The 55,755-nt window shown below is 73.5% G+C and carries 54 protein-coding genes (2 of these 54 only partly in view); 27 read left to right on the plus strand and 27 right to left on the minus strand.

Annotated features, from left to right (window positions below; all coding sequences use genetic code 11):
* A protein-coding gene (locus tag ACFVQZ_RS24955) for an HAD family hydrolase (protein WP_030496862.1) crosses the window boundary here: on the minus strand, positions 1-422 show its 5' portion. It extends 232 nt beyond the left edge of the window; 422 of the gene's 654 nt are visible here — the first part of the coding sequence; it begins with the start codon at positions 420-422; the stop codon falls past the left edge of the window.
* Between the two features lie 18 nt (positions 423-440).
* On the opposite strand from ACFVQZ_RS24955, the gene ACFVQZ_RS24960 reads away from it, so the two are divergent.
* Complete coding sequence (locus ACFVQZ_RS24960; protein ID WP_063835360.1) at positions 441-740, plus strand: STAS domain-containing protein; 300 nt, start codon at positions 441-443, stop codon at positions 738-740.
* A gap of 4 nt (positions 741-744) precedes the next feature.
* On the opposite strand, the gene ACFVQZ_RS24965 is transcribed toward ACFVQZ_RS24960, so the two are convergent.
* The 3 genes from ACFVQZ_RS24965 to ACFVQZ_RS24975 all read right to left on the minus strand — a co-directional run bounded on the left by ACFVQZ_RS24965 (position 745) and on the right by ACFVQZ_RS24975 (position 3,869).
* Positions 745-1,716 (minus strand): sigma-70 family RNA polymerase sigma factor, encoded by a 972-nt coding sequence (locus tag ACFVQZ_RS24965; RefSeq protein WP_030496864.1) that lies wholly within the window; start codon positions 1,714-1,716, stop codon positions 745-747.
* Between the two features lie 81 nt (positions 1,717-1,797).
* On the minus strand, positions 1,798-2,505 hold the full coding sequence (locus tag ACFVQZ_RS24970; RefSeq protein ID WP_383626200.1) for a L,D-transpeptidase family protein: 708 nt from the start codon (positions 2,503-2,505) through the stop codon (positions 1,798-1,800).
* Between the two features lie 101 nt (positions 2,506-2,606).
* Entirely contained in the window at positions 2,607-3,869 is a 1,263-nt protein-coding gene (locus ACFVQZ_RS24975; protein WP_383626203.1) for an MFS transporter, read from the minus strand.
* A 62-nt stretch (positions 3,870-3,931) separates the two neighbouring features.
* Between ACFVQZ_RS24975 and ACFVQZ_RS24980 the strand changes: the two genes are divergently transcribed.
* Positions 3,932-4,909, plus strand: coding sequence for a LysR family transcriptional regulator (locus ACFVQZ_RS24980; RefSeq protein WP_030496867.1), 978 nt, complete (start codon positions 3,932-3,934; stop codon positions 4,907-4,909).
* On the opposite strand, the gene ACFVQZ_RS24985 is transcribed toward ACFVQZ_RS24980, so the two are convergent.
* Positions 4,910-5,689, minus strand: a complete 780-nt coding sequence (locus ACFVQZ_RS24985) for an alpha/beta hydrolase (RefSeq protein WP_081959456.1) — start codon at positions 5,687-5,689, stop codon at positions 4,910-4,912. It abuts the gene before it with no gap.
* Positions 5,690-5,777: 88 nt separating this feature from the next.
* Positions 5,778-6,551 (minus strand): GNAT family N-acetyltransferase, encoded by a 774-nt coding sequence (locus tag ACFVQZ_RS24990; RefSeq protein ID WP_383626207.1) that lies wholly within the window; start codon positions 6,549-6,551, stop codon positions 5,778-5,780.
* A 106-nt stretch (positions 6,552-6,657) separates the two neighbouring features.
* Between ACFVQZ_RS24990 and ACFVQZ_RS24995 the strand changes: the two genes are divergently transcribed.
* Both ACFVQZ_RS24995 and ACFVQZ_RS25000 read left to right on the plus strand, forming a co-directional pair.
* Entirely contained in the window at positions 6,658-7,812 is a 1,155-nt protein-coding gene (locus ACFVQZ_RS24995) for an adenosine deaminase (RefSeq protein ID WP_030496870.1), read from the plus strand.
* A gap of 184 nt (positions 7,813-7,996) precedes the next feature.
* The gene (locus tag ACFVQZ_RS25000; protein WP_030496871.1) at positions 7,997-8,380 is read left to right on the plus strand and encodes a hypothetical protein; all 384 of its coding nucleotides are present in this window, start codon (positions 7,997-7,999) and stop codon (positions 8,378-8,380) included.
* 67 nt (positions 8,381-8,447) lie between these two features.
* On the opposite strand, the gene ACFVQZ_RS25005 is transcribed toward ACFVQZ_RS25000, so the two are convergent.
* The 5 genes from ACFVQZ_RS25005 to afsQ1 form a co-directional block, all read right to left on the minus strand.
* Positions 8,448-8,654, minus strand: a complete 207-nt coding sequence (locus tag ACFVQZ_RS25005; RefSeq protein ID WP_030496872.1) for a PspC domain-containing protein — start codon at positions 8,652-8,654, stop codon at positions 8,448-8,450.
* A gap of 91 nt (positions 8,655-8,745) precedes the next feature.
* Positions 8,746-9,294, minus strand: a complete 549-nt coding sequence (locus ACFVQZ_RS25010) for a VanZ family protein (RefSeq protein WP_030496873.1) — start codon at positions 9,292-9,294, stop codon at positions 8,746-8,748.
* 39 nt (positions 9,295-9,333) lie between these two features.
* Positions 9,334-9,936, minus strand: a complete 603-nt coding sequence (locus tag ACFVQZ_RS25015) for a hypothetical protein (RefSeq protein ID WP_036416019.1) — start codon at positions 9,934-9,936, stop codon at positions 9,334-9,336.
* Positions 9,933-11,483, minus strand: a complete 1,551-nt coding sequence (locus ACFVQZ_RS25020) for a HAMP domain-containing sensor histidine kinase (protein ID WP_036416020.1) — start codon at positions 11,481-11,483, stop codon at positions 9,933-9,935. The genes ACFVQZ_RS25015 and ACFVQZ_RS25020 overlap by 4 nt, the downstream gene beginning before the upstream one ends.
* Positions 11,480-12,157, minus strand: a complete 678-nt coding sequence (gene afsQ1, locus ACFVQZ_RS25025) for a two-component system response regulator AfsQ1 (RefSeq protein WP_383626212.1) — start codon at positions 12,155-12,157, stop codon at positions 11,480-11,482. The genes ACFVQZ_RS25020 and afsQ1 overlap by 4 nt, the downstream gene beginning before the upstream one ends.
* Positions 12,158-12,329: 172 nt before the next feature.
* Between afsQ1 and ACFVQZ_RS25030 the strand changes: the two genes are divergently transcribed.
* Positions 12,330-13,049, plus strand: a complete 720-nt coding sequence (locus ACFVQZ_RS25030; protein WP_030496877.1) for a SigE family RNA polymerase sigma factor — start codon at positions 12,330-12,332, stop codon at positions 13,047-13,049.
* Between the two features lie 140 nt (positions 13,050-13,189).
* Here the strand turns inward: ACFVQZ_RS25030 and ACFVQZ_RS25035 are convergent, their stop codons facing one another.
* Complete coding sequence (locus ACFVQZ_RS25035; protein ID WP_081959460.1) at positions 13,190-13,885, minus strand: ATP-binding protein; 696 nt, start codon at positions 13,883-13,885, stop codon at positions 13,190-13,192.
* A gap of 52 nt (positions 13,886-13,937) precedes the next feature.
* On the opposite strand from ACFVQZ_RS25035, the gene ACFVQZ_RS25040 reads away from it, so the two are divergent.
* Positions 13,938-14,336 carry a hypothetical protein gene (locus tag ACFVQZ_RS25040; RefSeq protein WP_030496879.1) on the plus strand — a complete coding sequence of 133 codons (399 nt, stop codon included), beginning with the start codon at positions 13,938-13,940 and terminating at the stop codon, positions 14,334-14,336.
* 9 nt (positions 14,337-14,345) lie between these two features.
* Here the strand turns inward: ACFVQZ_RS25040 and ACFVQZ_RS25045 are convergent, their stop codons facing one another.
* The 4 genes from ACFVQZ_RS25045 to deoC form a co-directional block, all read right to left on the minus strand.
* On the minus strand, positions 14,346-15,737 hold the full coding sequence (locus ACFVQZ_RS25045; RefSeq protein ID WP_383626217.1) for a TerD family protein: 1,392 nt from the start codon (positions 15,735-15,737) through the stop codon (positions 14,346-14,348).
* Positions 15,738-15,825: 88 nt separating this feature from the next.
* Positions 15,826-16,722, minus strand: coding sequence for an aldehyde dehydrogenase family protein (locus tag ACFVQZ_RS25050; RefSeq protein WP_030496881.1), 897 nt, complete (start codon positions 16,720-16,722; stop codon positions 15,826-15,828).
* Positions 16,715-18,151 (minus strand): aldehyde dehydrogenase family protein, encoded by a 1,437-nt coding sequence (locus tag ACFVQZ_RS25055; RefSeq protein WP_383626220.1) that lies wholly within the window; start codon positions 18,149-18,151, stop codon positions 16,715-16,717. Before ACFVQZ_RS25055 ends, ACFVQZ_RS25050 begins: the two co-directional genes overlap by 8 nt.
* A gap of 5 nt (positions 18,152-18,156) precedes the next feature.
* A complete protein-coding gene (gene deoC / locus ACFVQZ_RS25060) occupies positions 18,157-19,116 on the minus strand; it encodes a deoxyribose-phosphate aldolase (protein ID WP_030496883.1) in 960 nt (319 codons plus the stop codon).
* 328 nt (positions 19,117-19,444) lie between these two features.
* Here deoC and ACFVQZ_RS25065 point away from each other — a divergent pair, with 328 nt between their 5' ends.
* The 12 genes from ACFVQZ_RS25065 (at position 19,445) to ACFVQZ_RS25120 (ending at position 34,339) form a co-directional block, all read left to right on the plus strand.
* Positions 19,445-21,211, plus strand: a complete 1,767-nt coding sequence (locus ACFVQZ_RS25065) for a hypothetical protein (RefSeq protein WP_383626223.1) — start codon at positions 19,445-19,447, stop codon at positions 21,209-21,211.
* A gap of 117 nt (positions 21,212-21,328) precedes the next feature.
* On the plus strand, positions 21,329-21,958 hold the full coding sequence (locus ACFVQZ_RS25070; protein ID WP_383626226.1) for a class F sortase: 630 nt from the start codon (positions 21,329-21,331) through the stop codon (positions 21,956-21,958).
* Between the two features lie 58 nt (positions 21,959-22,016).
* The gene (locus ACFVQZ_RS25075; protein WP_383626229.1) at positions 22,017-22,661 is read left to right on the plus strand and encodes a PH domain-containing protein; all 645 of its coding nucleotides are present in this window, start codon (positions 22,017-22,019) and stop codon (positions 22,659-22,661) included.
* 141 nt (positions 22,662-22,802) lie between these two features.
* A complete protein-coding gene (locus ACFVQZ_RS25080) occupies positions 22,803-23,174 on the plus strand; it encodes a DUF1508 domain-containing protein (RefSeq protein ID WP_030498617.1) in 372 nt (123 codons plus the stop codon).
* Positions 23,175-23,252: 78 nt separating this feature from the next.
* Positions 23,253-24,296 carry a phosphate ABC transporter permease subunit PstC gene (pstC, locus tag ACFVQZ_RS25085; RefSeq protein WP_081959725.1) on the plus strand — a complete coding sequence of 348 codons (1,044 nt, stop codon included), beginning with the start codon at positions 23,253-23,255 and terminating at the stop codon, positions 24,294-24,296.
* A gap of 13 nt (positions 24,297-24,309) precedes the next feature.
* Entirely contained in the window at positions 24,310-25,524 is a 1,215-nt protein-coding gene (gene pstA, locus ACFVQZ_RS25090; RefSeq protein WP_383626232.1) for a phosphate ABC transporter permease PstA, read from the plus strand.
* On the plus strand, positions 25,521-27,404 hold the full coding sequence (gene pstS / locus ACFVQZ_RS25095; RefSeq protein ID WP_383626235.1) for a phosphate ABC transporter substrate-binding protein PstS: 1,884 nt from the start codon (positions 25,521-25,523) through the stop codon (positions 27,402-27,404). Before pstA ends, pstS begins: the two co-directional genes overlap by 4 nt.
* On the plus strand, positions 27,401-29,983 hold the full coding sequence (locus ACFVQZ_RS25100; RefSeq protein ID WP_383626238.1) for a hypothetical protein: 2,583 nt from the start codon (positions 27,401-27,403) through the stop codon (positions 29,981-29,983). Before pstS ends, ACFVQZ_RS25100 begins: the two co-directional genes overlap by 4 nt.
* A gap of 130 nt (positions 29,984-30,113) precedes the next feature.
* Positions 30,114-31,088 carry a substrate-binding domain-containing protein gene (locus tag ACFVQZ_RS25105; protein WP_051788518.1) on the plus strand — a complete coding sequence of 325 codons (975 nt, stop codon included), beginning with the start codon at positions 30,114-30,116 and terminating at the stop codon, positions 31,086-31,088.
* A gap of 124 nt (positions 31,089-31,212) precedes the next feature.
* Entirely contained in the window at positions 31,213-32,517 is a 1,305-nt protein-coding gene (locus tag ACFVQZ_RS25110) for an LPXTG cell wall anchor domain-containing protein (RefSeq protein WP_383626241.1), read from the plus strand.
* On the plus strand, positions 32,514-33,389 hold the full coding sequence (locus ACFVQZ_RS25115) for a sortase domain-bontaining protein (protein ID WP_030497171.1): 876 nt from the start codon (positions 32,514-32,516) through the stop codon (positions 33,387-33,389). Before ACFVQZ_RS25110 ends, ACFVQZ_RS25115 begins: the two co-directional genes overlap by 4 nt.
* A gap of 110 nt (positions 33,390-33,499) precedes the next feature.
* Positions 33,500-34,339 (plus strand): phosphate ABC transporter ATP-binding protein, encoded by an 840-nt coding sequence (locus ACFVQZ_RS25120; protein ID WP_030497172.1) that lies wholly within the window; start codon positions 33,500-33,502, stop codon positions 34,337-34,339.
* 68 nt (positions 34,340-34,407) lie between these two features.
* On the opposite strand, the gene ACFVQZ_RS25125 is transcribed toward ACFVQZ_RS25120, so the two are convergent.
* From ACFVQZ_RS25125 to ACFVQZ_RS25135, 3 genes are all read right to left on the minus strand, one after another.
* Positions 34,408-36,060, minus strand: coding sequence for a phospho-sugar mutase (locus ACFVQZ_RS25125; RefSeq protein WP_383626244.1), 1,653 nt, complete (start codon positions 36,058-36,060; stop codon positions 34,408-34,410).
* Between the two features lie 118 nt (positions 36,061-36,178).
* Entirely contained in the window at positions 36,179-36,982 is an 804-nt protein-coding gene (locus ACFVQZ_RS25130) for a purine-nucleoside phosphorylase (RefSeq protein WP_030497174.1), read from the minus strand.
* Between the two features lie 163 nt (positions 36,983-37,145).
* Complete coding sequence (locus tag ACFVQZ_RS25135) at positions 37,146-37,583, minus strand: gamma-glutamylcyclotransferase (RefSeq protein WP_030497175.1); 438 nt, start codon at positions 37,581-37,583, stop codon at positions 37,146-37,148.
* A 254-nt stretch (positions 37,584-37,837) separates the two neighbouring features.
* Here ACFVQZ_RS25135 and ACFVQZ_RS25140 point away from each other — a divergent pair, with 254 nt between their 5' ends.
* The gene (locus ACFVQZ_RS25140; protein WP_383626247.1) at positions 37,838-39,277 is read left to right on the plus strand and encodes an NAD(P)H-quinone dehydrogenase; all 1,440 of its coding nucleotides are present in this window, start codon (positions 37,838-37,840) and stop codon (positions 39,275-39,277) included.
* 60 nt (positions 39,278-39,337) lie between these two features.
* Here ACFVQZ_RS25140 and ACFVQZ_RS25145 read toward each other — a convergent pair whose 3' ends face one another.
* On the minus strand, positions 39,338-41,239 hold the full coding sequence (locus tag ACFVQZ_RS25145) for a hypothetical protein (protein ID WP_383626249.1): 1,902 nt from the start codon (positions 41,237-41,239) through the stop codon (positions 39,338-39,340).
* A gap of 129 nt (positions 41,240-41,368) precedes the next feature.
* Positions 41,369-42,052: a hypothetical protein gene (locus tag ACFVQZ_RS25150; RefSeq protein ID WP_383626252.1), complete on the minus strand. Its 684-nt coding sequence runs from the start codon at positions 42,050-42,052 to the stop codon at positions 41,369-41,371.
* Positions 42,053-42,762: 710 nt separating this feature from the next.
* On the opposite strand from ACFVQZ_RS25150, the gene ACFVQZ_RS25155 reads away from it, so the two are divergent.
* Positions 42,763-43,689, plus strand: a complete 927-nt coding sequence (locus ACFVQZ_RS25155; RefSeq protein ID WP_030497177.1) for a DeoR/GlpR family DNA-binding transcription regulator — start codon at positions 42,763-42,765, stop codon at positions 43,687-43,689.
* Positions 43,690-43,815: 126 nt separating this feature from the next.
* On the opposite strand, the gene ACFVQZ_RS25160 is transcribed toward ACFVQZ_RS25155, so the two are convergent.
* Positions 43,816-45,570, minus strand: a complete 1,755-nt coding sequence (locus ACFVQZ_RS25160) for a biotin carboxylase N-terminal domain-containing protein (RefSeq protein WP_030497178.1) — start codon at positions 45,568-45,570, stop codon at positions 43,816-43,818.
* A gap of 373 nt (positions 45,571-45,943) precedes the next feature.
* On the opposite strand from ACFVQZ_RS25160, the gene ACFVQZ_RS25165 reads away from it, so the two are divergent.
* Positions 45,944-46,372, plus strand: a complete 429-nt coding sequence (locus ACFVQZ_RS25165) for a hypothetical protein (protein WP_030497179.1) — start codon at positions 45,944-45,946, stop codon at positions 46,370-46,372.
* Between the two features lie 15 nt (positions 46,373-46,387).
* On the opposite strand, the gene ACFVQZ_RS25170 is transcribed toward ACFVQZ_RS25165, so the two are convergent.
* The 3 genes from ACFVQZ_RS25170 to ACFVQZ_RS25180 form a co-directional block, all read right to left on the minus strand.
* A complete protein-coding gene (locus tag ACFVQZ_RS25170) occupies positions 46,388-47,008 on the minus strand; it encodes a Maf family nucleotide pyrophosphatase (protein ID WP_030497180.1) in 621 nt (206 codons plus the stop codon).
* Between the two features lie 13 nt (positions 47,009-47,021).
* The gene (gene mmpB, locus ACFVQZ_RS25175; protein ID WP_321193333.1) at positions 47,022-47,150 is read right to left on the minus strand and encodes a morphogenic membrane protein MmpB; all 129 of its coding nucleotides are present in this window, start codon (positions 47,148-47,150) and stop codon (positions 47,022-47,024) included.
* A gap of 72 nt (positions 47,151-47,222) precedes the next feature.
* Positions 47,223-47,855, minus strand: a complete 633-nt coding sequence (locus tag ACFVQZ_RS25180) for a TetR/AcrR family transcriptional regulator (protein WP_051788257.1) — start codon at positions 47,853-47,855, stop codon at positions 47,223-47,225.
* Positions 47,856-47,924: 69 nt separating this feature from the next.
* Here ACFVQZ_RS25180 and ACFVQZ_RS25185 point away from each other — a divergent pair, with 69 nt between their 5' ends.
* The gene (locus ACFVQZ_RS25185) at positions 47,925-49,316 is read left to right on the plus strand and encodes an MFS transporter (RefSeq protein WP_030497182.1); all 1,392 of its coding nucleotides are present in this window, start codon (positions 47,925-47,927) and stop codon (positions 49,314-49,316) included.
* A 68-nt stretch (positions 49,317-49,384) separates the two neighbouring features.
* Here the strand turns inward: ACFVQZ_RS25185 and ACFVQZ_RS25190 are convergent, their stop codons facing one another.
* Positions 49,385-49,597 (minus strand): acyl-CoA carboxylase epsilon subunit, encoded by a 213-nt coding sequence (locus ACFVQZ_RS25190; RefSeq protein WP_030497183.1) that lies wholly within the window; start codon positions 49,595-49,597, stop codon positions 49,385-49,387.
* A gap of 20 nt (positions 49,598-49,617) precedes the next feature.
* The gene (locus ACFVQZ_RS25195; protein WP_383626258.1) at positions 49,618-51,222 is read right to left on the minus strand and encodes an acyl-CoA carboxylase subunit beta; all 1,605 of its coding nucleotides are present in this window, start codon (positions 51,220-51,222) and stop codon (positions 49,618-49,620) included.
* A gap of 134 nt (positions 51,223-51,356) precedes the next feature.
* Here ACFVQZ_RS25195 and ACFVQZ_RS25200 point away from each other — a divergent pair, with 134 nt between their 5' ends.
* The 5 genes from ACFVQZ_RS25200 to hutH form a co-directional block, all read left to right on the plus strand.
* A complete protein-coding gene (locus ACFVQZ_RS25200; protein ID WP_383626261.1) occupies positions 51,357-52,208 on the plus strand; it encodes a biotin--[acetyl-CoA-carboxylase] ligase in 852 nt (283 codons plus the stop codon).
* Positions 52,209-52,323: 115 nt separating this feature from the next.
* On the plus strand, positions 52,324-53,496 hold the full coding sequence (locus ACFVQZ_RS25205) for an adenylate/guanylate cyclase domain-containing protein (RefSeq protein ID WP_030497186.1): 1,173 nt from the start codon (positions 52,324-52,326) through the stop codon (positions 53,494-53,496).
* A gap of 48 nt (positions 53,497-53,544) precedes the next feature.
* On the plus strand, positions 53,545-54,333 hold the full coding sequence (locus ACFVQZ_RS25210; RefSeq protein WP_030497187.1) for an enoyl-CoA hydratase-related protein: 789 nt from the start codon (positions 53,545-53,547) through the stop codon (positions 54,331-54,333).
* 96 nt (positions 54,334-54,429) lie between these two features.
* Positions 54,430-55,563: a diguanylate cyclase domain-containing protein gene (locus ACFVQZ_RS25215; RefSeq protein ID WP_383626264.1), complete on the plus strand. Its 1,134-nt coding sequence runs from the start codon at positions 54,430-54,432 to the stop codon at positions 55,561-55,563.
* Between the two features lie 79 nt (positions 55,564-55,642).
* Positions 55,643-55,755, plus strand: the 5' end (the start) of a protein-coding gene (hutH, locus tag ACFVQZ_RS25220; protein WP_383626273.1) for a histidine ammonia-lyase. The gene runs 1,429 nt beyond the window's last position; only the first 113 of its 1,542 coding nucleotides appear in the window; it begins with the start codon at positions 55,643-55,645; its stop codon lies off the right edge, out of view.

A 55,755-nucleotide genomic window follows, 5' to 3' on the forward strand; every position in this document is an offset into this window, starting at 1 on the left:
CGCGGCACGTCGCGGGCGCTGAAGATCCGGCCCTCGAAGCGGTCGAGCAGGCCGGTGCGGGTCAGGTTGCGGCGGATCTCCGCGTGACTGCCGTTGGACGCCAGGCAGTACGGCACCGACAGCGCGTCCAGGACCTCGGTCACCCCCTCGACCGCCGTCAGCTCGGCGTCGAACACCGTCTCGTACCGGATCCGGTACGGCTCCTGCCAGCCCGGTTCCAGCGGCCGGCCGCGGCGCTCCTCGACGAGGGCCGTCCACACCTCGACCGGCGAGCCCACGAAGTGCTCCACCAGCTCGGCCTCGGTGAACTCGGCGCCCAGCTCCCCGAAGACCTCCCGGTCCACCCGGCAGTAGAGCCGTTCGCTGTCCACCAGCACGCCGTCACAGTCGAAGATCACCAGTTCGACAGGGTGAGAAGTCATGATCGTGAGACTAACGCGATGAGTTCCGGCCGTCCCGGCGGTCATCCCCTCGTGGACACCAGTCAGCCGCTCGTCGTGACCCTGCCCGCCCGGCCGACCCGCGAGGAGGTCGCCCGGCTCTGCGCCGCGCTCGCCGCGGCGCCCCCCGGCGACGTGCGCTGCCGGATCCCCGCGGAGGCGCACGGCCTCGCGGCCGTCGACGCCCTCGCCCGGCTCGCGCTCACGGCGCGCCGCCACGGCCACCGGCTGGCCTTCGACGGAGCAGGACCCGACCTCACGGCCCTGCTCCGCCTCACCGGCCTCGACGAGGTGCTGTGACGGGCTACGCCTCCAGCCGCTCCGGCAGGTCGAAGAGCGGGAACCAGCGCGGGGTGTCCAGGAAGAAGTCCATCCCGGCCACCTTGCCGTCCCGCAGCTCCAGGACGATCAGCGCCCACGGGCTGTAACCGCCCTCCGGGTCCGGGTGGTAGTGCGCGAAGGCCGGCGAGCCGTTGGCGACCGTCGGCACCAGCTTCGAGCCGCGGCACACGTCGCCGACGCCCAGCATCCAGCCCACGATGTTGTCGTGGCCCTGCAGCCAGAGGTCGAACGGCGGCATGGTCATGGTCGCGTCCTCGTGGAGGAGCGCCGTCAGCGCCTGCATGTCGTAGCCCTCGAACGCCGCCACGTACCGCTCCAGCAGCGCCTGCTGCTCCTCGTCCAGCGGGTCCGCCGCGTCCGACTCGGCCGGGGCCTGCTCGGCGATGGTCGCCCGGGCCCGCTGGAGCGCGCTGTTCACCGAGGCGACCGAGGTGTCGAGCAGTTCGGCGACCTCGGCGGCCTTCCACGCCAGCACCTCGCGCAGGATCAGCACCGCCCGCTGCTTGGGCGCCAGGTGCTGGAGCGCGGCGACGAACGCGAGCCGCACCGTCTCCCGGTGCAGCGCCGCCTCGGCCGGGTCGCCGGCGGTGGGCAGGACGCGTCCGTCCGGGATCGGCTCCAGCCAGGTGATCTCCGGCTGCTTCACGAGCTGCGCCTGCGCGACCGGCGTCGGCCCGGAGAGGTCCATCGGCCTGGCCCGCTTGTTCCCCGCGTTCAGCGCGTCGAGGCACACGTTGGTCGCGATCCGGTACAGCCAGGACCGCAGCGAGGAGCGCCCCTCGAAGGAGTCGAGCGCCTTCCAGGCCCGCACCATCGTGTCCTGCACGGCGTCCTCGGCCTCGAAGGACGAACCGAGCATCCGGTAGCAGTAACCGGTCAGCTCGCGCCGGTACTTGTCGAGTTCATCGGTCGTCACCACGGCGGTCTCACCCATCGCGTCCCCACTCGCCCCTCACCGGCGCCGTCGTTCGGCACCGGTGAGAGCGAAGCTACCGCAGCGCACCGACAGCCGGGGTCAGGTTCCCGGCTTCCGTCCGTACACGTAGACGTCGTCGCCGTTGCGCAGCAGGTTCCAGTACGCCTTCGCGTCCGCCGACCGCATGTTCACGCAGCCGCCCGAACCCGGCGGGTTCCACATCGACTTGGTGGTCGAGTGGAACGCCTGGCCGCCGTCGAAGAACTGCGCGTACGGCATGGAGACGTGGTAGATCGTCGACCAGTGGTTGATGTTCCGCCAGTAGATCTTCTTGGCGCCGGTACGGGTCTCGGTGCCGTCCTTGCCGGTGCGCACCGGCACCGGGCCGTACTTCAGGCGCGAGCCGTCCTGGATCCAGCTGAGCTGGCGGGTGAGGTCCACGCAGGCGATCCGGCCCTTGTTGGTGGGGCACGTGCCGGCCTTGTTCGGGTTCTTCCCGGCCGCCTTCTGCTGGATCATCGTGTTCATGGTGCGCCAGGTGACCGGCCCGGCGTAGCCCATGGTCGGCGTGATGCCGTGCTTGCGCTGGAACGCCTGGATGGCCTGGCAGTCGCCGAGCGACTGGCGCCCGTCGACGGTGCGGCCGAGGAACTTCTCGACCTGCTTCTGGTACGGGCCCGTCGTCACGTTGCACGAGGCGGCCTGGGCCGGTGCGGCGCCCAGCACGAGGGCCGCGGGAACGAGCAGCGAGGTGAGGCCGGCGGCTATGCCGGCTCTCCTCCCCGCCCGGTGCGTGAATCCGTTCATGATCGTCAACTCCCCCTTGAGTCCTGATATTTGGGACGACCGGGGGAGGGGTCCGGTTGCACCGGGGACCGGACCGTGACGAGACGGTCACCCGGGCGTGCTCAGACCGTCACCGGGCGGATCCGCCGCGCCTCGACGCGCGCGCTGTGCGACCCGTACAGCGTGATCGAGACGACGCCGGCCACCGCCACCAGGCCGATCCCGACGGTCCCGGCCCAGCCGCCCGCGTGGAAGGCGAGCGCGCCGAGCGTGCCGCCCGCGCTGGAGCCCAGGTAGTAGGCGGACTGGTAGAGCGCCGACGCCTGCGCGCGGCCCGTCTTCGCGGTCCGGCTCACCGAGGACGACGCCACCGCGTGGCCCGCGAAGAAGCCGGCGGTGATGAGGACCAGGCCCGCCAGGACCCCGGCCAGGGTGTCGGAGAGGGAGAGCAGCAGACCCGCCGCGGTGGTGGAGACCGCCAGATACAGCGCCCCGCGCCGGCCCAGCCGGCCGACCAGCTTCCCGGCCGCCGCCGACGACACCGTACCGACCAGGTACACCAGGAAGATCGAGCCGATCACGCCCTGCGGCAGCGAGAACGGCGCCTCCGCGAGCCGGTAGCCGATCACCGTGTACACGGCGCCGAAGACCGTCATGAACAGCGCGCCGATCCCGTACAGGCGCACCAGCAGCGGGTCCGCCAGGTGCCCCTTCACCGTGGCGGCGAGCGCCTTCGGGTTCAGCGTGCCCGGGGTGAAGTGACGGGCCTTCGGCAGCAGCGCCCGGAAGGCGAGCGCGCACAGCACCGCCGTCACGCCGACGGCGGCCAGTCCCGCGCGCCAGCCCCACAGCTGCGCCACCCAGCCGGTGACGATCCGGCCGCTCATGCCGCCGATCGAGTTGCCCGCGACGAAGAGGCCGATGGCGCCGATCAGCGCCCGGGGCCGCACCTCCTCGGCCAGGTACGCCATCGCCGAGGCCGGAAGGCCGGCGAGCGCCGCGCCCTGCACCGCCCGCAGCGCGATCAGCACCTCCAGGCTGGGCGCGAAGGGCACCAGGAGCGCGACGCCGACCGCGACCGAGAGGGAGGCGGTCATCATCGTGCGCCGGCCGTAGCGCTCCGACAGCGCGCTGAGCGGCAGCACGCACAGGGCGAGCGCGCCGGTGGCGGCGGAGACGGTCCAGGAGGCGGCGGAGGCGGTGGCGCCGAACTCGGTGGAGATCGCCGGGAGGAGGGCCTGCGTGGAGTAGAGGAGGGCGAAGGCGGCCAGTCCGGCGGCGAAGAGCGCGAGGCTCATCCGGCGGTGGCCGGGGGTGCCGGGGGCGAGGCGGGTGTCGGCGGACGCGGCGGTGGCGGCGTCCGCCTCGGTACTGGCGGAAGGCATGCCCCGAACGTAGGCCGACGGGCTTCATGCGTCCAATGCACGGAACTGCTGTAATCGTTCCCATGGCGCATGAGTACAGGTCACAGCCGCGGCTGTCACCGAACAGTAACGAAGAAGACATGGGACCGCTGCTCGCGCCGCGGCTCGCGTACTTCGCCGCGGTCGCGCGGCACGAGCACGTGACCAGGGCGGCGGCCGAGATGGGCGTGCCGCAGTCGACGCTGTCGCGGGCGATCGTCCGGCTGGAGGCCGACCTCGGCGTCGCGCTGTTCGCCCGGCGCGGCCGGACCGTGGCGCTCACCCCGGCGGGCCGCCGGTTCCTCACCGCCGCCGAACGGGCCCTCGCGGAGGTCGAGCGGGCCGCCGACACCGTACGGGCGGACGCCGACCCCACGGCCGGGCGGGTCGCCTTCGGCTTCCTGCACACGATGGGCTCGGAGACCGTGCCGGCGCTGATCCGGGCCTTCCGGGTGGACCACCCGAAGGTCCGCTTCACCCTCGTCCAGAACTACGGCGAGGCGATGATCGAGCGGCTCCGCGCGGGCGAGCTGGACCTCTGCCTGACCTCGCCGGTGCCGGACGCGCCCGACCTGGTCGGCCGGCGCCTGGACGAGCAGCGGCTGCGGCTCGTCGTCCCGGACGACCACCGGCTGGCGGGCCGCCGCCGGATCCGGCTGGCCGAGGCCGCCGAGGAGACCTTCGTGACCCTGGAGCCGGGGTACGGGCTCCGCCGCATCACCGACGACCTGTGCGCGGAGGCCGGCTTCACGCCCCGGATCGCCTTCGAGGGCGAGGAGGCCGAGACCCTGCGCGGCCTGGTCGCGGCCGGGCTCGGGGTGGCGCTGCTGCCGCCGCCGGCGGTGGCCCGCCCCGGGGTCGTCGAGCTGACGGTGACCGCCCCGCGCGCGGTCCGCGAGATCGGCGTGGCCTGGCTGGACGGCCACCCGGACACGCCGCCGGTGGCCGCCTTCAAGAAGTTCCTGCTGAGCCGGCGCGGCCAGCTGCTGCCGAAGGAGTCGCGCCCGCCGCGGGAGGAGTAGCTACGGGCGTCGCCCGCCGGCCCGGAAGCCGGCCGCGAGCGGCATCCGCAGGCCGATCGGGGGCGGGGCGGCCATCGCGTCGGTGAGCGGGCGGGTGACCGGGCGGCCGAAGAGCGCGCCGAGCACGAAGTCGGCGGCGAGGGCGCGCACCTCGTGCGCGTACTGGCGCAGCCCGTGCCCGTCGGTGTGCACCTCGAAGCGGCAGGTGTCGCGGTTGGCCTTCTTGGCGCGGGCCGCGAACCGGAAGGACAGTTCGGGGTCGGTACGGGCGTCGTTGGTGCCGTGCACGATGAGCACCCGCCGTCCCACCAGCTGGCGGACCGGCTCCGGTTCGGCGGCCACGTCGTCCTCGGGCAGCCAGGGCGCCAGCGCCAGGACCGCGCTCACCGCCGGATGCCCGGCCGCCCGCAGCGCCGCCCGGGCGCCCATGCCGTGGCCGACCAGGCAGACCGGGACGTCGCCGTGGCGCCGTACCGTCTCGGCGACGGCCCAGGAGGCGTCGGCGGCGAGCTCCGCGTCGGTGCCGTTCCAGCCGCGCCCGCGATAGCGCACGACCTGGGCGACCAGCCCCTCGGACCGTCCCGCGCGGGCGAGTTCGCGCCCGAGCGGCAGTGCGGCGGCGTGCGCCCGTACCGACGCCCGGCGGTCCGACACCGGCTCGCCGTCGGGGAGGAGCAGCACCACGCCCCCCACCGCCGCCGCGGACCGCGAAACCCCGACAGGCCGACCGAGCCGGGGTCTCCGGCCGTCGGCAGTCCCCACGAGTGCGTACTGCGCCATGACAGAACAGTCTCAGAAGCGGAGGTGTACGGCAGTCGTACGCGCGGTCTCTGTTACGTATCGTCCGGTGAGCGAACGCCCGTGCCGCCTAAGCCCGTTCGAAGCAGTGGATGGCGCCGACCGGGACGAAGCCGCGCCGCTCGTACCAGTGGCGCGGCCAGTCGTCGGCCAGCGCCGCCAGGAAGACGGTGCCGCACCCGGCGTCGGCGGCCATCCGCAGCGCCGTGTCCAGGACCGCGCCGGCGTGCCCCTGCCCGAGGTGCGGGGCGGCGGTCACCAGGTCCTCGATCTGGGCCGTCCCGGAGGCGGGGTCCAGATAGAGGTCGGCCCAGGAGGCCACCTGGCCGTACGCGTCGTGGGAGGCGAGGAACCGGACGTCGGCGGCGCCGCGGCGGCGGGCCGCCCGCCGCTCGACCAGCTGCCGGATCACCTCGTCCGGCTGGTCCGGCAGGAACCGCCGCCAGCTCTCGGCGACGGGCTCGCGCAGGGCCGGCAGGTCCACCTCGCGGGCCCCGCCCCGCTCCGGGAGCGGGCCGGTGTGGCGCATCAGGAGCACCTTCGCGCAGGTGTACCCGGCCCGGGCCAGCGGTGCGGCGCAGGCGTCGGCGGTCGTCTCGTCGAGCACGTACACCGCCCGGTGCGGGAGGTGCGCCAGGAGCGCGTCCGCGCGGCCGGGCAGGGCCTCGGGGTCGGTGGGCCCGTCGACCAGGAGGTGGTTGTCGCCGCGCGACAGCGCGTACGTGTCGTCGAGGGCCGCGAAGCCGCCGGGGAAGTCGACGGTCCGCGCCGCCTGCCGGCGGGTGAAGGCGGACACGAAGGCGTGGATGCGGGGGAGTTCGGCGGCGTACGCGGTCGGGCTCATGGCCCGAGCCTAGGCGGGCGGCGCCCGCCCGCGCATCGGAAAAAGGCCGCCGCGGACCCGGCGGCGGCAGGGCGCGTTCTACGCGCGTAGGGGCTAGAGTGCGGCAATGACGAGCCAGACATCCCACGTCCCCACCGCGGACCAGATCCGCCGTGCCCCGAAGGTGCTGCTCCACGACCACCTCGACGGCGGACTGCGCCCCGGCACGATCATCGAACTCGCCCGCGAGCAGGGCTACGCGAAGCTGCCCGAGACCGAACCCGACAAGCTCGGCGTCTGGTTCCGCGAGGCCGCCGACTCCGGCTCCCTGGAGCGGTACCTGGAGACCTTCGCGCACACCTGCGCCGTCATGCAGACCCGCGAGGCGCTCTTCCGGGTCGCCGCCGAGTGCGCCGTGGACCTCGCCGAGGACGGCGTCGTCTACGCCGAGGTGCGCTACGCCCCCGAGCAGCACCTGGAGGGCGGCCTCACCCTGGAGCAGGTGGTGGAGGCGGTCAACGAAGGCTTCCGGGAGGGCGAGCGGCGGGCCCGCGCGGCCGGGCACCGGATCCGGGTCGGCGCCCTGCTCACCGCCATGCGGCACGCGGCCCGCGCCCTGGAGATCGCCGAACTCGCCAACCGCTACCGGGACGACGGCGTCGTCGGCTTCGACATCGCGGGCGCCGAGGCCGGCTACCCGCCCACCCGCCACCTCGACGCCTTCGAGTACCTGAAGCGGGAGAACAACCACTTCACCATCCACGCCGGCGAGGCGTTCGGCCTGCCGTCCATCTGGCAGGCCCTCCAGTGGTGCGGCGCGGACCGGCTCGGCCACGGCGTCCGGATCATCGACGACATCGAGGTCGGCGGCGACGGCGAGGTGCGGCTCGGCCGGCTCGCCGCCTACGTCCGCGACAAGCGGATCCCGCTGGAGATGTGCCCCACCTCCAACCTCCAGACCGGCGCCGCCGCCTCGTACGCCGAGCACCCCATCGGGCTGCTCCGCAGGCTCCACTTCCGGGCGACGGTGAACACCGACAACCGGCTCATGAGCGGCACCAGCATGAGCCGGGAATTCGAGCTCCTTGTCGACGCCTTCGACTACACGCTCGACGACATCCAGTGGTTCACGGTCAATGCGATGAAATCAGCGTTCATTCCTTTCGATGAACGACTGGCGATGATCAATGACGTGATCAAGCCCGGATATGCCGAACTGAAATCCGAGTGGCTTTTCCGGCAGACCGCCACGACCAGCGCTTCTTCCGGCCACGAGGGCTGAGATCCGGGGCGCGGGCAAGCGCCGTGACCGCCGGGGCAGGGCGACACCCGGCGGTCACCCGGTGTTTGCGGAGCGCGGCCGGGGCGGTTAGTTTGCGGAGCTCCTGCATGTCCGGATTCCCCTGTTCCGGATTTCTTTCCTGATGCCCCGAAGCTCAGCCCCCCAAGCCAAGGATGATTTTCAGATGAAGCAGTCTGCCGCCAAGAAGCTCGGTGTCGCCGCCCTCGGTGCCGCCTTCGCCGCCGCCGCGGCCGGTACCGCCTCCGCGGCCCCGGTCCCCGCGCTCGACGGCGTCGACGCGCTCGGCACGGTGAGCCAGCTCGCCCCGCTCGGCGACGGCCTCACCACGCTCCCCGACGGCGCCGGCGAGTCCCTCGCCGCCGGCCAGGGCGCGCTCGGCCAGGGCCTCGACCAGGGCGTCAAGACCCTGCCCCAGGCAGCCGGCCAGGCCACCCAGAACCTGCCGACCGACGCCGCCGCCGGCGCCCTCGGCGCCACCCCGCTGGGCGCCGCCACCGGCCTGCTCGGCGGCCTCCCGCTCGGTGCCGGCGGCCTGCCGATCGGCTGACCCCGCCCATGCCGAAGGGGCGCGCACCCGGACATCCGGGTCCGCGCCCCTTCGGCGTCCCCGCGGACTACCAGGCCGCGCCGGCCTTCGCCCGCGACTCGCCCGGCAGCAGCAGCCACAGCGCCGCGTAGAGCAGGAACTGCGGACCGGGCAGCAGACACGAGGCCAGGAAGATCACGCGCATCGTGGTGGCGGAGGTGCCGAAACGCCGGGCGAGCGCCGCGCACACCCCGCCGAGCATCCGGCCTTCACGCGGGCGGACAAGTGCGGCCATGGTGGGCCCTCCTTCGTCGGTTCGGGAGGCCACTTCCACCGGGCTCCCGATGACTCCATGGTGCCGGGAGGGGCCCGCCTTCGACATCGGTCTACCGGGCGATCGGAACCCTGGGAATCCTAGGGGTACGACCCTGATCCGCGTCGTTCCCGGTCACGACCCGCGTACGACCTCCGGAGGAGCGGCGCCGCAGCCGCGCCCGTACCGCCGGCACCACCAGCAGGTGCGCCAGCGCCACCCCCAGCGTGTTCAGGAACACCGAGTCCACGTCCACGACCTGCCCCGGCACCGCCGTCTGCAGCAGCTCCAGCGCCAGCGACACCAGCGCCCCCGCCGCCGTCGTCCGGGTCAGCGACCCCCACCCCGACGCGTGCAGCCGCCCGTCGCACATCGGCAGCAGCACCCCCAGCGGGGCCAGCAGCACCAGACCCTCGGCGATCAGCCGGGCCGCCTCCGCGGGCCCCAGCGCCAGATCGGCGCGCAGCCCCGCCAGCGGCACCGTGTTCGGGGCGGTCACCCAGGCCACGTCCCGTGGCAGCAGCCCCACCCAGGCGACGAGCAGCAGATGCGCGACCAGGAGCACGAACCCGGTCACGCGGACGACCACGGCGGCGTTCCCGCCCGAACCTTGACGCTGCACGCCCCCCAAGACGCCGTCCGCGCCGGGAACGGTTCCGGTTCAGCCCGCCGGCGTCCCCGGCACGGACGGCGCCGGGGCCGTCGGAGGCGCCGACTCCGGGCGCTCCCGCAGCTCCGTCGTACAGCGGTAGCGCTTCGGCGGGTACGCCCCCGGGCCGCCGAGCAGCACCGTGTGCCCGCCCGCGCCCGCCGAGCTCTCCGCGAAGGTGCACACCAGCTGCGACAGCGCCGCCGGCGCCAGGTCCTCCGGCTGCCGGCTCAGCCGCAGCGCGCCCTCCGGATCGCCCGCCCGGCCGCCCGCCACCGCCAGCGGAGCCCGTACCGCCGTGGTGAAACCGGCCTGCCGCTCCGCCTCCGACGGCTCCGCGAGCAGCTGCGCCAGCAGCGCCGACGCCGTCCGCACCGGATCGCCGCTCGCCTTGTCCTCCGGCTGAGGCGACCTGCGGTCCACCGGCTCCAGCTGCGAGCCGCACACCAGGAACGCCCGCACCGGCACCCCCTGCGAGGACGCCGGCGCCTCCGGCACGTTGCACGGCACCCGGGACGGGGCCGCGCCCGCGTCCACCGGCACCGACGTCGTCCGGATCCCGCAGCCGGCCGCCAGCAGGGCCAGCGCCACCGCCGCCACCGTCCGCAGCCTCACTCGTCCTCCCCCTTGCCCTGCCGGGAACCGGTGCCGAGCGCGCGGGCCACCGCCGACGCGTCCCGGGGCAGCCGCAGCGTGAACACCGCGCCGTCCACGGCACCGTCCTCGCCGGCCGAGTTGGCGGCGGAGATCGTCCCGCCGTGGATCAGCGCGTTCTCCATGGCGATCGACAGACCGAGCCCGGAGCCGTCCGACCGGGGCCGCTGGGCGCTCGCCTTGTAGAACCGGTCGAAGACGTGCGGCAGCACCTCCTCCGGGATGCCGGGCCCGTGGTCCCGTACCGCGATCACCAGCTCCTCCCCGTCCGGACCGTCCTCGGTGCGCACGGACACCCGCACAGGCGAACCGCCGTGCTTCAGCGCGTTCCCGATCAGATTGGCCAGGATCACGTCCAGCCGGCGCGGGTCGAGCCGGCACACCACGCCGCGGTCCGCGTCCAGCTCCACCGCGTCCAGCCACGCCCGCGCGTCGACGCACGCGGTGATCTGGTCGGCGATGTCCACGTCGTCCAGGACCAGCCGGGCGGTGCCCGCGTCGAAGCGGGTCACCTCCATCAGGTTCTCCACCAGGTTGTTGAGCCGCCGGGTCTCGCTGACCACCAGCGCCACCGCCGGCGCGATCATCGGGTCGAGGGCGTCCTGTTCGTCCTCCAGCACCTCGGTGACCGCCGTCAGCGCGGTCAGCGGCGTCCGCAGCTCGTGCGACATGTCGGCGACGAACCGCCGGGAGGACTCCTCCCGGGCGCTCATGTCCGCCACCTTCTTCTGCAGGTTCTCGGCCGCGCTGTTGAACGTGCGCGACAGGTCCGACAGTTCGTCGGCGCCGGTGACCCGGAGCCGGGTGTCCAGCTTGCCCTCGCCGAGCTGCCGGGCCGCCTCGCCCAGCCGGCGCACCGGCCGCAGCACCGTCGTCGCCGCCACCTGCGCGAGCAGCACCGACCCGATCACCGCGAGACCGGTCGCGATCCCCAGCGACCAGGCCAGCGAGTTGAGGTCGGCCTTCTCCGCCGCCAGCGACTTGAACATGTAACCGGCCGGCCCGCCGCCGTCGATCCGCGTCCCGCCGACCAGGTACGGCGTCCCGCCCCGCTCGGTCCGCTGCCAGAACAGGTGGTACGGGTACGGGTTCGCGTCCGTCACGGGGCGCCGCGTGTCCACCGCCTCCCGCAGCGTCACCGGCACGTCGGCCAGCGTGAACACGTCCGGGTCCGAGGCGCCCACGATCGGCTTCCCCGCCGCCCGCTCGCCCAGCAGCAGCACCTGGTAGCCGGCGCCGCCCGCGGTCATCTCCTCCGAGGTGCGCCGCAGGTCCTCCTGCGTCGGCCGCAGCGGCAGCGTCGCCACCCGGTTCTGCATCTCCGACCGGAAGTCGTTCAGCGCGCTGTCCTGGGTCCGCGTCAGCACCGCCTCGCGGTTCAGCCAGTACGCGATCCCCGACGCCGACACCGCGGCGGTCAGCGCCACCAGCGCGAACACCACGACCAGCCGCAGCCGCAGACTGGACAGCCGCAGCCGGGCGACGACCCCCCTGTTCCCCTTCGTCACGCAGGGACGTCCAGCCGGTAACCGACGCCCCGCACCGTGCGGATCAGGGTCGGCGAGGACGGCACGTCCTCCACCTTCGCCCGCAGCCGCTGCACGCACGCGTCCACCAGACGCGAGTCGCCCAGGTAGTCGTGCTCCCACACCAGCCGCAGCAACTGCTGCCGGGACAGCGCCTGTCCGGGCCGCCGGCTCAGCTCCAGCAGCAGCCGCAGCTCCGTCGGGGTCAGCTGGAGGTCCTGCCCGTTCTTCGTCACCGTCATCGCCGCCCGGTCGATGACCAGCGAACCGAAGGTCGCCGAGTCCGTCGACTCCCGCTCCCCGCGCCGCAGCACGGCCCGGATCCGGGCGTCCAGCACCCGCCCCTGCACCGGCTTCACCACGTAGTCGTCGGCGCCCGACTCCAGGCCCACCACCACGTCGATGTCATCGCTGCGGGCCGTCAGCAGGATGATCGGCAGCTGGTCGGTGCGGCGGATCCGCCGGCACACCTCGAACCCGTCGATGCCGGGCAGCATGACGTCGAGCACGACCAGGTCGGGCCGCTGCTCCTTGAGCAGCTGCAGGCCGTCCTCGCCCGACGCGGCGGTGGCCACCCGGTAGCCCTGCCGGGACAGGGAGAGTTCGAGGGCCGTGCGGATGGCGTCGTCGTCCTCGATCAGCAACAGAAAAGGCACGGAGGTCATTCTGGCTCATGCGCCGTCGGAGATCGACCGCTCGGAGGCGCGCTTCCGCGACGGGCCCTGTGACACGGCTGTGACAGTCGGCGGACAACGCCATGATGTCCGCCGGGCAAGCTTCTTGGCACACGGACCGAGACACAGACTCCGACCGACAAGGGGGCGCGAGATGAACGCACTGCACAGCACCACCTCCAGCGCAGTCGTCACACGTCTCCACGACGTCGTGCGGAGCACCGAGAAGTCCGGGGGTGTGAACGGACGGGGGTGCGTTCGTACCGTCGGGCGTCAGCGCAAGGCGCCGTACATGGTCGCCGTCGCTGACGGGGGAGCGGCGTACGGGGAGGCCACGGGGGAGCGTTCCTGTTCGGAGGCCGAGTTCACGGCCTACGTCCAGGAGCGCCGGGCCTCCCTGTACGCCACCGCCTACCACCTGACCGGTGACCGTTTCGAGGCCGAGGACCTGCTCCAGAGCGCGCTGTTCTCCACGTACCGCGCCTGGGACCGGATCAGCGACAAGGCCGCCGTCGGCGGTTACCTGCGCCGCACGATGACCAATCTGCACATCAGCGCCTGGCGCCGGCGCAAGGTCAGCGAGTACCCGACGGAGGAGCTGCCGGAGACGGTCGGCGAGACGGACGCGATGCGCGGCACCGAGCTGCGCGCGGTGCTGTGGCAGGCCCTGGCCCGCCTGCCCGAGCTCCAGCGGACCATGCTGGTGCTGCGCTACTACGAGGGCCGGACCGATCCGGAGATCGCGGAGATCCTGGACATCAGCGTCGGCACGGTGAAGTCGAGCATCTGGCGCTCGCTGCGGCGACTGCGCGAGGACGAGGTGCTGAGCTTCGGCCGTGACGAGGAGGAGTCCTTCGGCGAACTCGTCGCCTGAGGATCACGGGGGGACACGGGGGAAACACGGGGGACGGCTCCAGGGGGGATCTGGGGCCGCACGGGGGAAAGAACGAAGCGGGTCGTACGAGTCCGGGGGGGTCTCGTACGGCCCGCTTCGGGTTTCCCGGGGCGCCCGGGTCAGCGGCTCGCGGGCGTGCGGTGGCGGCCCGCCGCGGCGGCGGCCAGCCGGCCCAGCGCCTCCGGCTTCGCGCACGGGTGGGCGCCGAGGGCGGTCTGGCGGGCGACGATGGCGCGCTCGGCGCGCATCAGGCGCCAGCCGCGGCGCAGCAGCATCGGCACCGACTTGCGGCCCTCGCGCAGGTCGCGCACGAGCCGGCGGCGGAAGGTGGTGGACGGGCGGCCGCGCAGGCACAGCGCGTCGGCCAGCAGGCCGAGCTCCCGGCAGCGGTCGACGATCTCGGCGGCGAAGATGCCCTCGGCGATGAAGAGCGGGGTCCGCGCGATGTCGAGGCGGTCGCTGCCGGTGCGCGAGCTGGTGGCGATCGAGTAGACGGGGACGTCGGTGCGGCCCGTACGGCACAGCTCGACGATCGCGGCGACGGCGGCGTCCGCGTCCCAGGAGCGCGGGGAGTCCCAGTCGACGTCACCGCTTCCTTCGACGAGGGGGAGCGACGGGTCGCCGGCCTCCTTGTAGAAGTCGTCGAGGCGGAGCACCGGGAGGCCGGTGACGGCGGCGAGGGACGACTTGCCGGAGCCGGAGGGGCCCGCGAGCAGGACGACCCGGGTCGGGATCGGTTGGGAACTCACGGGACACCAGTGTGAGGCATTACCCCGTCCAGGGGACCACCGAGGAGGTCCGTTGGTATCGAGCATCACACCTCCACTACTGTCGGTGGCCGCCCGCTCACCCTTGGGAAGGACCCTCATGGCCCGTCACGCAGAGCCGAAGGACCCCCGTCGCGGTCTGCTGTTCAAGGCAGGTCTCGGCGTCACCGCGGCCGGCGCCGCCGTGTTCGGCGCGGGAGCCGCCGCCCAGGCCGCGGCGCCGCTGCCGCTGCCGGTGGACTCGCTGACCCGCACGGACGCCGGGGCGGCCGGCGCGGGCGCGCTGACCGGCGTCACGCACGGGATCGGGCCGCTGACCCGGCTGCAGCTCGACCCGCTGGCGAAGACCGGCGTCGACCCGCTGGCCAACGGCGTCGGCACCCAGGTCGCGGACTTCAAGCCGGTCGGCACGAACCTGGTCACCGACCACCTCACACAGGGCGGAGCGGTGGCGGACCTGCCGGTCGCCGGCCCCCTGACGCAGAAGCTGCTGCCGTAGCGGGGCGGCTCAGCCCCGCACCCGGCGCAGCCAGGCCCGTGCCCCCCGGGGCGCCGGGAGCTTCGCGGCAGGTTCGGCCTCCTGGCCGCCGCTGTGGAGGCTCACGTCCTTCAGGCGCACGTCCCACGGGCCGTCCGCCGAGGTCAGACAGACGAGGACGGGGCCCTCGGGCAGCGGCAGGGTCTCCTTGCGCGCCCCGATCTCGTTGACGGCGGACCCTCCGGACTTCGGAAGCCTGGTGGGGTCGGTGTGACCCGCCAGCCGGTAGAGGTAGACGATGAAGTTGCTGCTGCCCTTGTAGCGGAAGACGGCGTCGGCCGTCCCCCCGGTGTGCAGCAGCACGTCGGGGCCCCGGCTCTCCAGCCGGCTCTCCGACAGGCGCCGGGCCTCCGCCAGGGGCAGGATCCGCAGCTTCCAGGGGCCGTCCGCTTCCAGACGCAGGCGCAGGCGCCCGTGCCCGGGGACGGAGGTGATGACCCGGCCCCGGAAGTCCGTTTCCGTGCTGCTGACGATGGACGACCGTTTGGTGTTGGAGTCGTCGAGCGGCCACAGTCCCGTGTAACCGGGGCCCGTCACGGTCAGTTCGACCATGACGGGGCCGGGCGGGAGGCCGTTCTCGGTGATCACGTCGTTGTCCCGGCCGGTGGCGGTGCGCGGCGTGAAGACGGGCCCGCACGTCCAGGCCGACGGGTCGGGCCGCGGCTCGGGCTCGGGAGCCGCCGGCGGGGGCGTCTGCGCCCCTGCCTGGGCGCGTGCCTGGGCATGCGCCTCGGCCAGGGCCCGGATCTGCTCCTCGGTCATGTCCAGGAGCTCGTCCCGGGTGGGGCGCCGGAGCGGGGCGGGGGCGGCGGACGGGGCCTGGGGCGCGGGCTGCTCCACGGCGTCCTGCGGCTCCCCGTCGGGGTCGACGCCGTGGTCCACCGCGAGACCCGTCAGCCCGTCCGCGTACCCCTGGCCGACCGCGCGGAACTTCCAGCCGCCCGAGCGGCGGTACAGCTCCGCGACGACCATCGCCGTCTCGGGGCCCGCGTCGGTGACCTCGTACGCCACGATCGTCGCGCCGTCCGGCCCGAAGACCTCCACGGACAGGCCGCGGGCGTCCCGCAGCGCGCCCTCCTCCGTCGACGCGACGACGAGGAGGCGGGCGATCCGCTCCTCGACGCCCGGCAGGTCGGCGTCCAGCCAGACCGTGCCCTCCTCGTCGCCGTCCGCGCCGCCGGACAGCCGCACCGCGCCCGACACGTGGGCCGGGGCACCGTGGAACACGATGTCGGCGTCCCCCCGCACCCTGCCCTGTTCGGTCACGAGCAGCGCCGCGACGTCCACCCCGCTCCGGACGGCGACGCGCAGCGCGGCCGTCGGGACGAAGGCGTTGTCCCCCTTGATCAATCCCCTCAGCATGACCGGATCTTGCGGTCGATCGCGGAGATGCGCAAGGCCCCCGGGCGGGAACCCGGGGGCCTCGCGGAGCGGGACCGGACGGCGTGGGCTAGTACGAGGAGCCGGAGGCGCCCAGGGAGCCCGTGGGGTGCCAGACGGTCTTCGTCTCCAGGAAGGCCGTCATGCGGTCCGTGCCGGGGGACGCGGTGAAGTCCTCGGTACGGGGGCGCAGGACGCGCTTCAGGTTCTCCGCCGCCGCGATCTCCAGGTCGCGGGCCAGGTCGGCGTCCGCTCCCGTGAGGTCGATGGCGTTGACGTCCAGGTGGGCCGCGAGGTGCGGGCCCATCTCGGACGCCTTGCCGGACAGGATGTTGACCACGCCGCCGGGGAGGTCGGAGGTGGCCAGGACCTCGCCCAGGGAGAGGGCGGGGAGCGGGGCCTTCTCGGAGGCGATGACGACCGCGGTGTTGCCGGTCGCGATGACCGGGGCGATCACCGAGACCAGGCCCAGGAAGGACGACTCCTGGGGGGCGATCACGGTGACGACGCCGGTCGGCTCCGGGGTGGAGAGGTTGAAGTACGGGCCGGCGACCGGGTTGGCGCCGCCCACGACCTGCGCGATCTTGTCGGTCCAGCCCGCGTACCAGACCCAGCGGTCGATCGCCGCGTCGACGACGGCCGCCGCCTTGGACTTCGACAGGCCCTCGGCGTCCGCGACCTCGCGGACGAACTGGTCCCGGCGGCCCTCCAGCATCTCGGCGACGCGGTAGAGGATCTGGCCGCGCAGGTACGCGGTCGCGCCGGCCCAGCCGCCCTGCGCCTTGCGCGCGGCGACGACCGCGTCACGGGCGTCCTTGCGGGAGGAGAGCGGGGCGTTCGCCAGCCAGTTGCCCTTCGCGTCGTTCACCTCGTACACCCGGCCGCTCTCGGAGCGGGGGAACTTGCCCCCGACGTACAGCTTGTAGGTCTTGAAGACGTTCAGTCGTGCGGTCGTCGTCTCAGACATCGAGGTACGCCTCCAGGCCGTGGCGGCCGCCCTCGCGGCCGAAGCCCGACTCCTTGTAGCCGCCGAACGGCGAAGTCGGGTCGAACTTGTTGAACGTGTTGGCCCAGACGACGCCGGCGCGGAGCTTGTTCGCGACCGCGAGGATGCGGGAGCCCTTCTCCGTCCAGATGCCGGCGGAGAGGCCGTACTGGCTGTTGTTGGCCTTGGCGACGGCCTCGTCCGGGGTGCGGAAGGTGAGCACCGACAGGACCGGGCCGAACACCTCGTCGCGGGCGATGGTGTGCGCCTGGGTGACGTTGGTGAAGAGCGTCGGGGCGAACCAGTAGCCGGACGTGGGGAGTTCGCACGCGGGCGACCAGCGCTCGGCGCCCTCTGCCTCGCCCTGCTCCACCAGGGAGGTGATGCGGGTCAGCTGCTCCTCGGAGTTGATGGCGCCGATGTCGGTGTTCTTGTCGAGCGGGTCGCCGAGGCGGAGCGTCGACAGGCGGCGCTTGAGGCTGTCCAGCAGCTCGTCCTGGACCGACTCCTGGACCAGCAGGCGGGAGCCCGCGCAGCAGACCTGGCCCTGGTTGAAGAAGATGCCGTTGACGATGCCCTCGACGGCCTGGTCGATCGGCGCGTCGTCGAAGACGATGTTGGCGCCCTTGCCGCCGAGCTCCAGGGTGAGCTTCTTGCCGGTGCCGGCGACCGTGCGGGCGATCTGCTTGCCGACGGCGGTCGAGCCGGTGAAGGCGACCTTGTTCACGTCCGGGTGCGCGACCAGGGCGGCGCCGGTGTCGCCGTACCCGGGCAGGATGTTGACGACGCCCTTGGGCAGACCGGCCTGGCGGCAGATGTCCGCGAAGAACAGGGCGGACAGCGGGGTCGTCTCGGCGGGCTTCAGGACGACCGTGTTGCCGGTCGCGAGCGCCGGGGCGATCTTCCACGCCAGCATCAGCAGCGGGAAGTTCCACGGGATGACCTGGCCGGCCACGCCCAGCGGCTTCGGCGCGGGGCCGAAGCCGGCGTGGTCGAGCTTGTCGGCCCAGCCCGCGTAGTAGAAGAAGTGCGCGGCGACCAGCGGGAGGTCCGCGTCGCGGGTCTCCTTGATGGGCTTGCCGTTGTCCAGGGTCTCCAGGACGGCCAGCTCGCGGCTGCGCTCCTGGATGATCCGGGCGATGCGGAAGAGGTACTTGGCGCGCTCGGAGCCGGGCAGCGCGGACCAGGTCGCGAAGGCCCGGCGGGCGGCCTCCACCGCGCGGTCCACGTCCGCGGCGCCCGCCTGGGCGACCTCGGACAGGACCTCCTCGGTGGAGGGGGAGACGGTCTTGAAGACCTTGCCGTCGGCCGCGTCGGTGAACTCGCCGTCGATGAAGAGGCCGTAGCTCGGGGCGATGTCGACGACCGCGCGCGACTCGGGCGCGGGGGCGTACTCGAAGGGGGAGGTCATGTCGATCAGTCCACCGTCACGTAATCGGGGCCGGAGTAGTGGCCGGTCGCCATCTTCTGGCGCTGCATCAGCAGGTCGTTGAGCAGGCTGGAGGCGCCGAAGCGGAACCAGTGGTGGTCCAGCCAGTCCGGGCCGGCCGTCTCGTTGACCAGCACCAGGAACTTGATCGCTTCCTTGGTGTTGCGGATGCCGCCGGCCGGCTTCACGCCGACCTGCACGCCGGTCTGCGCGCGGAAGTCGCGCACCGCCTCCAGCATGAGCAGGGTGTTCGCCGGGGTGGCGTTGACCGCGACCTTGCCGGTCGAGGTCTTGATGAAGTCGGCGCCGGCCATCATGCCGAGCCAGGACGCGCGGCGGATGTTGTCGTACGTCGACAGCTCACCGGTCTCGAAGATCACCTTGAGGCGGGCGCGGTCGCCGCACTCCGCCTTGATCGCGGCGATCTGCTCGTACACCTCCAGGTAGCGGCCGGCGAGGAAGGCGCCACGGTCGATGACCATGTCGATCTCGTCGGCGCCGGCGGCGATCGCGTCGGCGGTGTCGGCCAGCTTCACGGGGAGGGCCGCGCGGCCCGCCGGGAAGGCGGTGGCGACCGAGGCGACCTTGACGTCCGAGCCCGCGAGGGCGGCCTTGGCGGTGGCCACCATGTCGGGGTAGACGCAGACGGCGGCGGTCGTCGGGGTCGTGCGGTCGGTCGGGTCGGGGTGGACGGCCTTGGCGGCGAGGGCCCGGACCTTGCCCGGGGTGTCCGCGCCTTCGAGCGTCGTCAGGTCGATCATGGAGATGGCCAGGTCGATGGCGTACGCCTTGGCCGTGGTCTTGATCGAACGGGTGCCGAGGGACGCGGCGCGCGCCTCCAGGCCCACGGCGTCGACGCCGGGCAGCCCGTGGAGGAAGCGGCGCAGCGTGCTCTCGGACGCGGTCACGTCGGCGAAAGCTGCTGCTGCGGATGCAGTGGTGGGCATGGTCACCAGTCGAGCATATCTACGCGCGTAGCGACCTGTACAGGGGAGGGCGGCCGGGGAGGCCGAGGTCAGGGGGCGGGGGACGGCGTGGTGGTCGGGCGGGGAGGGGTGCGGCGGCGGGGTGCGGGGGGCGTGAACGGGGGCGCGTGAAAGGGGCGTCGGGGGTCGTGACGGCTGTCACGCGCTCGTGACACGGAACGGACGGATCCCCCATACGAGATCTTTAGATTCTTATCAGCAGCCAGCGAGAACTCACCGGCCCTCCCCGAGGAGACATCAGCGGCGTGCGACTCGTCCATTCCGCCACCGAACCTCTTCGGGAGTCGTCATGCGCACCGCCCTCCGCACCGCCCTCGCCACCGCGCTCGTCGCGGGTGTCGCCGCCACCCCGGTCCTCGCGGCCGGCAGCGCCTTCGCCGCCGGTACCGCCCCGGCGCCGAAGCCCGCCGCCGCGGCGCCCGCGCCAGCCGGGAAGACGGCCGGTGCCGTCCAGAAGCCGGCCGTTCCCACCGGGAAGCCCGCCGTTCCCGCCGGGAAGCCCGCCGTTCCCGCCGGGAAGCCCGTTCCCGCCGCGAAGACGCCCGGGAAGGCCGCCGGCGCCGCTGCCGCCCCCGCCGCCCCCGCCTCCTCCGCCGACACCCCGGTCCGGACCGTCCGGCTGGCCGGCGGGATGACGGCCCAGGTGTTCCGGCGCGGCGACCAGCACCCGTACTACACCGCCACCGTCGTCCGCGACGGCCACACCCTCGGCGAGCTGAAGGCCGGCGGCGGGTACCCGGCGAAGGACACCCGGATCATCGTCGGGCACGTGGTGACCCTGGACTTCCAGGGCAAGGTCACCGCCACCGCCATCGGCCCGAACGGCCACCTGCTCCGCACCGACACCCTCGCCGGCGGCCTGTCCGCCCGGGTGTACGCGCGCGGCGACCAGCACCCGTACTACACCGCCACCGTCCAGCGGGCCGGGCGGACGCTCGGCGAGCTGAAGGCCGGCGCCGGCTACCCGGCGAAGGAGACGAAGGTCTTCGCGGGGCACGCGGTCACCCTGGACTCCGGCGGCACGGTGACCGCCGTCGCGACCGGCACCGGGCAGGGCACCCTGGTCGGCACCCGGACCCTCATCGGCGGCACCGTCGCCAAGATCTACAAGGTGAACGCCCTCCACCACCGCGCCGAGCTGTTCCGCGACGGCCACCGCGTCGGGGTGCTGGACGCGAACACCCGGCCCGCCGCCGGCAACGACAACGGCGAGTTCTTCGTCCTCCACCCGGAGGGCGGCGTCCACAACTGGGTCGGCAACTACCGTCCCGGCGCCACCCCCGGCATCTACCGCCTCGCCGACGGCACCGTCCTGGAGCTCGTCCGCACCGACGGCCGCTACGGCCTCCGGCTCGCCGAGGGCGGCGAGGGGCGCGGCGTCCTGTACGTCAACGGCGACCGCGCGGCCTGGACGTTCGGCAAGGCCGTCGTCGTCCTGGAGCGCGACGGGGGCTTCGCCGCCTACATCCCCGGCTCGGCGAAGCAGGCCGCGCCGCAGCCGTACGGCATGGGCGGCGGCGGCCAGGGCCAGGAGCGCCCGGTCGACACCGACCCGGACGCCCTCGGCCCGTGCACCGTCACCACCTTCGCCGACATCGGCGCCGGCACCGAGGCCAAGCTGATCATGAGCCCGAAGGGCCCGAAGGCGAAGCTCATCACGGCCGGGGACGACAAGGTCGTCGGCGTCCTCGACCGCGCCCACCCGTCGCTGCCCGCGAGCGCCGGCATCGTCGCCCGGATCGTCGACGCGTACGGCGCCGCCCCGAAGCTCTACACGAAGACCCAGGGCGGGGTGACGGGCTCGACGCACGCCTTCCCGAAGCTGCCCAAGGGCTGCGTCCTCAACGCCGTGCCCGGCGCGCAGGGCGGGGGCGCCGCCCCGCAGGGCGGTCAGACGTCGGTGATCCCGCGCGGCGGGGTCGCGGCCGGCGCCGAGCTCGCCGCCGAGGACAGCTCCGCCGTGCCGGCCGCGGCGGGCGTGGGCGCCGCCTCGCTGGCCGCCGCCGGCCTCGTCTTCACCGTGCTGCGCCGCCGCGCGGCGGGCACCCGGGGCTGACCCGTACCGCCCGGAGCCGGCCCGTACCAACCGGGGGTGCTGCCCCCATCCCGCCCCGTCCCAGGCCGGCCGTCGCGCACCCCGCGGCGGCCGGCCGCGTCCGCCCGGAGGTCGTCCGTGAGCCGTCGTCGTCGTTCGCTTCACGCCCTGCTGGGGGTGGTCGTGCTCGGCGCGCTCGCCGGGTGCGCGGGCGGGGGCGACGGCGCCCCGGCCACCCCGCCCGCCCACGTCGCCGAGTCCGCCGGGCCCGCTCCCGCCGAGCGGGCCGGGGCGGTCCGCCCGCTCGGGCGGTCCCTGCCGGTGCGGGTGCGGCTGCCCGCCGCCGGGGTGGACGCCCGGGGCGTGCCGGAGCTGGGGCTGAACGCGGACGGGACGGTCGAGGTGCCGTCCGTCGCGCAGGCCGACCGGATCGGCTGGTACGGGAAGGGCGTCACACCCGGCGAGACCGGGCCCGCCGTCCTCATCGGGCACTTCGACACCGCGCGCGGACCGGCCGTGCTGAAGGACGTGTCCCGGGTCCGGGTCGGAGACGAGGTCACCGTGGACCGCGCGGACGGCACCGCCGCCGTCTTCCGCGTCCGCGAGCTGGAGCAGGTCGACAAGGACGCCTTCCCGACCGCCAAGGTCTACGGCGACACCCGCCGCCCCGAACTGCGGATCGTCACCTGCGGCGGCGACCTCGTCGACGGGCACCGGCCCGACAACATCATCCTGTACGCCGACCTGGTCGCCGCCCGGCCCGCCTGAGCGGGCCCCGCGCGGGGCGCCCGAGCCCGCCGGCGGCTCCTGAGGCAGAATCGGCGGCATGACGAGCCGCACGCCCTCCGAGCCGAGCCCCGAGTCCCCCGCCGCCGACCGCGTCTACCGGTCGTCGTTCGGCATCGCGGGAGGCGTCTTCCTGCTCGCCCTGACGCTCGTCTTCGCCGCCGACGCGCTGGTGCGCGGCGAGGGCCGGGCGCCGTGGCTGGCGCTGGCCGGGCTGCTGCTCGCCGTGCCGCTGATCACCGCCTTCACCCTCCGGCCCGCCGTGTACGCGAACGAGGAGCGGCTGCGGATCCGCAACCCGTTCCGGGCGATCCTGCTGCCGTGGGGCACGGTCGCCGACGTGCGCGCCGGCTACTCCAGCGAGGTCTTCACCGACGACGGCGGCAAGTACCAGCTGTGGGCGATGCCCGTCTCGCTGCGGCAGCGGAAGAAGGCCGCCCGCCGGGCCGCCCGCGCCTCCCAGGACGATCCGCACGGGCGCACCTCCGCCACCGCCGACGTCCGCGACAGCGCGTCCCGGATCGCGCCGAGCGACCAGAACGTCGCCGATCTGCGCGAGATGGCCGAGACCTACCGCGGCCGGCCGGGCGCGCAGGGCGTGCCGCAGGTGCGGTGGGCGTACGAGATCATCGTCCCCGCCGCCGTCGGCCTGGTCCTGCTGGTGGTCCTCGGCGCGACCGGCTGAGCCCCGCGTCCGCCGCCCGCACCCCGCCGGTGTCCTAGGGGCAACGGCGGGGTGAAGCATGCCCCGCCCCGATGGTTTAGCGCCCAACGATCCCGGCCCGGTCAATAGATTGCCCGTGCCGAGACTGTGGGGGTGGGGGCCATGACCAAGGGCACCGGTGTGTCCGGGACGCGTTGTCTGGTCGACGTCAGAGCCGACGGACGCTACGGCTGGCGGCTCGTCGCGCAGAACGGGCGGGTGGTGGCGCGGTCGGGGCAGTGCTTCGCCGACCACACCGCCTGCCGGGACGCCTTCGCGGCGCTGTGCGCCGGGCACGCGGCCATGGGCGGCGGGGTGCAGCACACGACGGGCGGCAACGGCTGGGTGTGGCTGCTGCGGGACGCCGAGGGCCGGCCCGCGGCCCTCTCCGGGAGGGCGTACGAACGCCACTCCACCTGCCGCTCCGCCTACGACCGCTTCCGCGCCCTGCTGGCCGCCGAAGCCGCCCACTGGAGCACAACCGCCTTATGGTGAACGGAAGTTGCCCGTCGGAGGCCTCTCGTTCAGACCGAGTGACGCGGGCGGCCACCGGACCGGACTTCTGTCCCTTCCGTGACGACCGAGACGACCGATCCGCCCGCGCCGCCCGGCGCCTCTGGCCCCTGGCCCGACGGCCTGCCCGACATCCCGAGACGGCTGCACGCCGACCCCGGCCCCGCCGACCGGGTGTTCCGCGGCGTCGCCCGCACCGGCGGCGGGCTCGTCCTCGCCGTGATGCTCCTCGTCGGCGGCTTCCTGCTGCACCGCGCCTGGCAGGCCCTCGACCGGGCCGGCGGCTCCTTCCTCACCACCGAGAACTGGGAGCCCGACGCCGGGAACTTCGGCATCGCCGCGGTCCTCCTCGGCACCGTCCTCATCGCCCTCGTCGCGATCGCCGTCGCCGTCCCGCTCGCCACCGGAGCCGCGCTCTACATCTCCGAGTACGCGCCGCCCCGGCTGCGCCGCACCCTCATCTCCACCGTCGACCTGATGGCCGCCGTGCCCTCGGTCGTCTACGGCCTGTGGGGGGTGTTCTGGCTGGAGGAGTCGATCCTGCCGATCGCCCGCTGGATCTCCGCGTACTTCGGCTGGATCCCCTTCCTGCGCGTCGACGGCGCCGACCCCGACGACCCGCTCGCCCCGCCGACCGTCTACACCTCCTCCACCTTCGTCGCCGGCCTCGTCGTCGCCATGATGGTGGCGCCGATCATCTGCTCGATCATGCGCGAGGTCTTCTCCCAGGCCCCCGCCGGCGAACGCGAGGGGGCGTACGCGCTCGGCGCCACCCGCTGGGGCATGATCCGCTCCGTCGTCCTGCCCTTCGGCAAGGGCGGCATGATCGGCGGCACCATGCTCGGCCTCGGCCGCGCCCTCGGCGAGACCATCGCCGTCTACATGGTCATCTCGCAGGTCTTCACGATCCAGTGGCACGTCCTCCAGACCGGCACCAGCTCCGTCTCCTCGCTCATCGCCCTGCGCTACGGCGAGGCCACCGCCTTCGGCATGTCCGCCCTGATGGCGGCCGGTTTCGCGCTCTTCGTCATGACCCTGATCGTCAACTTCGCCGCCTCGTCCATCGTCGCCCGCAGCCGCTCCGGCGCGTCCAGCGACGCGTAACAGGGGAGCCTCCATGACCCTCGCCCCGGAGCGGCCGGCCCTGCGCCCGCCCACCGGCCAGGCCCCGCCCGCCGGACCCGAACGCCGCCGCACCACCACCGGCCCCCGGGCCACCGACGTGTACGCCGTCCTCGGCGCCGCCGCCGCCGCGCTCGCCCTCACCTGGCTGCTCTTCGACCGGCTGCTGCCCTTCTCCGGCACCGTCGGCTTCGCCCTCGTCGCGTACGCCCTCTTCCTCGGCCTCTACGCGCTGCTCGTCTCCTTCGACGAGGACGGGCCCGCCGTCCGCGACCGGGTCGCCGGCGTCGTCGTCCGCACCCTCGGCCTCGTCCTCCTCGCCGTCCTCGTCTTCGTCGTCGCCTTCACCCTGTGGGAGGGCCGCGAAGCCCTCGTCCACCTCAACTTCTTCACCGAGGACATGAGCCTCGCAGGCCCCCTCGAACCGCTCGACACCGGCGGCGTCCTGCACGCCGTCGTCGGCACCCTCGAACAGGTCGGCATCGCGCTCGTCCTCACCGTCCCCGCCGGCATCGTCTGCGCCGTCTTCCTCAGCGAGGTCCCCGGCCCCTTCGCCCGCCTGGTGCGCACCATCGTCGAGGCGATGACCGCGCTCCCGTCGATCGTCGCCGGCCTGTTCGTCTACGCGACCGTCATCCTCGCCCTCGGCATGGAACGCTCCGGCCTCGCCGCCGCCCTCGCCCTCTCCGTGATGATGCTGCCGATCATCATCCGCGCCGCCGACGTCGTCATCCGGCTCGTCCCCGGCACCCTGCGCGAGGCCTCGTACGCCATGGGCGCCTCCCGCTGGCGGACCGTCTGGCACGTCGTGCTGCCCACCGCCCGCTCCGGCCTCACCACCGCCGTCATCCTCGGCACCGCCCGCGGCGTCGGCGAGACCTCGCCGGTGCTGCTCACCGCCGGCTTCACCGCCGAACTGAACGCGCTGCCGACCTCCGGCGCCCAGGTCTCCCTGCCGCTCGCCACCTTCGAGCTCGTCAAGTCGCCCGAACCGAACATGATCGCCCGCGGCTTCGGCACCGCCGCCGTGCTGATGCTCCTCGTCCTGCTGCTCTTCGTGCTCGCCCGGATCGCCGGCGGGCGCGGCCCCGGGCAGCTGACCCGGCGCCAGGAGCGGCGCCGCGCGGCGGCCTCCCGCGAGGACGCGGCCCGCTTCGCCCGCGCCTCCGTTCTTCCGTCCCCGCCCGCACCTCCGAGGAGCACGCCGTGAGATCGCCCGTCCCGCTCACCCGCACCCTCCTGGGCCTGGGCACCGTGCTCTGCGCGCTGCTCGCCCTCCTCGCCGGCCCGCCCGCCGCCCAGGCCGCCGGCTACGCCAAGATCACCGGCTCCGGCTCCACCTGGAGCTCCAACGCCGTCGAGCAGTGGCGCCGCAACATCGGCGCCAACACCGGACTGACCGTCAACTTCAACGCCAACGGCTCCTCCCAGGGCCGCGAGCAGTTCAAGAACGGCACCGTCGACTTCGCCGTCTCCGAGATCCCGTACGGCCTCACCGACGGCGGCGCCACCGACGTCCCGCCGCGCCGCGGCTACGCGTACATGCCGATCGTCGCCGGCGGCACCGCCTTCATGTACAACCTGCGCATCGGCGGCCGGCAGGTCACCAACCTGCGCCTCTCCGGCCCGGTCCTCGCGAAGATCTTCACCGGGCAGCTGACCCTGTGGAACGCGCCCGAGATCAAGGCCGACAACCCCGGCCTCACCCTCCCGGCACGCCGGATCGTGCCCGTCGTCCGCTCCGACGGCTCGGGCACCACCGCCCAGTTCACCACCTGGCTCGCCAAGGAGCACGGCTCCGTCTGGAACGACCACTGCCGGCGCGCCGGCCGCTCCACCCCCTGCGGCATGACCTCCTACTTCCCGGTGGTGCCCGGCACCACCACGGTCGCCAAGTCCGGCTCGCTCGGCGTCTCCGCGCACGTCCGGCAGCCGCAGGGCGAGGGCGCGATCACCTACGTCGAGTACTCGTACGCCGTCAACGCGCACTTCCCGGTCGTCAAGGTCCTCAACCGGTCCGGCTACTACGTCGAGCCGACCGCGCAGGCGGTGGCCGTGGCGCTGCTCCGGGCCCGCATCGACACCGACCGCTCGTCGGCGAACTACCTCACCCAGATCCTCGACGACGTCTACCGCTCGACCGACAACCGCGCCTACCCGCTGTCCAGTTACAGCTACATGGTCATCCCCACCTCGGAGACCGCCCCGCACACCACCGACAAGGGCCGCTCGCTCGGCACCTTCGCCCGCTACTTCCTCTGCGAGGGCCAGCAGCAGGCCGAGGAGCTCGGCTACTCGCCGCTGCCGAGGAACCTCGTCCAGGCCGGCTTCGACCAGGTCCGCCGCATCCCCGGCGCGCCCACCGGCGCCGTCGACCTGTCCTCCTGCCGCAACCCCACCTTCTCCGCCGACGGCACCAACACCCTCGCCAAGAACGCCCCGAGGCCCAAGGCGTGCGACCGGCAGGGCACCCAGCAGTGCGCCGACGGCACCGGCGGCGCCCGCGGCACGGCCACCCCGGTCGGCAACAGCGGCGGCGGCACCGGCGGTTCGGCCACCGGAGGCGGCGGCGCCACGGGTGGCTCCGGCGGCGCCGGCTCCGGCGGCGGTGCGTCCGGCGGCGGTCCGGGCGGCCCCACCGGCGGCGGCACGGGCGGCGGCGGCACCGGCGGCGGAGCCGGTACCGGATCCGGTACGGGCTCCACCGGCGCGACCGGCACCACGGGCGCCGGCACGGGAGGCGCCACCGGCACGGGCGGCACCGGCGGGTCCACCGGCGGCGCGGCCACCGGCACCGGCGGCACCGGAGGCCCGGTCGTCGACCCCGACACCGGCGACATCGTCGACGGCGGCGGCGCGGGCGGCGCGGGCGGCGCGGGCGGCGCGGCGGCCGGCGGCGCGGACGCCGGCGGCTACGCCGGCAGCCCCGTCACCGGCACCCCCGTCACCCTCGCCGCCGACTCCGGCGCGGGACTGCGCGGCCTGCTGATGGTCCTCTCCGCCTTCCTGCTGCTCGCCACCGTCATCGCCCCGCCGCTCGTCGGGCGCTTCCTCACCCGCCGCGCCGACCGCCAGGGAGGAACCCGATGACCCCCCGCCGCATCCGCGCCGACGGCCTCGGCGCCCTCCTCGCCGCGCTCCTCCTCGCCCTGCTGCCGCTGCCCCAGGACCCGCCGGCCGCCGCCGCGGAACCGGCCGGCTCCGCCGTCACGCTGCGCGGCTCCAAGGGCCCGCACGACGACTTCACCGGCCTGGAGGTGACCGTCCACCAGACGAAGAACCTGCGGGGACAGGGCCTCCGGGTGACCTGGAAGGGCGGCAGGCCGACCAGCCAGGGCACGAACTTCCTCCAGATCATGCAGTGCTGGGGCGACGACCCCGCCGGGCCGCGGCGCGAACAGTGCCAGTTCGGCGCCACCAGCATCAGCGCGCTCGCCGTCGGCGTCGACATCGGCTCGCGGCGGCTCGTCGCCGGCCAGGACCCGCTGGAGAAGCAGTACGCCGAGGACATCCCCGACCCCGAGTACCCGGGCCAGAAGACCAGCCCCTTCGTCCCCTTCACCCCCGTCTCCGGCCCGCCGACGAAGAAGGTCACCGACTGGACCTACTTCAGCCCCGGCGACACCAATGAGGAGCCGTACGCCGTCACCCAGCCCGACGGCACCGGCGAGGTCGGCTTCCACCTCCAGTCCACCCGCGAGGCCCCCCACCTCGGCTGCGGCGCCCCCGTCGGCACCGGGGCGAAGGCGCGCGGCCGGGGCTGCTGGCTCGTCGTCGTACCCCGCGGCTCCTTCGACCCGGACGGGACGCAGAACAACCACAAGCCGCAGAGCTCGCCCTTCTCCCAGACCAACTGGAACCAGCGGCTCGTCTTCCCGCTCGACTTCCTGCCCGTCGGCGACCCCTGCCCCACCGACCGCGAGGAGCGCCGGATCACCGGCTCCGAACTGGCCACCGAGGCCGTCACCTCCTGGCAGTCCGCCCTCTGCGCCGGCGACTCCACCCGCTTCACCTTCTCCCAGCGCGGCGAGGAGCTCGCCCGTTCCGGACTGCTCCACCCCACCTCCACCTCACCCGGCCTCGCCTTCACCGTCGAACCCGTGCCGGGCGGCGAGAAGGCCGGCTTCGTCCACGCGCCCGTCGCCGTCACCGGCCTCACCGTCGGCTTCTTCTGGGAGGCCGACCGGATCGGCCTCGTCAAGGACCTGCGGCTCAACCAGCGGCTCCTCGCCAAACTGCTCACCCTGTCCTACCCGTACGACGTCCGGGTCGGCGTCGCCGGCCTCGAACCGCTCGCCCACCTGAAGGGAAACCCCGTCTCGATCATCCGCGACCCGGAATTCCTCGCACTCAACCCGAAATTCGCCGAGGCGCCGCAGGGCGAGATGAACTACCCCGGCGGAATCCTGCTCTCCGCCGAACGCTCCGACACTGCCAGGGTCGTCTGGGACTACGTGCGCAGCGATCCCGCCGCACGGGAATTCCTGGACGGGAAACCCGACCCGTGGGGCATGAAGGTGAATTCCTCCTACGCGGAGCTGGACGTCGCCGGCACGAGCCTCTACGAGTTCCCCAAGGCCGACCCGTCGGAGACCCCGCTCACCGTCGGCGAGAAGACCATCGCCTACGGCGCGCTCGACCGCTCCCCGTACGCCAACGACTTCCACGACGCCGCCCGCTGGATCCGGCGCGGCAGCCACAACTCCAAGTTCGAGGCCGAGGACGACACGGCGACCGGCGGGCTCAAGCTGAAGGCGGCGCCCGTCGTCCCGGGCTCCCGCCGGGCGTACGGCATCGTCGACCTGGCCTCCGCCGCCCGCTACGGCCTGGAGGCGGCGGCCCTGCCGAACGCCGACGGCCGCTTCGTCCTCCCCACCCGCGCCTCCCTGACCGAGGCCGTCGGACAGCTCGCCGACTCCTCCGTCCCCGGGGTCCTCGCCGCCGACCCGGCGCGGGCCAGGAAGGGCGCCTACCCGCTCACCGTCGTCACCTACGCCGCCGCCTCCACCGCCCTGCCCGACGCCGCCCGCCGGGACTACGCGCGGGTCATGCGGTACGCGGCCGGCCCCGGCCAGCGGCAGGGCCTCGCCCCCGGCGAACTGCCCCCCGGCTACGCGCCGATGCCGGCGGCGCTGCGGCAGCGGGCCGCCGCCGCGGCCGACCGGCTGGAGCGCGGCGCGCCGCCCCGGCCCGGCGGCACGGCCGGCACCGCGGGCGGCACCGGCACGTCCGGCGGGACCGGCGGCCCGGGCACGACCGGGACGGCGCCCGGCTCCGGTGCCGGCGGCACGGGGACGGACGGCGGCGCCACCGGCGACGGCTCCGGCACCGCGTCCGGCTCCGGTACGGCCTCCGGCGCGGACGGCGGCACCAGCGGCTCCGGAGCACCGTCCTCCGCCCCGCCCGGCGGCTCCGGCGGCGCGTCCGGCGGCGGCGGCGCGGGCGGGGCCGGCTCCGGCGGCGCGCCGGGGGAGCAGCTCGCCGCGTCCACCGGCACCACGCCTTCCGCGGTGCTCGGCTGGATCCGCTGGGTCCTGCTCGCCGTGCTGGTCGCCGGCGGTGTCGCCGGAATCGCAGGACCCGCCGTCCTGGGATTCGCGGGCCGCCGCCGCACCCCCGCGGATTCACCTAGGACAGGAATTCGTCACCTGAAAAAGGACTGGGTGTAGTGGTTCCCGGATCCACCGGTACGGAATTCTTGTTCCCGGCCGGTCGACGGACCGGCCGGGAATTCCAGAATCCGGATCTGCTTGCGCGTCCATTCCATGACACATCCGTTTTTCACGGAGGAGATCAGAAGTGAACGTCAAGTCCCGCGCTCGTATCGGTGCCGCCCTCGGTGTCGCCGCCCTCGGCCTCGGTGTCGCCCTCGCCCCGGCCGCCCAGGCCGACCCCAACCCGGTCACCCAGTACCGCACCCTCGCGGGTGTCGGCTCCGACACGACCCAGGACGTCATGAACGGCCTCGGCGACGTCGTCGTCAACGCCTTCGGCCAGAAGATCATCGCCTCCTGGAACGCCACGGGCACCGCCACCGTCAAGACCAAGGCCACCGGCTGTGTGATCAACCGCCCGAACGGCTCCTCGGCCGGCATCGACGCGCTCCGCAACGCCGTGGACACCAACTCCGGCTGCCTCGACTTCGCCCGCTCCTCGCGCGGCCCCGTCGACACCAGCACCACGGACCTCACCTGGATCCCCTTCGCCAAGGACGCGGTCTCCTGGGTGAAGCGCTCCGACAGCGCCCTGCCGGCCACCCTGACGACCGCGCAGCTCAAGGCCGTCTACGAGTGCAGCCTCACCTCCCTCAACGGCGTCGCGCTCACCCCGCTGCTGCCGCAGGCCAACTCCGGCACCCGCCAGTTCTTCCTCTCCTCCATCGGCGTCACCACCCCCGGCTCCTGCGTCACGCAGGGCGCCCAGGAGAACGACGGCACCGTCCTCGACTCCGCCGGTGACATCGCCCCCTACTCCGTCGCCCAGTACACCGCCCAGGAGAAGGGCGCCGTCGCCGACCGCCGCGGCGCGGCCGTCCTCGGCTCCGTCGGCGGCGTCGCCCCGCGCAACGCCGACACGACGCTCAACCTGTCCTTCCCCTTCGTCCGCGACGTCTACAACGTCGTCCCGACCGCGAAGCTGACCAACGCCACCGTCGCCCAGACCTTCGTCGGCTCGTCCTCCAAGGTCTGCGCCGCCACCTCCACCCTCACCACCTACGGCTTCGGCGCCCTCGGCGCCGGCTGCGGTGCCACCACCCTCAAGGGCGAGCGCTGACCAGCCCCCTCCCCTGACCGCACACCGGCCGGGCACCCCCGTGGTGCCCGGCCCCCGGCGTACCCCGCCGGCCACCACGATCCGCGACCCACGACATCCACCCGCACCGGAGGACATCCACGCCATGCCCAAGCCCACCGCCCTCAGATCACCCGTGGCGCTGCTCACGGCCCTCGCCCTCCTCTGCGGCACCCTCGCGACCGTCCTGGCCCTGTCCACGCCCGCCTCCGCCGCCACCCGGCACGGCACCGTCACGCTGACGCCCGCCTCCGGCCCCCTCTCCGCCGGCCCGGCGTCCGTCACCGCCTCGGCCGCCTGCCCCGCGCCCGCCGACCCCGCCCGGCCGTACGTCAAGGGCGTCCTCGTGCTGGTCAACCCCGGCGACCCGGCCGCCACCGCGCCGATAGCCGAGGTCGCCCCCGGCGGCCCGCTCGGCACCACCCCGCTCACCGGCCCGCTCACCGCCCCCGGACCCGGCTACGCCACGCTCCAGGACCGGCTGCGCGAACTCGTCCCCGCCGGACCGCTCGACGGCCGGTACGAACTCCGGCTCTCCTGCGAGACCGCGGACTCCGAGGCGCGGGCCGAGTACTTCTCCCAGATGATCGAGGTCACCGGGGAGGACTGGGCCGCCGTCAGCCAGCAGGCCACCAACCTCAAGCTCGCGTCCGACAGCGCCACCCCGCCCGCCGGCCGCCCCTTCCCGATCCGGGCGACCGTCGAACCGGCCACCGCGACGGGCACGGTCAGCTTCCTCACCCTCGACACCGCGACCGGCGAGGCCAAGGACCTCGGCACCGCCGAAGTCGTCTCCGGCACGGCGCAGATCACGGCCACCATGCACGACGAGGTCAACCTCGTCTTCCCCGTCCTCGCCCAGTACACCCCCGCCGACCCCGCCGCCTGGACGCCCTCCCAGGCGCTCCACGAGTTCGCGGCGGGCCCGGCCACCACCCCGACCCCGACCGACACCCCCACCGGCCCCACGGGCACCCCCACCCCCACCGACACCACCCCGACGCCCACGGACGGCCCCACCGACGACCCGACGGACGAGCCGACCGACGACCCGACCGACGGGCCCACGGACGAACCCACGGACGAGCCCACCCCGACGGACACCCCGAGCGGAACGCTCACCGCCACCGCCCCGCCCACCTCCGGCACCTCCGGCGGCTCCTCCGGTGACAGCGGCTCCACCGGCACCGGCTCCACGGGCACCTCCGGCGACACCGGCACCTCCGGTGCGACCGGCGGCGGCTCCGGCTCCTCCGGCGGCGCCGCCCCGCAGGGCGGCAGCGGCGGAACCCTCGCCGCCACCGGCGCCGCCTCCGCCGCCTCCGCCGCGCTCGGCGCGCTCGCGCTCTGCCTGCTCGGCGCCGCCGCCATGATCACGGTCCGCCGCCGCAAGGCGGTCGTCCGGCCGTGACCACCGCACCGGCACCAGCCGCCCCCCGCGCCGGGCTCGGCCTGGCCGGGGCGGCGCTGTGCGTCCTCGCCGCCCTCCTCATCGGCTTCGCCGCCAACCTGACCGTCGTCGGCCACCTCCAGCACGCCCGCGACCAGGCCACCGCCTACGACGAGCTGCGCGAACAACTCGCCCTCGGCACCGCCCCCGTGGGACAGACCACCTACGACGGCAAGGCCGTCGCCCCCGGCGACCCCGTCGCCCTGCTCCGCATCCCGGTCCTCGGACTGCGCGAGGTCGTCGCCGAGGGCACCACCTCCGGGATCCTGATGTCGGGACCCGGCCACCGCCGCGACACCCCGCTGCCCGGCCAGGCCGGGCAGGCCGTGCTCATGGGCCGCCAGTGGGGATACGGCTCCCCCTTCAACGACCTGCACCGGCTGCCGCCCGGCGCCCGCGTCGAGGTGACGACCGGCCAGGGCGAGGCCGTCTACGAGGTGACGGGCGTCCGCCGCCCCGGCGACCCGACCCCGGCGCGCCTCAAGGACGGCGAGGGCCGGCTGACCCTGGTGACCGCGAGCGGCGGCGCGTACACCCCCGAGGACTACCTCTTCGTCGACGCCCGGCTGACCGGCGACGCCCAGCCCAGCCCGCCGCGCCCGCTGCGGCCCGGCTGGATCACCGACGCCGAGAAGCCGCTCGCCGGCGACCCGGCCGCCTGGCCGCAGATCTTCCTCGGCGCCCAGGCCCTGCTCCTCGCCGCCGTCCTCACCGTCCTCGCCCGCCGCCGCTGGGGCCCCCGCCAGACCTGGATCGCCGCCACCCCGGTACTCATCGCCCTCGGCGTCCTGGTCTCCGGCGAACTGACCCGCCTCCTCCCCAACCTCCTCTGAACCCCTGAACCCCTGAACCCCCTGAACCCCTGAGAGCCCCTGAGCTGTCTGAGCTCTCTGAGCCCTGACCTTCCTGAACCTCCTCCGGACCCCGTGGAGCCGATGCCGCCATGACCGACCTCGCCGACACCGTCACCCTGCCGCCCGTGCCCGCCGGGAAGCCGCCGGCCGGCCGCGCCGGCGCGCTCGAAGCCGAGGCCGTCTCCGCCTGGTTCGGCGACCGCAAGGTTCTCGACCGGGTCTCGCTCGCCATGCCCGCCCACGAGGTGACCGCCCTCATCGGCCCCTCCGGCTGCGGCAAGTCCACCTTCCTCCGCATCCTCAACCGGATGCACGAACTCATCGGCTCCGCCGCCCTGTCGGGCCGGGTCCTCCTCGACGGCGCCGACATCTACGACCGTGGCCGCCGCATCACCCACGCCCGCCGCGAGATCGGCATGGTCTTCCAGAAGCCCAACCCGTTCCCCGCGATGAGCCTGTACGAGAACGTCCTCGCCGGCCTCAAGCTCGGCGGCGTCCGGGCCGGCCGCGACGAGAAGGACGCCCTCGTCGAGGAGTGCCTGACCCGCGCCGGGCTCTGGAACGAGGTCAAGGACCGGCTCCGGCAGCCCGGCGGCGCCCTCTCCGGCGGCCAGCAGCAGCGCCTCTGCATCGCCCGCGCGCTCGCCGTCCGCCCCCGGGTGCTCCTCATGGACGAGCCCTGCTCGGCCCTCGACCCCACCTCCACCCGGCGCGTCGAGGAGACCATCGCCGAGCTGAAGTCCGAGGTGACCATCGTGATCGTCACCCACAACATGCAGCAGGCCGCCCGGGTCTCCGACTCCTGCGCCTTCTTCCTCGCCGAACAGGGCACGCCCGGCGTGATCGTCGAACACGGCCCCACCGAGGCGATGTTCGGCGCCCCCGCCGACCCCCGCACGGCGGACTACGTCAACGGCCGCTTCGGCTAGGGAAGCCGGCGACGCGGCGGAGGGCCGGTACGGGAACTCCCGTACCGGCCCTCCGCCGTCGTGACCGGCTACAGCCCCGCGGCCGCCGCCAGGTCCTTCTTCAGCGCGCCCAGCACCTCGGCGCCGGTCGCCCGCGCCGCGGCCAGACCGCTCGCGCCCGCGACCGGGACCACGACCTCCAGGTAGCACTTCAGCTTGGGCTCGGTGCCCGAGGGACGGACGATCACCCGGGCCCTGTACGCGCCCTCCAGGTGGTAGCGCAGGCCGTCCGTCGGCGGCAGCGACTCCGTGCCCTTCGTCAGGTCCTCAGCCGACACCACGGTCAGGCCCGCCAGCCGCGCCGGCGGGTTCTCCCGCAGCGCCGCCATCGCGTTCGCGATGATCCCCAGGTCCTCCACGCGCACCGACAGCTGGTCCGTCGCGTGCAGGCCGTGCTCGACCGCCAGGTCGTCGAGCAGGTCGGTCAGCGTCCGGCCCCGCTCCTTCAGCTCCGACGCCAGCTCGGCGACGAGCAGCGCGGCCGTGATGCCGTCCTTGTCGCGGACGCCCTCCGGGTCCACGCAGTAGCCCAGCGCCTCCTCGTAGCCGTACCGCAGCCCCTCGACGCGGGCGATCCACTTGAAGCCGGTCAGCGTCTCCTCGTACCCGACGCCCGCCGCCTCCGCGATCCGGCCGAGCAGCGACGACGACACGATCGACTCGGCGAAGACGCCGCGCGCCCCCTTGCGCACCAGGTGCGCGGCGAGCAGCGCGCCGACCTCGTCCCCGCGGAGCATCCGCCAGCCGCCCTCCACGGACGCGTCCGGCACGGCCACGGCGCAGCGGTCGGCGTCCGGGTCGTTGGCGATGACGAGGTCGGGGTCCACGGCCCGGGCCGCCTCGAAGGCGAGGTCCATGGCGCCCGGCTCCTCCGGGTTCGGGAACGCGACCGTCGGGAACGCCGGGTCCGGCTCCGCCTGCGCGGCGACCAGCGCGGGCGCGGGGAAGCCGTGCCGGGCGAAGGCCGCCGTCAGGACGTCCTTCCCGACGCCGTGCATCGCGGTGTACACCGTCCGGGCGGTCCGCGGCGAGCCCGGGGTCAGCACGGCGTCGGTCCGGGCCAGGTACGCCTCCAGGACCTCGTCGCCGAGCACCTCCCAGCCGCTGTCGGGCCGCGGCACGTCCGCCAGCGCGCGGACGGCGGCGATCTCGGCCGCGATCTCGGCGTCGGCCGGCGGCACGATCTGCGAGCCGTCGCCCAGGTACACCTTGTAGCCGTTGTCGCGCGGCGGGTTGTGGCTCGCGGTCACCTCGACGCCGGCGACGGCGCCCAGGTGCCTTATGGCATATGCCAGGACCGGCGTCGGCAGCGGGCGCGGCAGCAGCGCGGCGCGCAGCCCGGCGCCCGTCATCACGGCGGCCGTGTCCCGGGCGAAGTCGGCCGACTTGTACCGGGCGTCGTAGCCGATCACGACGAGGCCGCCGGTCTGCCCCTTCGCCTTCAGGTACGCGGCCAGGCCCGCGGCGGCCCGGATCACCACGGACCGGTTCATCCGCATGGGCCCGGCGCCCAGCTCGCCGCGGAGCCCCGCGGTGCCGAACTGCAGCGTCCCGGCGAACCGTACGGCCAGCTCGTCGGTCTCCCCCCGGTCGAGGAGCGCGCCGAGCTCCTCCCGGGTCTCCGGGTCGGGATCCTCGGCGAGCCACGCCTGGGCCCGGGCGAGGAGTTCGTCCTGCGTCACGGTGATGCGCCTTTCGTCTGCGGGCGGTGAGGTGGGGTGGGGGGGGGCGGATGGGGGCGGGGCGGGGACGGTCGCCGGGGCCGGCCGCCGCGCGGAGCCCTTCCCCGCCCCGGAAGGATCAGATGCGGTCCAGGACCCGCGTCAGCAGTTCGCCCATCCGCGCCGCCGAGTCGCGTCCCGCCTGCAGGACCTCCTCGTGGTTCAGCGGCTCGCCCGAGAGCCCCGCCGCGAGGTTGGTCACCAGGGAGATGCCGAGGACCTCCGCGCCGGCCTCGCGGGCCGCGATGGCCTCCAGGACCGTGGACATGCCGACGAGGTCGCCGCCCATGACGCGGACCATGTTGATCTCGGCGGGCGTCTCGTAGTGCGGGCCGGGGAACTGGACGTACACGCCCTCCTCCAGCGTCTCGTCGACCTCCTTGCACAGCGCGCGCAGCCGCGGCGAGTACAGGTCGGTGAGGTCGACGAAGTTCGCGCCGACGATCGGCGAGGCGGCCGTGAGGTTGATGTGGTCGCTGATGAGGACCGGCTGGCCGGGGCGCATGCCCTCGCGCAGGCCGCCGCAGCCGTTCGTCAGGACGACGGTCTTCACGCCGGCGGCGACGGCCGTGCGCACGCCGTGCGCGACGGAGGCGACCCCGCGGCCCTCGTAGAAGTGGGTGCGGCCGAGGAAGACCAGGGCGCGCTTCTCACCGATCTTGTACGAGCGGATCTTGCCGCCGTGGCCCTCGACGGCCGGCGGCGGGAAGCCCGGGAGGTCGGTGACGGGGAACTCGGCCTCGGGCGCGCCCAGGGCGTCGACGGCGGGGGCCCAGCCGGAGCCCATGACCAGGGCGACGTCGTGGTTCTCGACACCGGTCAGCTCGCGCAGGCGCGCGGCCGCGGCCTCGGCGGCCTCGTACGGGTTGGCAGTAGCGTTCACTGGCTCTTCTCGCCTCGGGGAGGGGGTCCGAGGGAGGAGACCCCGGACGGATTTCGTTCGCGAAGAAGCCTAGCCCGAGAATTCCTACGCGCGTAGATGACGGCGCGGACGGACATGCGATCGTTGTCTTGTCGTTTCCGACGAAAACCGGCCGGCCCGCGTCTCAGCAGGGCCGTTTGCGGAGCTCCATCACGTAGTCGTGGGGCGCGCCCGCGGACTCCGCCGCGTCGGCGACCTCGCCGAGGTAGCGGGCGGACGGCAGGCCGCCCTCGTACGCGTTGAGCACGTACACCCAGGCCGGCTCGTCGCCGTCGAGGGTGTGCACCCGGATCCGCATCCGGCGGTAGATGTCGAGGCCGACGCCCTCCCAGCGGTCCATGGAGTCCTCGTCCATCGGGGCGATGTCGTACAGCGCGACGAAGACCTGCCGGCGCGGGGCCTCGACGAGGGTGGCGAGCGCGCCCTCCCAGCCCATCTGCTCGCCGCCGAAGGTGAGCCGCCAGCCGTTCAGCCAGCCGGTGCCGCGCAGCGGGGAGTGCGGGGCGCGGCGGCTCATCAGCCGCGCGTCGAGGTTGCCGGCGTAGGCGGCGTAGAGCGACATGGGACCGAGGGTACGGGAGTGGTCCGGCGATCCGGTGAACGCCGAGGTGGCGGCCCCGGGGGCGGACCGGGGGGTGCGCCGGGGGCCGGGCGGGGCCCGGGCGGGGCGTTTGCGCGGGCCCCGGCGCGAGGGGGCGCGCCGGGTGCGGGACAATGGGATACGCACTTGAAGCGTGCGGGACAATGGCGTACGCACTGCAGCCCAGCGGGGGCCGCACACCCCCGGCAGAACGAGAGCGCGAGGCGTAGATCCCAGTGACCCGGATCGTGATCATCGGCGGCGGACCCGGCGGATACGAGGCTGCCCTGGTGGGCGCCCAGCTCGGCGCGGAGGTGACCGTCGTCGACTGCGACGGCCTCGGCGGCGCGTCCGTCCTGACCGACTGCGTCCCCTCCAAGACCCTGATCGCCACCGCCGAGGTGATGACCACCTTCGACTCCTCCTACGAGGAGCTGGGCATCATCGTCGCGGACGACACCCCGCACATCGAGCAGGCCGCCCGCGTCGTCGGCGTGGACCTCGGCAAGGTCAACCGGCGGGTGAAGCGGCTCGCGCTGGCCCAGTCGCACGACATCACCGCCTCCGTCACCCGGGCCGGCGCCCGGGTGCTGCGCGGCCGCGGCCGGCTCTCCGGCCGGCAGGCCGTGGACGGCTCCCGCCAGGTGGTCGTCACCGCCGCCGACGGCAGCGAGGAGACGCTGACCGCGGACGCGGTGCTGATCGCGACCGGCGGTCACCCGCGCGAGCTGGCCGACGCCAAGCCGGACGGCGAGCGGATCCTGAACTGGACCCAGGTCTACGACCTGAAGGAGCTCCCGGAGGAGCTCATCGTGGTCGGCTCCGGTGTGACCGGCGCCGAGTTCGCCGGCGCCTACCAGGCCCTCGGCTCCCGGGTCACGCTCGTGTCCAGCCGTGACCGCGTGCTGCCCGGCGAGGACCCGGACGCCGCCGCGGTCCTGGAGGACGTCTTCCGGCGCCGCGGCATGAACGTCATGGCCCGCTCCCGCGCCGAGTCCGCCAAGCGGGTCGGCGACCGGGTCGAGGTCACCCTCGCGGACGGCCGGGTCATCTCCGGCACCCACTGCCTGATGGCGGTCGGCGCGATCCCGAACACCGCCGGGATGGGCCTGGAGGAGGCCGGCGTCCGGCTCAAGGACTCCGGGCACATCTGGACCGACAAGGTCTCCCGCACCTCCGCCCCGGGCGTCTACGCGGCCGGCGACGTCACCGGCGTCTTCGCGCTCGCCTCGGTCGCCGCCATGCAGGGCCGGATCGCGATGTACCACTTCCTCGGCGACGCGGTGGCCCCGCTCAACCTGAAGACGGTCTCCTCGAACGTCTTCACCGACCCGGAGATCGCCACCGTCGGCTACACCCAGGCCGACGTGGACGCCGGCAAGATCGACGCCAAGGTCGTCAAGCTGCCGCTGCTGCGCAACCCGCGCGCCAAGATGCAGGGCATCCGGGACGGCTTCGTCAAGATCTTCTGCCGTCCGGGCACGGGGATCGTGGTCGGCGGCTGCGTCGTCGCCCCCAAGGCGAGCGAGCTGATCCACCCCATCTCGATCGCGGTCGACAACAATCTGACGGTCGAACAGATCGCAAATGCTTTCACCGTGTACCCCTCCCTGTCGGGCTCGATCGCCGAAGTGGCACGGCAGTTGCACACCCGAAAGACCTCGGGCGAGGGCTGAAGCTCCGCCGGTTCGCGGGAAGGCCCGGAGACCAGACTCCGGGCCTTCCTGGCCCGGGGCTCAGTCGTCGCCGTCGTTCACGTACAGGTTCAGCTTGCTGGAGAGCCAGGACGCCGTCTTCGACGCCTCACGCCATTTGTCGCCGCTCAGCGACCTGAAGATGGGTTCCTTGAGTTCCTTGTAGGAGTCGAAGGCGTCCCGTGCCTGGGCCAGGGCGGAGAAGAGGACCTTCTCGGGTTCCTCTGCTTGGGTGATCGGAGTGATGACCTCCTCGCTGAGGACCTGCTCGCGCAGCCAGTCGTTGTTGGCGGAGGGAGTGTTTCCCGCCTCCGCGTCGGGGATGCGCTTGCCCTCCGGGTCCAGGCGAGGGAAGGGACGGCCTTCGCGAGACGCCTTGATGGTCTCGATGAGCTGCCGGATGCCCCACGCATTGCTCATCATCCGCGTGATCACGACGGAGGGCTGGCCGCGGAACCGGGCCGAACCACGGTCGACACCCAGACCGCCCAACGCGAGCAGAGGCACCACACCACGCGCCGCTACCTCATGGCAGGCGACACCCGGCCGCCCGTCGGAGACCTCCGCGAGGGCCAGGGACGCCAGCTCGTCGAGGGCCGCGTCGTCGGGCCGGGAAACGACGTCCCACTCGGCGCCGACCGTCGACCACAGCGCGTGTACGGCGGCGTTGCGGGCCCTCTCCAGATGCTGGGGGTCGTGGCCGGAGAAGGAGCGCAGGGCGAGTTCGATGGCCGGATGGGAACGGCCCTTGGCGCTGAACATCTTGACGTTGAGTGCCTCGTTCAGCACGCGGCGCTTCCTGGTGTCGGGCTCCGTCATCAGACGGATGATCCACGCGCAGCGTTCGTCCCGATGACCGCTCAGGCCCAGGGCGCGCGCGGTCTCGGTCAGGTCCTCGCGGCCCAGCGCGTAGACGAGTTCGTCTGTACTGATCAAGCCGTAGTCGGCGAGGGCGTTGACCGACCGCTCGGCGAGCAGCGTTGTCTGCGCCTCCTTGGAGAAGGACCTCGGCTCGATGTTCTGCGCGCCGAGCGCGAGATTCAGCGTGCTCGCGTAGGTCGGCACCACACCGGCGGAACGCCCTGACCAGTGGTCGTCCCAGCCCCACCCGACGATGAGGTCGGCCTCGGCCGTCAGCGCGTTGACGACTCCCTCCAGGCGGATCAGCTCCTCCTCTTCCCGCTCGGAGGCGGCGACGAGGGCTTCCGCGTCCGTGGCGAGCGTGTGCAGCCGTTTCGTGAGCTGCTTGCGCAGCGCATCCGGCGAACCAGTGAGGATCTCGGACTCGGGGTACCCCAGGATGTGGTGGGCCGAGGCGGTCCGTGACGTACCGTCGACCACTCCGACACCCGCTCTCGGCGGCGCGTCGGAGAATCGGAACTCCACGTGTCCCGCCAGTAGCGGCATCAGAATGCCGTTGGCCTTGATGTCGCTTTCCCAGTTGTTCTCGTCGCGCACGAAGCTGGCGTTCGCGTCGAGTGCCGTGGCCACTGCCTGCCGGCTGCCCCGGTAGACCAGGGAAGGAATCTCCGGTGAGGAGTCGGGAGCGGCGAGGGCCAGCTTCGCGCCCGTGCCCGCGCCCGCCTTCGGATCAGAGAGATAGGTCTGCCCCACCACGAAGCGGCCGTTCGTGGCGTCCACGAGGAGGAGCGGCGTCCAGACGGTGGCCCTGAGCAGGTGAAGGAGCCGTCCACCCCGGACGCGCTGCGACCGTATCTGGGTGGAGCGGACGGTCTTCGGGTTGACCACGACGGAGAGGAGTTCCGACGCCGATTCGAGAGTGTGCGTGGTGACGCCGTCATGGGGTTCGATCACCCGCTCGGCGGCCGCCCGCACCGAGCGCGTGTCGCGGACCTGGAGGTCCTGGAGCCGATCCACGAGCACGCCGACACGCAGTCGATACTCGCTTTCGGGCAGTTCATAGGGGGTGTCGAGTTCGCTCATGTGTGTCAGACCTTCCGCTTGACCGGGCTACGCCGGCGGGGCAGAGTAGAGGTGTTGCCGGCTCCACGGAGGAGCCGGAAGTGAGGCCAGACAATCCGCCGGACGACGGAGGTCTGGCCTTCGCGCTTCTCACGGCTGGGCGTCCCACAGGCCCTCGTCCCCCGATCCCGGCAGGTGGGGGCTTCCGCAGGCACTGCAGGTCAATACCGTGACCTTGCCGCCGGCCTGGAGGGTCGCCCAGTGCTTGCCGGTGTCGGCGTGGGCGGCGACGTAGGCACCGGCGGCGATGTCCGCGGCCCACAGTGCGGGCTCGTCGGCGCCGAGCCGATGACTCATGCGCAGCCGCGGCTCCAGCGCACCCGTCCGGCGCAGCCTCTGCAGTTCGGCGATGTCGGAACTGTCTTCCCGGTCACCCCGGGATTCGAGGATCGCGGCGGAAACAGCACGGTCGGCGAGATCGAGCAGGAGGGTGTGAAGGGCCTTCTTGCGGGCCCGCTCCTGCTTGTTTCGGATCAGTCCGCAGAAGGTGGCGACAACGATCTCCGCGGGGAGTCCCCCCACCTTCCGGGCGAGTACGTCTCGGCGGGAGGAGGATTCGGCGCGCCAGTGCAGCTTGCCGCGCTGTTTGCGGAGGAGGAGCCCCGTCATGCCGTCCCTGATGACCGGCAGCGCGGCAGTCTCGGCGATGATCGCCGACAGAATGTAGATGCCGGTCGATCCTTCGGTCCGCTGACGCATGGACTCGTCGCACAGCGCGACTAACCCCGAAGCCGGCAGCTCGGGGTGCGTGATCCTCCGGGCATGGCGGGACATGTCTTGCCTCCTCGGAGCCCTGCTGGGGCTCGACGCAGGAGACGACCATGGGGGCCCGACGTCCTGCACTCCGATGGGTGAGGGCACGCAGCGCTCACTCATTACCAGTGGACGGACCGGGTGTGCCGTGCCTCTACGACAGGTCGCGCGAGTGAGGTCCATGGAGACCTGCTCGCGCTGACGTGAAGGTGGGGAGCCGAGCCGATGAGAACTGCCTCTTCGACAGGGGCGCCTTGTGGCGAGCGCGGATACGTCGATCCGGTGAAGCGATCTTGCTGTTTATCAGATGGGCCAGGACTCTAGTGGGTGACTACCTTTCAGTGCAACCGTCAATTGCCGCGGGAACAACGCCTGTTCAGAACGCCGCCCGTAGAGGGGGTCGCAAATGCTTTCACTTCGTCCCCCCTTCGATCGGGCTCGATCGCCGAAGTGGCACGGCAGTTGCACACCCGAAAGACCTCGGGCGAGGGCTGACACCCGGCGGACCGCGGCGGCGGTCACCGCCCTCGCCTGCGGGAACGGTTCGCCGACTCGGACAACCCCCGGCACATCGGGGCATAGAACGATCACAAGCGGGGCTCTCCATACCACGGGGGAGCCCCGCTTGTGTGCATCTTCCGCAATCCGGTCCATAGTGCTGAAAAGCACCGGCGGCGCACGTTACTGTCAGTTTCGTGTTCGCTGCAGAACGTCGCCAGTTGATCCTCGAAATGGTGCGAGCCAATGGGGCCGTGTCGCTCCGCGAGCTCGCCCGCGTCGTCCAGACCTCCGAAGTGACCGTGCGCCGCGACGTACGGGCCCTGGAGGCAGAAGGACTCCTCGACCGCCGGCACGGCGGTGCGGTGCTGCCGGGCGGATTCACGCGAGAGTCCGGCTTCCCGCAGAAATCCCATCTCGCGACCGCGGAGAAGACGGCCATCGCCGACGTCGCCGCGAGCCTGGTCGAAGAGGGCGAGGCCATCGTCGTCGGCGCCGGGACCACCACCCAGGAGCTGGCCCGCCGGCTCGCCCGGGTGCCCGGCCTCACCGTGGTCACCAACTCGCTGCTCGTCGCCCAGGCGCTGGCGCACGCCAACCGGGTCGAGGTCGTCATGACCGGCGGCACCCTGCGCGGCTCCAACTACGCGCTCGTGGGCAGCGGGGCCGAACAGTCGCTCCAGGGGCTGCGCGTCTCCCGCGCCTTCCTCTCCGGCAGCGGGCTCACCGCCGAGCGCGGGCTCTCCACCTCCAACATGCTCTCCGCGAGCGTGGACCGGGCGCTGGTGCAGGCCGCCGCCGAGGTCGTGGTCCTCGCCGACCACACCAAGCTCGGCACCGACACCATGTTCCAGACGGTGCCGACCGACGTGATCACCCGGCTGGTCACCGACGAGCCCCCGCCGCACGACGAGCGGGCCGGCACCGAGCTCCAAGCCCTCGCCGACCAGGGCGTGCAGATCGCCGTGGCCGCCACCGGCCAGAGCGGCGCCCCCGCCGCCGAGCAGCTGCCGCCGGGCGTCCGGGGCCGCCGCGAGATGCCGCTGCCCGTCCAGCGCGGAGGCAGGATGCCGGGCGGTCAGTTCCGCGGCCCCGGCCCCGGCATGGGCGCCGAGCCCATGGAGCGCACGGCGCGCGTCGCGGACCTGCGCCGCCGCTGAGCCGGCGGCCCGTCCCGTACCGCCCGGGTCGCCCCGTACGCGGTGAGCCGCCGTCCCTTCCCGTGCCCCGCACACGGCGAAGGGCCCCACAGGCGGCTGCCTGCGGGGCCCTCGCGCGCGGGAACGTCAGCCCTTGATCTCGCAGATGCCGGCGCCGGACGTCACCGACGCGCCGACCTCGGCGCTCAGGCCCGTCACCGTGCCCGCCTTGTGCGCGTTCAGCGGCTGCTCCATCTTCATGGCCTCCAGGACGACGATCAGGTCGCCCTCCTTGACCTCCTGGCCCTCCTCGACCGCGACCTTCACGATCGTGCCCTGCATGGGCGAGGCGAGGGTGTCGCCGGAGGCGGTCGGGCCGGACTTCTTCGCGGCGCGGCGCTTCGGCTTGGCACCGGCGGCCAGACCCGTACGGGCCAGGGACATGCCCAGCGACGACGGGAGGGAGACCTCCAGGCGCTTGCCGCCGACCTCGACCACGATGGTCTCGCGGCCGGCCTCGTCCTCGTCCGCGTCGGCACCCGCCGGGGTGAACGGCTTGATCTCGTTGACGAACTCCGTCTCGATCCACCGGGTGTGGACGCGGAACGGGTCGGCGGTGAAGTCCGGGTCGACCACGACGGCCTGGTGGAACGGGATGGCCGTGGCCATGCCCTCGACCTTGAACTCGGCGAGCGCGCGGGCGGCGCGCTGCAGCGCCTGCTCACGGGTGGCGCCGGTGATGACCAGCTTGGCGAGCAGGGAGTCCCAGGCGGGGCCGATGACCGAGCCGGACTCGACGCCCGCGTCCAGACGGACGCCCGGGCCGGTCGGCGGCTGGAAGAGGGTGACCGTGCCGGGGGCCGGCAGGAAGTTGCGGCCCGGGTCCTCGCCGTTGATGCGGAACTCGAAGGAGTGGCCCCGGATCTCCGGGTCGCCGTAGCCCAGCTCCTCGCCGTCGGCGATCCGGAACATCTCGCGGACCAGGTCGATGCCGGTGACCTCCTCGGTGACCGGGTGCTCCACTTGCAGACGGGTGTTGACCTCCAGGAAGGAGATCGTCCCGTCGAGGCCGACCAGGAACTCGACCGTGCCGGCGCCGACGTAGCCGGCCTCCTTCAGGATCGCCTTGGACGCGGCGTACAGCTGCGCGTTCTGCTCCTCCGTCAGGAACGGCGCGGGCGCCTCCTCGACGAGCTTCTGGTGGCGGCGCTGCAGCGAGCAGTCACGGGTCGAGACGACGACCACGTTGCCGTGCTGGTCGGCGAGGCACTGGGTCTCGACGTGCCGCGGCTTGTCCAGGTAGCGCTCGACGAAGCACTCGCCGCGGCCGAAGGCGGCGACGGCCTCGCGGACCGCGGAGTCGTACAGCTCCGGGACCTCTTCGAGGGTGCGGGCGACCTTGAGGCCGCGTCCGCCGCCGCCGAAGGCCGCCTTGATGGCGATCGGCAGGCCGTGCTCCTCGGCGAAGGCGACGACCTCGTCCGCGCCGGAGACCGGGTCCGGGGTGCCCGCGACGAGCGGGGCGCCGGCGCGCTGGGCGATGTGGCGGGCGGCGACCTTGTCGCCGAGGTCGCGGATGGCGTGCGGCGGCGGGCCGATCCAGGTCAGCCCGGCGTCGAGGACGGCCTGGGCGAACTCCGCGTTCTCGGAGAGGAATCCGTAGCCCGGGTGGACGGCGTCCGCGCCGGAGTCCTTCGCGGCCTGGAGCACCTTGGCCATGTCCAGGTAGCTGGTGGCCGGGGTGTCACCGCCCAGGGCGAACGCCTCGTCGGCCGCGCGGACGTGCAGAGCGTCCCGGTCCGGGTCGGCGTAGACGGCTACGCTGGCGATCCCGGCATCCCGGCAGGCACGGGCGACACGAACAGCGATTTCGCCACGGTTGGCGATGAGCACCTTGCGCACGATGGCTCCCTCCTTGAAACAAGCTGAGTTTAGGGACTGCCGACACGGCCCCTCGACCCGTCCCCACGGGTGAGCTTGCCCACACGGAGTGTGAAGCGGCGGACGCCCGGGTCGTGAAATCCCTTGTCGCACCACGGTACGCAGGGTTCCTTGACGGCACAGTAGCTCTCTGGTGTGGCGCAGGTCTCTGTTCGTGGAGCCAGTCGCCGTTCGGGTTTCTTTGTGGAGTCCCTACGAATGGGTCAACGATTCTTTGCCGGACCGTCGTGCTCCGGCCAACCTGCGCGCACTCTTGTCCGAGGGTTTACCGGCCAGTAGCCTTCGCGCTGTCGACCGTACTGTCGGTAACAGCCGCATTTTGGGGGTGGCCGAGGTGGCCCGCAGACCGATCGCACTCGTCACGGCCGCCGTGCTCCTCGTGGAGGCGCCCGCCATCGTCGGCGTCAACGCGATCATGGCGCGGTTCGTGGAGGTCCAGTCGATGTCCCTCGACGGCCTCGACCCCGACCACATGGTCACCGGCACCTGGGCCCTGGGCATCGGCTCGGGCCTCGCCCTCGCGCTCTGCTCCCTCGTCGCGCTGCTCACCGGCCTCCGGGACCGGGCCCCGGGCCGCCTCGGCCGGGGGCTGCTGATCGGCTGCGCGGTCGTCCACGGCCTGCTCGGCGCCGTCGCGGCGGCCCTGATCGGCTGGACCGCCTTCGCCGTGCTGATGACCGTCGTCGGGCTGATCGTGCTGACGCTGGTGATGTACGGGGACGAGCCGGCGGGCTCCGGGAAGGCGGAGCCCGCGACGGCGTGACGTGACGTCAGGCGTTCAGGACCACAGCTCGGTGATGCCCACGTCGAGCTTGGCGAGGAGCCGGCGCAGCAGCGGCAGCGACAGGCCGATGACGTTGCCGGGGTCGCCGTCGATGCCCTCGATGAACGGCGCCGACCGGCCGTCCAGCGTGAACGCGCCCGCCACGTGCAGCGGTTCGCCGCTCGCCACGTACGCCGCGATCTCCTCGTCCGTCGGCTCGCCGAACCGCACGACCGTGGAGGCGGTCGCCGACTCGTACCGCTTGGCTGTCGTGTCGTAGACGCAGTGGCCGGTCTGCAGGATGCCGACCCGGCCGCGCATCTCCTTCCAGCGGGCGGTGGCCTCGGCGGCGTCGGCGGGCTTGCCCAGCGCGCGGCCGTCCAGCTCCAGGACCGAGTCGCAGCCGATGACCAGGGCGCCGCTCGCCTCGGGGCGGGCGGCGACGTGCGCGGCCTTGGCCTCGGCGAGCGTCAGGGCGAGCTCGGCCGGGGTCGGGGCGTGGACCTTGTCCTCGTCGACGCCGCTGACGATCACCTCGGGGGCCAGGCCGGCCTGGCGGAGCAGGCCGAGCCGGGCGGGGGAGGCGGAGGCGAGGACGAGCCGGCGGGGCGTGCCGCCCGGGTGATCAGCAGTCATGGGGGCAGCGTACTCAGCGCGAGCCGATGACGAGCATCAGGACGACCATGGCCAGCGCCAGGAGCACACCCGATCTCCGCAGCATCTCCTGGGCCTCGCGCAGGAAGGTGGGCGGCTTGTTCTCCGGGTCGGACCACAGCATGCCCCCGATCCTGCTGCCGGGACGGCTCCGGCGCCTGAGTACGGATACTCAACAGCGCCCCGGACCCGTCCCTCAGGCGGTGTAGGCGCCGGCCGCGGCGGCGGCCAGGGCGGCGGTGACGGCCCGTTCGGCGTCGGCGGCGACGGGTTCCTCCTGGGTGACGGCGAAGCGGTAGTAGAGCGGCGCGGAGACGGCGCGGAGCACTTCGCGCGGGTCGGTGCCGGCCGGGAGTTCGCCGCGGGCGAGGGCCCGTTCGGCGACCGGGGCCCATTCGTCGAGCCGGGTGCGGTAGAAGCCGTGCAGGGCGCGGGCGCACTCCTGGTCGCAGGCGGCGGCGGCGAGGACGGCGCGGAAGACGGCGCCCATCCGCGGGTCGGTGAGGGTCCGGAGGACCAGGGCGGCGTTGGCGCGCAGGTCGCCGGCGAGGGTGCCGGTGTCGGCGGCGGGCAGGGACTGCTCGGCCATGTCGCCGAGGAGGTCGGTGACCAGGCCGGCGGGGGAGCCCCAGCGGCGGTAGACGGTGGTCTTGCCGACGCCCGCGGCGGCGGCGATCTGGTCCATGTTGAGGCTGTCGAAGCCGCCGGCGGCGAGGGCCGCCTGGGTGGCGTCGAGGACCGCGCGGCGGACCTTGGCGGTACGGCCTCCGGGGCGCTGGGTGCCGGGCACGGCCGACGGGCTCTCGCTCAAATGGGTCTCCTGTTCCATTAAGGCGGTGCAGTCTGCTACGGTCTCGTTCATCTTAACGGAACCAGTCTCCCATTAAGGGGTCCCGTCATGGTCGCCCTCGACACGCCCGCCGCCACCGCGCCGGCCGCCCGCATGGACGGGCGGATGCGGCTCGTCCTCGTCGTCCTCCTCGTCGCCCAGTTCATGCTGGCCGTCGACTTCTCGATCCTGAACGTCGCCCTCCCCGTCATCGGCGAGGGACTCGGCTTCTCCCTCGGCGGACTCCAGTGGATCGCCACCGCCTTCGCCCTCGCCGCCGCCGGCTTCACCCTCCTCTTCGGACGCCTCGCCGACCTCCTCGGCCGCCGCCGCGTCTTCCTCACCGGCATGGCCGTCCTCGGCGCCGCCTCCCTCGCCGGCGGCCTCGCCACCAGCCCCGAACTCCTCATGGCCGCCCGCGTCGCCCAGGGCCTCGCCACCGCCGCCGTCACCCCGGCCGGCCTCTCCCTGCTCACCTCCGCCTTCCCCGAGGGTCCGCTCCGCGACAAGGCCCTCGGCCTCAACGGCGCCCTGATGTCCGCCGGGTTCACCACCGGAGCCGTCCTCGGCGGCGTCCTCACCGACCTGCTCTCCTGGCGCTGGGCCTTCTTCATCAACGTGCCGGTCGCGCTCGCCGTCCTGCTCGTCGCCCCCGCCGTCATCGAGGAGAGCCGCCCCGCCGCCCGCCCCCGGCTCGACGTCCCCGGCGCCGTCACCGTCACCGGCGGCCTGCTCGCCCTCGTCCTCGGCCTCACCGCCGCCGGCGAGCACGGCTGGGCCGCCCCCGCCACCCTCGTCCCCCTCGCCGCCGCGGCCGTCCTGCTCACCGCCTTCCCGCTCGTCGAGCGCCGCTCCGCCGCACCTCTGGTCCCGCTCCGGGTGCTGCGCCGCCGCACCGTCGTGTGGGGCAACCTCGCCGGGCTGGCCGCCTTCGCCACCGAGACCTCGCTGGTCTTCCTGATGACCCTGCACCTCCAGGACGTGCTCGGCTTCTCCCCGCTCGCCGCCGGCCTCTCCTTCGGCGTCCTCGGCGCCGGCACCGTCCTCGGCGGCCTGCTCGCCCCCCGCTTCCTCCGCCGCTTCACCCCCCGCGCCGCCCTCGTCGCCGGCGGCGTCCTCCAGGCCGCCGCCACCCTCGCCCTCCTCGGCATCGGCGACGAGCGGAGCACGTACGGGCTGCTGCTCGCGGCCACCTTCGCCGGCGGCGTCGGCAACATGCTCGCCATCGTCGGCTTCATGGTCACCGCCACCTCCGGCCTCCCCGACAGCGAGCAGGGCATGGCCACCGGCATCGCCACCATGACCCAGCAGATCGGCATCACCCTCGGCACCCCGGTGATGAGCGCCGTCGTCGTCACCGCCGCCACGCTCCCGGACGGCATCGCCCGCGCGGTCGCCGTCAACGCGGCCCTCGTCGCCCTCGCCGCCCTCGCCGCCGCCGTCTTCCTCAGGAAGCGGTGAGCGGACACGCCGAAGGCCGGACCCCCCGCACACGGGGTCCGGCCTTCGCTCACGTCACGTCACACGGTTCAGACCGGCCAGGCGGACCGGGCCCAGGCCCGCGGGCCCGGCCGGTGGCGCACCCCCCGCGCGATCCGCGCCGGGTCCGACCAGCCCTCCGGGACCGCCGGGCCGCCGCTCCGCGCGGCAGCCGCCGCCGTCGCCGCGGCCCGGGCCTGGACCACCGCCAGTGCGGCGGCCAGCTCCTCGGGCGTCGGGTTGCCTCGTACGACCTTGATCATCGTGCTGTCCCTCCCGAGGGCTAGAGCGGGATGTTGCCGTGCTTCTTCGGGGGCAGGGATTCCCGCTTCGTCCGCAGCTGACGCAGGCCCTTCACGATCTGCGCCCGCGTCTCCGACGGCAGGATCACCCCGTCGACGTACCCGCGCTCGGCCGCGGTGTACGGGTTGAGCAGGGTGTCCTCGTACTCCTGGATCAGCCGCGCCCGCACCGCCTCGACGTCCTCGCCGTTCGCCTCCGCCTCCGCGATCGTCCGGCGGTGCAGGATGTTCACGGCGCCCTGCGCGCCCATGACCGCGATCTGCGCCGTCGGCCACGCCAGGTTCAGGTCGGCGCCCAGGTGCTTGGAGCCCATGACGTCGTACGCGCCGCCGAACGCCTTCCGCGTGATGACCGTGATCAGCGGGACCGTCGCCTCCGCGTACGCGTAGATCAGCTTCGCGCCGCGCCGGATGATGCCGCCGTACTCCTGGTCCACGCCCGGCAGGAAGCCCGGCACGTCCACGAAGGTGAGGACCGGGATGTTGAAGGCGTCGCAGGTCCGCACGAACCGCGCGGCCTTCTCCGACGCGTTGATGTCCAGACAGCCCGCGAACTGCATCGGCTGGTTGGCGACGACGCCGACCGGGAAGCCCTCCACCCGGCCGAAGCCGGTCAGGATGTTCGGCGCGAACAGCGCCTGCGTCTCCAGGAACTCGCCGTCGTCCACGACGTGCTCGATGACCTGGTGCATGTCGTACGGCTGGTTCGCCGAGTCCGGGATCAGCGCGTCGAGCTCCAGGTCCTCCGCCGACACCTCGGTGTCCGCCGTCTCCGGGAAGGCCGGCGCCTCCGAGAGGTTGTTCGACGGCAGGTACGAGAGCAGCTGCTTCACGTACTCGATGGCGTCCTTCTCGTCGCCCGCCATGTGGTGCGCCACGCCCGACGTCGTGTTGTGCGTCCGGGCGCCGCCCAGCTCCTCGAAGCCCACGTCCTCGCCGGTCACCGTCTTGATGACGTCCGGCCCCGTGATGAACATGTGCGAGGTCTGGTCCACCATCACCGTGAAGTCGGTGATCGCCGGCGAGTACACCGCGCCGCCCGCGCACGGGCCGACGACCAGCGAGATCTGCGGGATCACGCCCGACGCGTGGGTGTTGCGGCGGAAGATCTCGCCGTACATGCCCAGCGCGCTCACGCCCTCCTGGATGCGGGCGCCGCCGGAGTCGTTGATGCCGATCACCGGGCAGCCGGTCTTCAGCGCGAAGTCCATCACCTTGATGATCTTCTGCCCGTACGTCTCGCCCAGCGCCCCGCCGAAGACCGTGAAGTCCTGCGAGAACACCGCGACCGGACGCCCGTCGACCGTGCCGTAGCCGGTGACGACCCCGTCGCCGTACGGACGGTTCCTCTCCAGGCCGAAGTTGGTCGACCGGTGCCGGGCCAGCTCGTCCAGCTCCACGAACGAGCCCTCGTCGAGCAGCAGGGCGATCCGCTCACGCGCGGTCAGCTTGCCCTTGGCGTGCTGCTTCTCCACCGCGCGCTCCGAGCCGGCGTGGGTGGCCTCGTCGATACGGCGCCTGAGGTCCGCGATCTTGCCCGCGGTCGTGTGAATGTCGGTCTCGTACTGCTCTGCCGGCTCGGACATCGGGATGCGGCTCCCTGCCTGGTCACGGGGGGTTCGTTGACTGCGAATGGGCTACTGACGGCCTACTGTCCCGTAGCGTATCCGCGCCGGTACGGCAGCGCAGTGCGGTCTATCCCACACCTAGTCTGGCTTGCATGACCCACCCCGACGCCTCAGGCGGACCCTGGTCCGACCTCGACCGGCCCCCGCTCAACGCCCGTGCCCTGCGCCAGGGGCTGCTCCTCCCGGACGGCCTCTGGACCTCCCTCGACGTGGTCGCCGCCACCGGCTCCACCAACACCGACCTCGCCGCCCGCGCCGCCGAACTCCCCGAGGGCGCCGTCCTCGTCGCCGAGGAGCAGACCTCCGGCCGCGGCCGGCTCGACCGCACCTGGAGCGCCCCCGCCCGCTCCGGCCTCTTCGTCTCCGTGCTGCTCAAGCCCGACGTGCCCGCGCACCGGCTCGGCTGGCTGCCGCTGCTCACCGGCGTCGCCGCCGCCACCGGCCTGGCGAAGGCCGGCGGCGTCGACGTCTCCCTCAAGTGGCCCAACGACCTCCTCGTCACCGTCGGGGGAGAGGAGCGCAAGGCCGGCGGCATCCTCGCCGAGCGGGCCGGCGGGGACGGCGTTGTCGTCGGCCTCGGCCTCAACGTCACGCTCCGCGAGGACGAACTGCCCGTCCCCACCGCCGGCTCGCTCCTCCTCGCCGGCGCCGTCTCCACCGACCGCGACACCCTGCTGCGCGCCGTCCTGCGCTCCCTCGCCGACCGGTACGGCGCCTGGACCCGGGCCGGCGGCGACCCCGCGGCGTCCGGGATCCAGGCGGCCTACGCGGCCGGCTGCTCCACCCTCGGCCGGCGGGTCCGCGCCGACCTGCCGGGCGAGCGGATGCTGGAGGGCGAGGCCGTCGCCCTGGACGGCGACGGACGCCTGATCGTCGCCACCGAGGGCGGCGGCACCGAGGCGGTCGGCGCCGGCGACATCGTCCACCTGCGCGCGACGGACTGATCCCCCGGCCGTTCCGGCGTGAGCCAGCCCACACCTGTCGTATCGTGGAGCGCGATCCAGGCGAACAGATCGGCAGGACAGTGGGCAGCGGCAGGGAACGGGCAGGAGGCGGCCGGTGACCGTCGACGACGCGAACACGGGAGACGGCCGGTCCGACCCCCCCGAGCCGTCCGGGACGGCCGCCGAGTCCTCGGCGTACCCGACCCCCCACCACGCCGTCGACCACACGGCCGAGCCGCCCGACGACCCGCTCGCCATCCGCCTGGAACAGCTGATCCTCGGCGCCGACCGCCGCTACACCCCCTTCCAGGCCGCCCGCACCGCCGGCGTCTCCATGGAGCTGGCCTCCCGCTTCTGGCGGGCCATGGGCTTCGCCGACATCGGGCAGGCCAAGGCGCTCACCGAGGCCGACGTGCTCGCCCTGCGGCGGCTCGCCGGCCTCGTCGAGGCGGGGCTGCTCAGCGAGCCGATGGCGGTGCAGGTGGCCCGCTCCACCGGGCAGACCACCGCCCGGCTGGCCGAGTGGCAGATCGATTCCTTCCTGGAGGGCCTGACCGAGCCGCCCGAGCCCGGCATGACCCGCGCCGAGGTCACGTACCCGCTGGTCGAGCTGCTGCTGCCGGAGCTGGAGGAGTTCCTGATCTACGTGTGGCGGCGGCAGCTCGCCGCCGCCACCGGCCGGGTCGCGCAGGCCGCCGACGACGAGGAGATGGTCGACCGGCGGCTCGCCGTCGGCTTCGCCGACCTCGTCGGCTTCACCCGCCTCACCCGGCGGCTGGAGGAGGAGGAGCTGGGCGAGCTGGTCGAGGCCTTCGAGACCACCTGCGCCGACCTCGTCGCCGCGCACGGCGGCCGGCTCATCAAGACCCTCGGCGACGAGGTGCTGTACGCGGCGGACGACGCCGGCATCGCCGCCGAGATCGCGCTCCGCCTGATCGAGACCCTCAGCCAGGACGAGACCATGCCGGCGCTGCGCGTCGGCATCGCCTTCGGCACCGTGACGACCCGGATGGGCGACGTCTTCGGCACCACCGTGAACCTCGCCAGCCGGCTCACCTCGATAGCGCCGAAGGACGCCGTCCTGGTCGACAGCGCCTTCGCCGAGGAGCTGACCCGCACCGGCGAGGTGCCCGTCTCCGAGGCCGAGGCGGCGGAGGAGGCCGCCCAGGCCGAGAAGGAGGGCCGCGCCCCCCGGACGTACCGCTTCGCGCTCCAGCCGATGTGGCAGCGGTCGGTGCGCGGCCTCGGCGTGGTGGAGCCCTGGCTCCTGAACCGCCGCCCCACCTAAGATCCCTCCCGGTGATGTGAACCGTCGTTAACCGGGAGGGCGTGAGGGATGTCCGAGCAGCGTTTTGGTGAGTTCGTGCTGGTCCGCAAGGAGGGGCACGTCGCGGAGTTCGTCCTCGACCGGCCGAAGGCGATGAACGCGGTCTCCTCCGCGATGGCCCGCTCCATCGGCGAGGCGTGCGCCGCGCTCGCCGCCGACCGGGATGTCCGGGTCACCGTCCTGACCTCGTCGAACGACCGGGCCTTCTGTGTCGGCGCCGACCTGAAGGAGCGCAACTCCTTCACCGACGCCGACCTGGTCCGCCAGCGGCCCACCGCCCGCGCCGCCTACACCGGCGTGCTGGAGCTGCCCATGCCGACGGTCGCGGCCGTGCACGGCTTCGCCCTCGGCGGCGGCTACGAGCTGGCGCTCTCCTGCGACCTGATCGTCGCCGACGCCACCACCGTCGTCGGCCTCCCGGAGGTCTCCGTCGGCGTCATCCCCGGCGGCGGCGGTACGCAGCTGCTGCCGCGCCGGGTGGGCGCCGCGCGCGCCGCCGAGCTGGTCTTCACGGCCCGCCGGGTGGAGGCCGCCGAGGCGGCGGAGCTGGGCCTGGTGGACGTCGTCGCGGAGGACGCGCGGACGGCCGCCCTGGAGCTGGCCGGGCGGATCGCCGTGAACTCGCCGGTCGGGCTGCGCGCCGCGAAGAAGGCGATGCGGCTGGGCCAGGGGCTGGACCTGCGGGCCGGCCTGGAGGTCGAGGACGCGGCGTGGCGCTCGGTGGCCTTCTCCGGCGACCGGGCGGAGGGGGTGGCGGCGTTCAACGAGAAGCGGACGCCGCGGTGGCCCGGAGAATGACCGAGCGGTAACCCAAGTGATCCCGTTTTGTACCAGATGTCACTTTCTGTGACGTCTCGGTAGGGAAAACGGATCAAACCTCCCTAAGCTGGAGGAATGGGTGAGGATGTGCGGTTGCGGGCCGTGGTGGCGCTGGCGCAGGGGATGGCGGCGGCGCACACTCCGCGCGAGTTCTGGCGGGCCGCGGCGCTCGGGGCGTCCGCCGGTCTGGACGGGAGCTTCGGCGCCCTCTCGGTCTGGGAACGGGACCACGGGCGGCTGCGGGTGCTGGTGAACGCCGGCGACCGGGCCGTCGGCGAGGAGGAGTTCCCGGACGCGGAGACGTACCCGGTCCACCAGTTCCCCGAGATCACCGAGTTCCTGCACGAGCGGTGGACGGTCGGCGCGGGCCCGCACGCCTGGGTCGAGACCGCCGACGCGCCCGTGCTGACCGGCCGGGTCGCCGGGCTGCGGCGGCGGGGCCGGTGCTGCTGCGTGGTCGCCCCGATCGTGCTGCACGGCCGGGCGTGGGGCGAGCTGTACGTGGCCAGACCGGCGGGGGCGAAACCTTTCGGCGCCGGGGACGCGGACTTCGCGAACGTCCTCGCGGCGGTCGTCGCGGCCGGCATCGCGCAGGCCGAGCGGCTGGAGGAGGTGCGCAAGCTCGCCTTCACCGACCCGCTCACCGGCCTCGCCAACCGCCGCGCGGTCGACGCCCGCCTCGACGAGGCCATCGAGCGCTACCGGACCGACGGCGCGGTCGTCAGTCTCGTCGTCTGCGACCTCAACGGCCTCAAGCGCGTCAACGACACCCACGGCCACGCCGTCGGCGACCGCCTCCTCGAACGCTTCGGCTCCGTCCTCTCCCGCTGCGGCGCCCGGCTCCCCGGCGCGCTCGCCGCCCGCCTCGGCGGCGACGAGTTCTGCCTGCTCGCGGTCGGCCCGGCGGCCGACGAGGTGGTCGCGGTGGCGGAGGAGCTGTGCGTGCGCGCCGCCGAGCTGGAACTCGGCGAGGGCGTCGCCATCGGCGTCGCCTCCACCGGCGACCCCATCGGCCCCCTCAAGTCCGCCCGCCGGCTCTTCCGGCTCGCCGACGCGGCCCAGTACCAGGCCAAGGCCGCCCGCTCCGCGAAACCGGTCGTCGCCGGCCGCGACGGCACCGTCGTCCGCCTCGCCGACGCCCCGCCCAGCGCCCGCGACCGCCGCCGCTTCCGCGACGCCCCGGCGGTGGAGCTCCCGCCGGAACCGTAAGGGGCCGCCCCGGCCGGGGACGGTGACGGATTGCCTAGTGACAGGTCGGTCTTCAATCCGTAGGGTGCTGAATATGGATATGCAGACAGTCGTTCTCGGCACGTCCGGCACGACCCCGCAGGACGTCATCGCCGTCGCCCGCCACGGCGCCCGTGTCGAGCTGTCGGAGGAGGCCGTCGCGGCGCTCGCCGC

This window comes from Streptomyces sp. NPDC057854 (assembly GCF_042797055.1).
Classification (GTDB): Bacteria; Actinomycetota; Actinomycetes; order Streptomycetales; family Streptomycetaceae; genus Streptomyces.

Coding starts and splice junctions, on each gene's coding strand:
- ACFVQZ_RS25055 (WP_383626220.1), bottom strand. CDS start 18,151: ATGACCTCCCCCTTCGAGTACGCCCCCGCGCCCGAGTCGCGCGCGGTC.
- ACFVQZ_RS24990 (WP_383626207.1), bottom strand. CDS start 6,551: ATGAGCCCGACCGCGTACGCCGCCGAACTCCCCCGCATCCACGCCTTC.
- ACFVQZ_RS25150 (WP_383626252.1), bottom strand. CDS start 42,052: ATGTCCCGCCATGCCCGGAGGATCACGCACCCCGAGCTGCCGGCTTCG.
- ACFVQZ_RS25195 (WP_383626258.1), bottom strand. CDS start 51,222: ATGTCCGAGCCGGCAGAGCAGTACGAGACCGACATTCACACGACCGCG.
- ACFVQZ_RS24970 (WP_383626200.1), bottom strand. CDS start 2,505: ATGAACGGATTCACGCACCGGGCGGGGAGGAGAGCCGGCATAGCCGCC.
- ACFVQZ_RS25135 (WP_030497175.1), bottom strand. CDS start 37,583: ATGTCGCTCTACGCCGCCTACGCCGGCAACCTCGACGCGCGGCTGATG.
- ACFVQZ_RS25035 (WP_081959460.1), bottom strand. CDS start 13,885: ATGCTCGATACCAACGGACCTCCTCGGTGGTCCCCTGGACGGGGTAAT.
- ACFVQZ_RS24960 (WP_063835360.1), top strand. CDS start 441: ATGAGTTCCGGCCGTCCCGGCGGTCATCCCCTCGTGGACACCAGTCAG.
- ACFVQZ_RS25110 (WP_383626241.1), top strand. CDS start 31,213: ATGCCCAAGCCCACCGCCCTCAGATCACCCGTGGCGCTGCTCACGGCC.
- ACFVQZ_RS25050 (WP_030496881.1), bottom strand. CDS start 16,722: ATGTCTGAGACGACGACCGCACGACTGAACGTCTTCAAGACCTACAAG.
- ACFVQZ_RS25190 (WP_030497183.1), bottom strand. CDS start 49,597: ATGATCAAGGTCGTACGAGGCAACCCGACGCCCGAGGAGCTGGCCGCC.
- ACFVQZ_RS25145 (WP_383626249.1), bottom strand. CDS start 41,239: ATGAGCGAACTCGACACCCCCTATGAACTGCCCGAAAGCGAGTATCGA.
- ACFVQZ_RS25100 (WP_383626238.1), top strand. CDS start 27,401: ATGACCCCCCGCCGCATCCGCGCCGACGGCCTCGGCGCCCTCCTCGCC.
- ACFVQZ_RS24965 (WP_030496864.1), bottom strand. CDS start 1,716: ATGGGTGAGACCGCCGTGGTGACGACCGATGAACTCGACAAGTACCGG.
- ACFVQZ_RS25180 (WP_051788257.1), bottom strand. CDS start 47,855: ATGGAACAGGAGACCCATTTGAGCGAGAGCCCGTCGGCCGTGCCCGGC.
- ACFVQZ_RS25155 (WP_030497177.1), top strand. CDS start 42,763: ATGGTGCGAGCCAATGGGGCCGTGTCGCTCCGCGAGCTCGCCCGCGTC.
- ACFVQZ_RS25120 (WP_030497172.1), top strand. CDS start 33,500: ATGACCGACCTCGCCGACACCGTCACCCTGCCGCCCGTGCCCGCCGGG.
- ACFVQZ_RS25210 (WP_030497187.1), top strand. CDS start 53,545: ATGTCCGAGCAGCGTTTTGGTGAGTTCGTGCTGGTCCGCAAGGAGGGG.
- ACFVQZ_RS25185 (WP_030497182.1), top strand. CDS start 47,925: ATGGTCGCCCTCGACACGCCCGCCGCCACCGCGCCGGCCGCCCGCATG.
- ACFVQZ_RS25040 (WP_030496879.1), top strand. CDS start 13,938: ATGGCCCGTCACGCAGAGCCGAAGGACCCCCGTCGCGGTCTGCTGTTC.
- ACFVQZ_RS25080 (WP_030498617.1), top strand. CDS start 22,803: ATGACCAAGGGCACCGGTGTGTCCGGGACGCGTTGTCTGGTCGACGTC.
- ACFVQZ_RS25005 (WP_030496872.1), bottom strand. CDS start 8,654: ATGGCCGCACTTGTCCGCCCGCGTGAAGGCCGGATGCTCGGCGGGGTG.
- ACFVQZ_RS24980 (WP_030496867.1), top strand. CDS start 3,932: ATGGCGCATGAGTACAGGTCACAGCCGCGGCTGTCACCGAACAGTAAC.
- ACFVQZ_RS25030 (WP_030496877.1), top strand. CDS start 12,330: ATGAACGCACTGCACAGCACCACCTCCAGCGCAGTCGTCACACGTCTC.
- pstA (WP_383626232.1), top strand. CDS start 24,310: ATGACCCTCGCCCCGGAGCGGCCGGCCCTGCGCCCGCCCACCGGCCAG.
- ACFVQZ_RS24995 (WP_030496870.1), top strand. CDS start 6,658: ATGACGAGCCAGACATCCCACGTCCCCACCGCGGACCAGATCCGCCGT.
- ACFVQZ_RS25000 (WP_030496871.1), top strand. CDS start 7,997: ATGAAGCAGTCTGCCGCCAAGAAGCTCGGTGTCGCCGCCCTCGGTGCC.
- ACFVQZ_RS25215 (WP_383626264.1), top strand. CDS start 54,430: ATGGGTGAGGATGTGCGGTTGCGGGCCGTGGTGGCGCTGGCGCAGGGG.
- ACFVQZ_RS25170 (WP_030497180.1), bottom strand. CDS start 47,008: ATGACTGCTGATCACCCGGGCGGCACGCCCCGCCGGCTCGTCCTCGCC.
- ACFVQZ_RS25200 (WP_383626261.1), top strand. CDS start 51,357: ATGACCCACCCCGACGCCTCAGGCGGACCCTGGTCCGACCTCGACCGG.
- ACFVQZ_RS24975 (WP_383626203.1), bottom strand. CDS start 3,869: ATGCCTTCCGCCAGTACCGAGGCGGACGCCGCCACCGCCGCGTCCGCC.
- deoC (WP_030496883.1), bottom strand. CDS start 19,116: ATGCCCACCACTGCATCCGCAGCAGCAGCTTTCGCCGACGTGACCGCG.
- ACFVQZ_RS25075 (WP_383626229.1), top strand. CDS start 22,017: ATGACGAGCCGCACGCCCTCCGAGCCGAGCCCCGAGTCCCCCGCCGCC.
- mmpB (WP_321193333.1), bottom strand. CDS start 47,150: ATGCTGTGGTCCGACCCGGAGAACAAGCCGCCCACCTTCCTGCGCGAG.
- ACFVQZ_RS24985 (WP_081959456.1), bottom strand. CDS start 5,689: ATGGCGCAGTACGCACTCGTGGGGACTGCCGACGGCCGGAGACCCCGG.
- ACFVQZ_RS25045 (WP_383626217.1), bottom strand. CDS start 15,737: ATGCTGAGGGGATTGATCAAGGGGGACAACGCCTTCGTCCCGACGGCC.
- ACFVQZ_RS25065 (WP_383626223.1), top strand. CDS start 19,445: ATGCGCACCGCCCTCCGCACCGCCCTCGCCACCGCGCTCGTCGCGGGT.